The following is a 57,077-nucleotide window of genomic DNA, read 5'->3' as shown; positions in this document are numbered from 1 at the left end:
AAATGCTCATATTTACGGGTTTGTTGCTCTTGATACTTGGTTTCACGTTAAAATGTTTGCAGTGTTAATTTTAGTGATATTTCACGGTTTACTTGCAAGATGGCGAAAAGATTTTGCAAATTGCAAGAATGTCCATTCAGAAAAATTTTACCGTATAGTTAATGAGATTCCAGCTATTTGTATGGTTATTGCAGTAATAATGGTTATAGTGAAACCATTTGACTAGTATTTATCCTGTCCTTTCATACCATAGCTTGACCATAGTATCTATAAATACAACTTAAAATATTAAATAGTAGGAATGACATAAATGAAAGCAATGCCTGCTCACCGATGATATTTATACTTTAGCTACCAAATATTGCTTCTAGTTCTGCTAAGCGTTTCTCTATTGCGTTGAGATCTCTCTTTTTTAAAGGTCTTTCTAGCAACTCTGCTATCTCAATTTTTTTTGAAGTAAACTTTGCTACGAGTTCAGATAGGGTTTTGGTATTTTGGTTGGACATATGGACACTCCCGATTGATTAAGCTTAAATTGCTCAAGTTTTAACCACCGAAGAGAAATAAACCCTTGGTGGTCGGGGGGCGTTCAAAGAAACCGTAAACGACAGTTTATAATAGCTTTTAGGTATAAAATTAAATTTTATACCTTGGACATATGCTATTATCACCCCAACCGTAATAAAGTTGAGGATGGTATCATTCAATGGTAGATACCAACCACGTTTACAAAAGGCTTTGAAACCCCCGAAATAGTGTTTTACTATTTCAGTTTATTTATACCTAACTTCCTTTAAAAGTCAATCTATAACTTATTTTATTTTAAACTAATAGTTTATTTATCTAAAAGATTTTTTGTTTCTAATATAAGTTATAAAATTTATTTAGAATATTTATAATTCATAAAAAATAATATGGAACATTATGAATAATAGTGATGAACTTAATAAGTTAGTAATTTTTAAAGATAAAACCATTAGAAGAATTTTGCATAATAATGAATGGTGGTTTTCAGTAGTTAATGTAGTAGGAGCATTGACTGATAGTAGTAACCCCGGAGCTTATTGGAGAAAACTAAAGCAACGGTTAAACGAAGAAGAAAGTGAGGTCGTGACAAATTGTCACAGACTGAAATTAACTGCCACAGATGGGAAAAAATATATAACAGATTGTGCAAATACAGAATCATTACTTCGTATTATACAATCTATTCCATCTCCAAAAGCAGAACCATTTAAACAATGGCTTGCTAAAGTCGGTTATGATAGGATTCAAGAAATTTCTGATCCGGAAAAGTCAATTGATAGAGCAAGGGATAATTGGAAACGATACGGGCGTAGTGAGAAGTGGATTCAGCAACGTATGATGGGGCAGGAAACACGAAATAAATTAACTGACTATTGTGGAAAAATCATGAAGTAACGAAAGAGAGTGAATTTGCTATATTAACTAATATTATTCATCAAGAATGGACAGGTATAAGCATTAAAGAACACAAAAATATAAAGGGCTTAAAAAATCAAAATTTACGTGATCACATGAATGAAGCAGAATTAATTTTTACTGCTCTTGCTGAATTATCTATTCGTCAGGTAGCAGAAACTAATAATGCAACAGGCATGGAAGAAAATAAAATTGCAAGTAAAATAGGAGGAGGTATAGCTAAAAATGCCTTGGAAAATAAAACCGGTAAGAAAGTAATCTCAACAGAAAATTATTTACCGCCTAAACTTACAAAGTAAAAAAATTTGTTATAGATCGTGAGGCGTTATTGTGTGGACCGGTAAAACCCACTGTGTCACCTAGTTCCCTTGCTAACTAGGTCCATAAAAATAATAAACAAATACTAATAATTTTAGTATTTTAACTGGATCCCGTGGTCAAGCCACGGGATGACAGAGGTGAAATTGCTCCATACAACAATGCCTGCTCGCAATGACAGGGTGGTATCCACGCAATAATGCTAGAAGCTAAGGATTGCATCAGTTTTGTAAAAAATACTCTTACTTTTGACAGAGGTTTCGTAGCGTTTTACTATTTCGGTTATGGTTCTATATATAACTTCCAAAAAGTCAATTAAACTTTACTTCAGGTGGTAGCGACATTAATATTGCTTCAACATTTCCATCGGTCATTAAGCCGAATTTAGTACCGCGGTCATATAGCAAATTAAATTCTACATATCTACCCCGCCTTATAAGTTGGTATTCTTTCTGCTCAGTTGTCCAAGGTAAAAATAACTTACTTCTAACGATTTCAGGATATACCGACAATAAAGCTCTACCTACATCCTGAGTAAAAGCAAAATCCTGTTCAAAATTACCGCTATTTAAGTAATCATAGAATATTCCGCCTACTCCTCTCGGCTCTTTTCGATGCTTTAGATAAAAATATTTGTCACATTGCTTTTTGAATTTAGGATAATAGCTAAAATCATACTTATCGCACGCTTCTTTAAAAGCTGTATGAAACTTTGCAGTTTCGTTTTCTTCCGGATAAAAAGGTGTTAAATCGCCACCGCCGCCAAACCAACTTTTAGAAGTTTCTATATAACGAGTATTAAAATGCATAGCGGGAATTAGTGGCGATTTAAGATGTGCGACTAATGAAATGCCTGTTGCAAAGAATTTTCCGTCTAGCTCTGCTCCTGGAATTTCACTACGGAATTCGGGAGAAAATTCACCGAATACGGTAGATATATTAACCCCGACTTTTTCAAATACTTCTCCTTTCATGAGAGACATAATACCGCCGCCACCGCCGTTACGTTGCCAGCTTGTACGTACAAACTTAGCCGGTTTTAAACCTTTTGTCTGTGCATATTCTTCTTCGATTTTTTCAAATTCTTTGCACAATAAATCACGTAAATCAGTAAACCAATTACTAGCTATCTCTTTATTTTCTATTTTCATAATTATTAAGCAACGATTTAATTACTTTCCTCATCATATACATAATCACTAAAAATACGGCAGCAATGATTATGATATAAAAAGCCGGAGCATAAAATAAGCCTGTATGCTCTACAAGCCAACGAGAAATAATAGGTGAAGTTCCGCCGAATATCGCTATTGCAAAATTGTAGCTGAAAGCAACACCGGTAAATCTTTGTTCTGCCGTAAACAAGGATATAACGAATATATAAGCCGTACCTGCTATACTTCCTGCGAGCATACCAAGCATTGTAAGAGCTATAATTTGTTGCCACATCTCTTCTGCTGACATAAGTAACATGGTCGGTAAAATCAATATCAAAATAGCAGTACCAACAAGCATTGCCATTTTAAATTTTCCGATAATATCGGCAGTACCGCCGGCAAGCGGCATCACTATCATTGCAATAAATGAACTATACGCTAAATATGATAAAGCAATAGTATTGCTAAGATGCATTACATTATAATAGAAAACATTTATATAAGTTTTTACTAAATACATAACACTGCTAGCAATAGCACCTATACACATAGTTAAAAACATCGATCTCCAAGCAGTTCTAATTACATTGGAAAAAGGTGCTTTAAGAACTTGTTTCTTTTTCTCAAGCATTTTAAAAATCGGTGTTTCCGATACACGTAATCGCAAGTAAAATCCGGCAAGACCCATAAATCCACCAAGCAGAAAAGCAAAACGCCAAGCAAAATCTATATGCGAAAAATAACGCTCAATTATAATACCGATAAATGTTGCAATTAAAGTACCTGCGATATTTGAACCATGTACTAACCCTGCCGTAAAACCGGCTCTTAAGTTTTGACGATGTTCAAGGATAAAAATAGCCGCTCCCGTTCCTTCACCGCTAATACATAAACCTTGAATAAGCCGCATTATAACTAAAGTTATAGGGGCATAAATCCCAATACTTGCATATGAGGGTATAAGACCCATAATAAAGGTCGGAATAGTCATGCCTAGCATCGAGATTATTAAAGCGATACGTCTACCGTATCTATCACCGATATAACCGAATAATATACCTCCTATCGGTCTTGTCAGAAAGCCGACCGCAAATACTCCAAGGCTTAGAAGAGTTTTAATGAATTCTGATTCACCTGGAAAAAAAACTTGTCCAATAATCAACGAAAAAACTGAATATACCGTAAAATCATAATATTCGAGTACATTACCTGAAATAGCAGATAAAAAAATGAACTTAGACCTATTCATCGAGCTTTAAATAACTTAATTACTAAAATTACTAATTAGTTATTATAGACGAGTTACATCATTTATAAAGTGTAATTTATAATATTATAAAATAACCTTTATAATATTTAATTTTTTTATTATTATTTAAGACGAATGAAATTATAGATGAGTATGAAATATAATACTTCTGCAGAAAATTATGAAAAAAAGCTAGAGAAATATGATAAAGCAATAAAACGAAATCCAAACGATGCAGAGGCATATTTTAATAAAGGAGTATTACTCGAAGATTTAGGAGAATATGAAACCGCAATTAAATTATATAATAAAGCTCTAGAATTAAATCCTAATTATTTTGAATCGCATATTAATAAAGGCACTGCTTTATCTAGCTTAAAAAGATATGAATTAGCAATTGATTCTTTTAATAAAGCAATTCAAATAAAATTTGATCACCCAACAGCCTATTATAATAAAGCTTATATTTTAGCAAAGTTAGGTAAATATATATTAGCTATTAAATCATATAACGAAGTAATTAAATTAGAATCGAGTCATTTTGCGGCACATTATAATTTAGCAAATATCTTACTTGAGTTAAAAAAATATACTCAAGCAATTAAGTTAAATCCTGATTACAGTACTGCATACTCTGATAAAGGTATAGCATTAGCAAAATTAAAAAAATACAATTTAGCTATTGAATCTTTTAATAAAGCAATTGAGTTAAATCCTAATAATTCATATGCCTATCTCAATAAAGGAAACATTTTGTGTACTCTTGCAAAATATGAGCAAGCATTAGAGTTATATGATAAGACAATTGAGTTAGACCTTAACGATTATAATGCTTACTTTAATAAAGGTCTTGCTTTAGAAGAATTAGGAAAGTATGACTTAGCTCTTGAATCATACAATAAAGCATTAGAATTAGAGCCTGATAATCTAGAAGTAAAAGCTCAAATACAAGCTATATTAGAAATGTAAAAGACTAAATAATAAGATCATAATTTATTATAACTATTATAATATATACGTTATAATGGTCAAGTACATAACCTAGTTATCTATCTAGTGGGAACTACCGGAATTCCTACTTTTGTAAGTTTAGCACCTTTTGGCTTTTTAATTCCTGCAAATTTTTGGTCTTCTTGTTGTTTTCGTAGTTTTTCTCCTATTTTTGCAGCTTCTCTGCTACCTTTAAGAGCACTTTTTACGGGCTTTGTGTTAAGATTCGTAACACCTCTTGAAGTCTTAATATCTTCATCTTTATCAAAATATTTTATGTCTGTAGCAGTACTTAAATGATAAACTCCACTACTTTTTTGTATAAACTGATTTTGATTTTGTAAAGCTTTGCCTTCTAAATCTAAGAATTTACCATTTTTTTCAATAGCAAATACTTTTCCATTTTTTTGAAGAATAGTTTCATCAAGCTTAATATTCTCATCTAATACTACTTTTCCAAAATCACCTACCTCCCCAATTTTTGTACCGCTAAGATCATATACGTAAAGTTTTTCTTCATGGAAATCTAAGTTGTTTAAAAAATTCTCTATGGAATTCTTATCATTAGTAAACTTTCCTAATTCATAAGTACCTATAATTTTCTCTTTTTTGCTTACTACTTTTTCCGTATATTTTTCTTCTTTAATAACTTTTTTAGTATTTTTAATAATTCCAAGATAGGCCAGAGCTTTTTTAAACTTACCCAAATTACGCTTTACCTCAACTTCTACGGGTCTAGAAAATTCTTTTTCTTTTACTTCTTCAACTTCTCCTATAACTAACTGCCCATCTATAAGGTCTACCCAGTTCATCTTTAAAATGAATTAATTTGGCATTTTTTACTCTATTTAATTCAATTTCTTCAGTTTGAAAATGTAGATGTTTTTTTTTCTGGCATAAATTCCTCCTTGAATAAATTTTGATTTATTTCAAGTGTAAAGGAGTAAATTAAATTTTTGCAAGAAGTTTTTATTGTTAGTTATTTCTCAATAACTAACAAATATTAAGAATTAATAACTACTGTGCCGTCCAGCCGCCATCTATCAAGAGTCCACTACCTGTTATTGATGATGCTTTTTCATCACATAAGAATATTACTAAATTTGCTATTTCATCAGCTTCTACAAATTTTTTCGTAGCTTGAGATTTAAGGATTACATCCCGGAGTGCTGATTCTTCACTGATATGTCTAGCTTTAGCAGTATCTGCTATTTGATTCTGCACGAGCGGTGTGTTGACGTAACCGGGACAGATAGCATTAACTGTAATATTATTCTCAGCCACTTCTAAAGCAACGGTTTTGGTAAGCCCAAGGATACCATGCTTTGCTTCTACATATGCCGACTTAAAAGGTGATGCAACATATACGTGAGCGGAAGCGATGTTAACAATTCGCCCGAAGCCGTTTTTTTCATAATAGGTATTGCATATTTTGTAGTATAAAAAGAGGCTATTAAATCTATACGCAAAATTTGCTCCCATTTATCTTCAGGAAATTCATCGATAGGAGCAACATGCTGAATCCCGGCATTATTTACTAATATGTCTATTTTACCGAATTCTTTTATTATTCTCTCAAACATAGAATGTATTTCTTCAGGTTCTGCAAAATTTATTCCTTGATAAAATACGCTACTTGCACCAAGCTCTTTCAATTCTGCTAAAATTCTGGCTACTTCCGTCTCTTTTGCAAAACCGTTAATAACTATTTTAGACTTAAGTTTTGCAAAATGTTTTGCTATCTCAAGCCCGATACCGCTAGTAGAACCTGTAATAACTGCTACTTTGTCTTTCATTTTTACCTCCTTTTGTTGTCATTCCGTGACTTGTAAGCTAAACTGTCATTGTGAGGAAATTGCATAGCAATTGTACGTCCGCAATCTCAGGAGTTTTGTTATTATTTCATGAGATTGCCACGCAGCCTACGGCTGCTCGCAATGACGATTTAGCTGGTACAAGCCACGGCATGACATAGTTAATCAATTATTATTTGTCTTTTATTTAAAAGTAACTTATATTAGATTTACTTAAAGAAATAATGTATATACTCGTTTAATTTGAAAAATTGGCGTTGTCGTTCTACAAGGGCTACGGTACTCACATATTAATATATGCTCTATTCCTCGCCTTGTGAACTCCTAGCTCTTTTCCAAATTAAACTTCGTCTACTCTTCATTTTAATTAGAGTATAATTTATGGAAATTGTTAATAGCGTTGATGTATCTGTATCTTGCCAGGGCAAAGAACCTCCATATGACCATCCAAAAGTTTATTTAGAGATAGATAAAGAAAAAAAGGAAGTTATCTGCCCATATTGTAGTAAGAAATTTAAATTAGTAACAAAATGACTATCAAATTTCTTTCAGAAAGTACTATAAACCGAATTGCTGCCGGTGAGGTTATAGAAAGACCCGCATCGGTAGTAAAGGAATTAGTTGAAAATGCCGTAGATGCCGGTAGTACTAAAATAGATATTATCTTAGAGCGTGCCGGTAAAAATCTAATCATTATTTCCGATGACGGTATCGGTATGACTGATAAGGAATTAGAAATTGCCGTTGAACGTCACACAACTTCTAAGCTTGATGAAAGCGATTTCCTAAATATTCATACTTTCGGTTTTAGAGGTGAAGCACTGCCGTCTATTGCTGCCATTAGCAAAATGCTAATTACTTCTAAGAAACAAGGGGCTGACAAAGCATTTCAGATTAAGTTAATCGGCGGCAATGAAAAACAAGTTACTGTTTCTGTCCATAATGAAGGTACTAAAATAGAGATACGTGATTTATTTTTTGCAACACCTGCTCGCTTAAAATTTCTAAGAGCCGACAAGACTGAACTTGCAGCAACTGTAGATGTGGTTAAGAAAATCGCTCTAGCACATCCTGAAATTTCTTTTAGCTTAACGCATGATGATAGAAATCTGCTAAAGTTTAAAGGACAAAATAAAGATGCAGAAACTAACCTAAAACAGCGTATAATTGATGTAATAGGTGATGATTTTATAAAAAATGCCGCTTATATAGATTTCAAAACTCCTGATTTCTCTATTTGCGGTTATACTAGTATCCCGACATATAATAGAGCTTCAAGTGAAGATCAGTTTTTATTTATCAATAATAGACCGGTAAAAGATAAGTTGCTACAAGTAGCTTTAAGGGTAGCATATCAGGATTATTTAGCTCGTGATCGTTATCCGCTATGTGCTATATTCTTACAAATTGATCCGCAACTTGTTGACGTTAACGTACATCCGGCAAAAGCAGAGGTTAGGTTTCATGACCCGAATTATGTACGAAACTTATTAATAGAAGCAATTAAAAATGCTTTAACGAATAAAAGCCATGTTACTTCTACTACTATCGCCTCTGATGCTCTTCAGTTATTTAAAAATCCTTTAGTTAACAAACAACCGTCAGTAAGTAAAGCTGTAAGCGTGAATAGTAAACCGGCAGATTATAGACCTGCTATGTCGCCTAGTTTTAAACCTACGCCAAATACTGCTTGTCAAAAACTAATCGATACATTACCGCACGCTAAAATAGAACAAGAAGTAGAAAGACGTATAGAACATGAGCAGCAAGTCCATAAACAATATAAACTTGGGGCAGCTAAAGCACAACTTCATACTACTTATATTATTTCACAAACCGAAGATAGTATAGTAATTACCGACCAGCATGCAGCACATGAACGTTTAGGATATGAAAAAGTAAAAGATTACCTTAAAACGGAAGAGTTAATAAAACAACGTTTGCTTATTCCTGAGATAGTAGAACTGCCAAATGAAAGAAAAGCAGATTGTTTATATGAAAATAGAGAAAAACTATATAAACTTGGTTTAACTATAGAAAAATTCGGTGAGAAATCTATTATAGTGACTGAAATTCCAAATATCCTTGGAGATGTAAACGTACAAAAGTTAATTCAGGATCTCGCTGATCATTTATCGGATTTCGGTGAGAATATAGCTTTGACGGAGTTAATAGAGCATGTGACGGAAACTTATGCCTGTCATTACTCTATTAGAGCAGGACGAAAATTATCGGCAGATGAAATGAATGCCTTACTGCGTCAAATGGAAAATACGCCGTTTTCAGGTCAATGTAATCACGGCAGACCTACTTATATTGAGTTGAAGCTTAAGGATATAGAACGCTTGTTTGGACGGTAACTCGTTTAATTTGAAAAATTGGCGTCGTCGTTCTACAAGAGCTACGGTACTCACGTATTAAGTATACGCTGCGTTCCTCGCCTTGTGAACTCCTTGCTCTTTTCCAAATTAAACTTCGTTACTATTATTGGAGTATATATTATTCTCTATATAGAGTATTTTACTTGACTATTTTTCAATTTCGTTTTATTCTGCTTTTCTTGAGTAAGAATAAAATAATATCTTGATTTAAGGTGTCAGCTAATGGCAAAGAAAAATAAAAATGTTTTGGTAAGGCTAGTAAGTACTGCCGGCACAGGTGTTTTTTGGGTAAAAAAACGTAATCCGAAAACCCAAACCGAGAAGCTTTCTTTTCGTAAGTATGATAAAGTAGTTAGAAAACATGTTCTTTTTAAAGAAGAAAAAATAAAATAATTGTAAGTAATATATGGCAGTAAAAATTCGTTTAGCTAGAGGCGGTGCTAAAAAGCGTCCTTTTTACCGTGTAGTAGTAGCTAACGCAACAGCACCTCGTGACGGTGACTTTTTAGAAAAAGTCGGAACTTATAATCCAATGCTTGCTTCAGATAATAGTGAGCGTGTGGTTTTAAAAAAAGATCGTATAGAATATTGGCTTGGCACCGGTGCTAAACCAACTGAACGAGTCGCAAAATTTATTGAGCAAGCAGGTGTTACTCTTCCTGAGAAAGTTAAAAAGGAAATGGAAGTTAAAGCAAAAAACCGCAAAGCTAGACCAAGTAAAAAGGAAGCTAAAGAAGCTTAATTTATAGTGTATTTTCGTCATTGCGAGGAAAAATTGAAAATTTTGACGAAGCAATCTCGTATCAAAGCTCTGAGATTGCCACGCTCCTTTCAGTCGCTCGCAATGACGATTTTATGTCCATGCAATAACGTTTTTCCTACCAAATTATATACTTTTCTTTATAATCATATTAATATGCCGGATTAGCTCAGTGGTAGAGCAACCGCCTTGTAAGCGGTAGGTCATCAGTTCAAATCCGATATCCGGCACCATCAAAATTTTTCTTGTTATACTTTGAAGCTATTTTTGTATAGATAGCAAATCGTCATTGTGAGTAGGTATTGTTGTATAGATACTGAAGGTTGTCATTGCGAGGAAATTTACAATAGTAAATTGACGAAGCAATCTCAAGAGTTTATTATTATTTCATGAGATTGCCATGCAGCCTACGGCTGCTCGCAATGACGGATAAACAGGCCCACACAACAATACCACGCAGGAATGATATAAGAGCCATGCAACAAAGCCGTTTTTAACTAAGATTAACATCCTTTAAACTATGATAGTAATTGATAAAACATCTTATAGAGCTGTGGGGTTTGATAAACGTATTAAATTCCTAGTGCTACATTATACACAGTGTGATTTTAAGCAGTCTTTAGATTTTCTAACCGGTGAAAAGTTAAGTAGCCATTATTTAATAAACAATGAAAACCCTGAACATATATTTCAATTAGTAGAAGAGCATGATAGAGCATGGCATGCTGGAGTAAGTTACTGGCAAGGTCATGAGCGTATTAATGATACATCAATTGGTATTGAAATCGTAAATCCTGCTTTTGAAATAAATGCAAAAAACAGTAATATAACCTGGCTGCCTTATTCAAAGCAACAAATTAATAGTGTCATAAGTTTGTGTAAACAGATTATCGCTAGATATGATATTAAACCTACTAGAGTGGTTGGGCATTCTGACATTGCTCCAGGTAGAAAACAGGACCCTGGTCCTCTATTTCCTTGGAAACTATTATATGATAACGATATTGGAGCTTGGTATGATGAGCAAGTGTTTAACGATCTATTGCCGCAAATCGACATAACCGATATTGCAGCAATTCAGCAAAAATTTATTACATACGGTTATAAACTCGAAGCTACAGGAATTTTAGATTCTAAAATGAAAGATGTTATAATTTCGTTTCAAATACATTTTCGTCCTAGTAATTTTTCCGGCGATTTGGATGCTGAAACCATAGCAATTTTAGAGGCGTTAATATTGAAATATAAATCTGAGTTAAGTAATTAATATGATACAACAAAGTTGATGTCATACTGCGAGCTTGTAGGCGTTGTTGCATGGCTCGGTAAACCCCACTATGTCACCTAGTTCGCTTGACCATGGGGTCCATAAAAACAATAAAAAATATTAATAATTTAGTATTTTAAGCTGGATCCTGCGATCAAGTTAGCTAGGATGACAAGAGTGAAGTTGAGCTATGCAACAAGCTCGAGCTTGTAGCAGTATACAAAAAATTAATATATAGATACCGCTACAAGCTTGCGGTATGACACATTTATAATATGCTACAATTTATAACTATACCGAATCTTATGGATTATCGAGTTACTTTGAAATTAATAGAAGATTATGTTAACAAAGTAATTAGTGATAATGAGCCGGAAATTGTTTATTTAGTTGAACATTCGGAAGTATATACAGCCGGTACTAATTATAAACAAGAAGAATTATTAAATTACGGTGATATTCCGGTAATTTACACAGGACGTGGCGGTAAATTTACTTTTCATGGACCGGGTCAGCGTGTTATTTATCCGATTCTTAATTTAGCTTCACCAAATCGACACAAAGATTTAAAGCTATATATAAAAATGCTTGAAGAATGGATTATAAATAGCTTAAATTATTTTGGAATTAAAGCATATATTATTAAAGATAAAGTAGGAATTTGGGTAAAAGTAAGAAAAGATGAATTTGCTAAAATTGCTGCAATAGGTGTTAGAGTAAGAAAATGGGTTACATATCACGGTGTAGCTATAAATATTTCAACAGATTTAAGTAAGTTTAGTGGGATTATTCCTTGTGGACTTGAAAATTCTTTAGTAACATCTTTAAATCAGTTAGGAATTCATATTGAAATGTCTGAATTTGATAAAATTATTCAAACTGAATTTAATAAAATATTTAAATGATCAGAAAATTTTTACTCACAATTTTAGCAATTTTTGCTCTTTGGGTTGGTGCTCTTGGTTATTATTTATATTTAATAAATTCTTATAAGCTCAATAGTAATCCACTAATGCAATAATAGTATTTGCAGGAGGAGGACATAAAATTGAAACCGGTATTGCTTTGCTTAAAGCAGGCTATGCACCTATATTATTTATTACCGGTATAGAATCTACAGAGCAATTAAAAAATTTGTTAAAGGAACGTAATGTTATAGAACAGCAGGTAATACTTGCTCCGAATAAAATAATGTCTGAAGAAGATAATATTAAGAAAGCGGTTGATTTTATTGTAACTTATAATCTTACTTCAATAATTTTAGTAGAGCATAATTATAATATGCCTTTTATGCTAAATAAGCTTGAAAAAGCGATTCCTTCTTCTAATACTATCTATATAGTGCCATATCCTGTTTTTTCCAAACAAAAATATGATGTGTTATTAAAATCCTATCATCGTTATTTAATGAGTATAGTAAACTGATCCCCACTTTGTGCTTCGTTGTTAGCATTGTTGTGCAGATCAATTTTATCTCTGTCATCCCGTGGCCCTTCCACGGGATCCAGTTAAAAATACTAAAATTATTAGTATTTTTTATTATTTTTATGGACCACGTGGGTTTTATCGGTCCACGCGACAATATCTTTGTTGTTCGTTGGCTTGCCTATTAGTTATAGACTTCGCTCCTCACGCCCGTCACAAAATGGGTCTATTACTCAAGGTAGAGCTTCTTAGGTGCTTTACTCTTTGCTAGTACAATATTTTAGAACGGCTACGCCAAATAATGCAGAAATTAAAGAGCCTATTATTACTGCAGCTCTCATAGAGTTTGAAGGACAACTACTCTCAAACGTAATACTACCTATAAATAAACTTAGGGTAAATCCAATTCCTCCAAGTATAGATATAGAATAAAATTTTAACCATGAGGTATCACTTGGTAAATTACAGAGTTTAAATTTTACAAATGGATATGAAAATAGCATAATACCTAATTGCTTACCTACAAATAAACCAAATATTATCCCATAAATTAAAGCAAGTATTGAGTTGGAACAGGTGCCTTTAAATACAAAATATTCTAAAAGGATACCGGAATTCATAAATACAAAAAGCGGTAAAATAAAGTAATTTACAAAAGGACGAGTTAAGTTTTCAAGTTTTTTAAAAGAAGTGTTAAATTCTCCTTTTATATTAACAGGTATAAAAAGTGCTATAATAGCTCCGCATAAAGTACCGTGAATACCTGACTCCACCATACTAATCCATAATAATAAACCTACAATTATATAATAAAATAATTGTTTAACTTGTCGATAATTCAATATAAACAAGATGAATATAATTACAGAGGAAATTAATAATGCCGGAGTATTGATTGTTTTAGTATAAAACAAGGCTATTATAATTAACGCAAAAGCATCGTCAATTAATGAGAAACCTATAATAAAAGCTCGTAATTCTAAAGATATATGTCGACTGAAAAAAGATAAAATACCAATGACAAAAGCAGTATCGGTTGCTATAGGAATAGCCCATCCTTTTATTAATCCCGGTTTATCATAATTAAAAAACATGTATATTAAGGCAGGAACTACCACACCTCCAAGGGCTGCCGCCGCAGGTAATATTAGTTATTTTTATATTCACCTTCTACTAGGTGAAATTTCATCTCTAAACCTATTAATAAAAAGAAGAAGGTCATGAGACCGTCATTAACCAACTCTATAAAAGTTGTTTGTAAACTTACATTCCCTATTGTTAAAGAAAATTTACTGTAAATAAAAGAAGAATAATATTTTGCTAGGAAAATATTATTGCTGACAATTATTGCTAAAGTAAAAGCAATAATTAATAATATACCGGCAAAAGTACCAGATTTAATTAATTCTCTTAATTGATTATTTATGCCCATGATTTTAATATTAGTTATAACAAGCTCATAATAATAAGTTATTTAAATTCATTAAGAAAGTCAAAAATCTATATAAATTCATAGCAATAATTTATTTTTTAGTGAGATAAAAAGTTGTTTTTATAATTTTATAAACTTGTATAATAAGTGTAAGAAGATATAAATATGATATATTATGTACATTAACTACTTAAAAGATTTGATTGGTTTTAAGTCTGTAACTCCTGAGAGTGACGGAGCTATTGAGTATATTGATGATTTGCTTAAACAGCACGGCTTTAAGACAGAAATAAAAATATTTGGCGATTCTAAAAGTGAGCAAGTCACTAACCTTTATGCTGTTTTCGGTAGCAATGAGCCTAATATTTGTTTTGTTGGGCATGTAGATGTAGTGCCGGCAGGTCATTATGAGCTTTGGCATAATGCAGATCCCTTTAAGGCTCATGAACAAAGGTGGAAGATATACGGCAGAGGCGTAGTTGATATGAAAGGGGCTATAGCATGCTTTCTAGAAGCTAGCTTAGATTTTATAAAAAATAATACCAATTTTAAAGGTTCTGTTAGTTTCTTACTTACTAGTGATGAAGAGGGAAAAGCAAAATACGGTACTAAAGAAATGCTGCAATATATTTATGGCCAAGGGCATAAGATAGATTTTGCTATTGTCGGTGAACCTACTTGCGAAAAAGAAATAGGCGATACAATTAAGATCGGCAGAAGAGGAAGCGTTAACTTTAAATTAAATATAGAAGGCTTAAGCGGGCATGTAGCTTATCCTTATAAAGCAAATAATCCATTGCCTTGCTTAATAAAAATATTGAATGAGTTAACAAATATAAGACTTGATGAAGGTACGGAATTTTTTCAAAGTTCAAATCTTGAAGTGACGAATATCGATGTTGGTAATAATACTACAAACGTAATTCCGGCGAGTGCAGAAACATCTTTCAATATACGTTTTAATAATTTACATAATGCAGAAACTTTAGCAAAACAGGTAGAAGAAATTATTAAACAGCATTGTAAAGAATATAAAGTAAATTCTAAGCTAGAATATAGTAGCTCTGCTGATAGTTTTATTCAAAATCCTAACGATAAGATAAAAGATTTTGCTGATATAGTAGAGAGAGTGTTAAAAATAAAGTCCGAATTTTCTACAAGCGGGGGTACGTCGGATGCAAGATTCGTCAAAGATTATTGTCCGTTAGTAGAATTTGGCTTATTATCCGAAACGGCACATAAAATAAACGAATATACCGAAATTAGCGATTTACAAAAACTATATGATGTGTATTATAATTTTTTGATGGAAATATTAACTGATTAATGTCATTCTTAGCTAAAAGAGGGAAGGACATCGAAGCAATGCAACAAGGTCGCCATTTTGCAGCAATGATATTACAATATGCGGATGTGATGGAACTGGTAGACATGCAAGATTTAGGTTCTTGTGCCGCAAGGCGTGGGGGTTCAAGTCCCTTCATCCGTACCACTTAATTCTTCTCATAAAAAATAATATAAATTTTTATGCAGCAATTTAGTATTTATCAAACAAGCGATGAATTACTTCTAAAATCGATATTACTTTTGATAGAAAAATGTTATCACTCTGATCTTAAGAGTGTGGTATTAACTGCAGATACAGATCAGCAAGAAACGCTCAATAAAAACCTTTGGACTTATTCACGTAAGCAATTTATACCTCATGGAAGTAAAACGGATCCGCAGCCTGAAAAACAACCAATTTATATTACCGATGAATTGCAAAACCCTAATAATGCTAATGTGCTTATCATTATCTCACCCATAGATATAGGAAAAATTTTACAAGAAAAAGAGTATATAGAAGCTTTCAAAAGGATAGTTATTATAACCGATTTACCGGAAAATTTAAAAGAACTGACAGTTAAAATAAATAAATTTACCAAGCAGGAAAACAAAATTGATTGTTTTACTCAAAATAGTCGTGGAGCATGGAATATAGAATAAAATAAGCTTTTGAGTAAAACAATCGATTTATAGATAGACTCTTATATTCTTTTATGTACAAATAAATATAATCCTATTGCTAAAGTAATAAATAGATTAAAGTAGCAAGCAAAAATAAAATCTAGATTCTTTGAAGAAAAATTTTGCAATATAAAATGGATTGAAGTAACAAACAATACTGTCAAAGCTGAAAATAATACCGGAATAAAAGTTGTTTTTTTGTTATAAGGGTATCTTAAAAAAACCGCAAGTGCTAAAAAAGGTAATACAAAATTATATAAAGGCCAAATTATTCTTTGATGTGCTTCAGCAATTAATTTAATTTTTTTAGTAATAGCTAAATCATGAGGAGGGGCAAGTAATTCGCTTATATAATATTCGTTTGCTTCTTTATTATGTTTAGTTCTTTGCGATACTAAAGGATTATCATTTTGTAGTTTTATCATTAAAGAATCGAAAGTTAACTGAGTTAAATTACCGTTTACGTCATATTCTTGTCTTATGCCTTTATTAAGTTCAAAAATCGGGCTATTATCATATATATTAAGAGTACCTGAACCCGCAAATACTACTGATGGGTTATCAGCGTTGCGATTATCAAATATTATTACGCCGTTCATAATATTTCCTGCTGATTTTTTATCTATAAAAACAGTGATATCTTTCGTTACTTTATTAAAAGTTTTCTCTTCAATCATACTTGAGATATAATTATTCTTTATAAAGTTTAAACGTGATTTTAAGTTTATATGAGATAACGGCAGGATGGTAGAAGATATATAATAAGCAAGTAGCATAACTATTAATGCGACATATAAAGCAGGCAATGCTAGCTGTACATTATTAACTCCCGAAGCTTGTAATATAATTAATTGTCGCTCGACTTTTAAATTATTATAGATATAGATCACGGCAATAACCGTTATTACCGGTAACAGAATAAATAATAAAGTAGGAAGTACTAGAACTATTAAACTGAAGAAGTCCATAACTTTTATACCTTTATCAAATAAGTATAAAAGTTTTAATATTTGCGTTATCCATACTATACTAGTCACTGAAAAAGTAACGACTATAAGCAGCGGTAAGATATTTTTTATAAAGTATTTTCGGTATAGTAGCATAATGTTTGTTTGATTTTTTGATGTCATTCCCATAGTACCGGACTTGTCATTGCGAGGAGTTGAGTTAGCAACGATGCGGCAATCTCATAAGATAATATAAAAAAACTCCTGAGATTGTCGTGCCAGCATAAATGCTGACTTGCAATGACGAGTCCAGTACTATGGATGATCGGATGGGTTTTGTAGAAACATAACTAAAAACCAAGTTCATTGTGTGAGCCTAATCGTATTAATTCCAATGTGTCAGCATCGGGTTTTCTATAAATTAGTACTAAATCCGGTTTAATATGACAATCTCTACAATCTTTCCAATTACCTATAAGAGCATGATCTCTCATATTTACAGGTAATGTTGTATCAGCAATCAAGTACTTAACTGCTTTCAATAAAATATCGTCCAAATTTATTCCGTGTTTTCTACGTTTTTCACGCTTATAATCACGTTTAAACTGTGCAGTACGTTTAATCGTTCTCATTTAAATCGGACAAAAAATTATTTATATTACCAACATGAACTAATTTGCCGCTTCTTGCAGCTTTCATGGCTTTAATTGTTTCATCATTTGGGATAAGCGGTTCAAACGGCAATGCTTTTTCACGAGCAACACGAAATAAAAGCATACGAACAGCATCAGATAAAGTAAGCCCCATAGCAGCAAGCACTAAGGCTGCTTCTTCTTTTACATCTTCGTTAATACGGGCTCGCACAATAGAATCAGCAGACATAAAAATTCTTCTTTTAATAATGTAGCTACATTGTAGCAGTTATATTAAAAACTTTCAAGGTTAAAAATCAAGTTTTTTATATGTAGTAAGAATTAAATCTCCAACCTTTCTTATTGTATTATTTGCAAAGATTCGATAAATTAATTTACCTATCACTATTGTTATAAATGCAATAGCAATGCCATAAATTATATCACTTGGGTAATGCATGGCAAGGCTTATACGAGATAAAGAAACGAGTATGATAACACAAATCATTAAGATTTTTAACGGTAATTTAATATAGTCCCAAATAAAATATGTTACCAAAACGCTAAGAGCCGCGTGGCTGCTTGGAAAGCTTGAAAAGCATCTTTCATTTGCAGTATTTATTATGGTCATGAAACTATCCGCAGGAAGACTGCAATAAGGGCGAGGAAAATTAACTGAAAATTTAAGAGCGGTAAAAATTAAACCGAATACCCCGTATATTATACCGATATCAACTAATTTATTATAATTGTGCCAAAATTTATTTTGCCGTTCATTATAATTTTTAATTTTCTTTAATTGAATATAAAAATATATACAGTATAAAATATATATTAAGGCGAAATTAGCGATATTAAAACAAAACGAAATTATTTTTAAAAAATAAGGTATAAATCCGATATTAGTAACTTTATTCAAAAATAAGAATATTTCTTGATTTAAGCCACAAAAATTATAAAAAACTTCAAACATTATTTTAAATATTTATGTTACAAGTAACAATACTTGGATGCGGAGCATCTATAGGCGTACCGGTGATCGGGTGCGATTGCAGTATATGCTTATCGAATTCAAAGTACAATAAAAGAACTAGATCGGCAATATATATTAAAGATGAAAATAATCAAATATTAGTTGATTTCGGTTTTGATATTAGAAATCAACTATTACGAGAAAAGATAAATAAGCTCGATTGTGCTATATTAACACATTATCATTCCGATCACGTTAACGGCATCGATGATTTACGGGTATTTACTTTTATGCAAGGTAAGCCATTTGAAATCTATACAGATCATGATAGTACGGCAAAGCTCCATACAAAATTTGATTATCTATTTGATAATAAGTTATTTAAACTTGGGCGGTTGTTCACAACTCAATCTGTTAGTTTTTTTGATAAAATTAAGATTAATACTATTGAAGTACAATTTTTTAGACAACATCATGGTCCTATAGATAGTTTAGGTTTACGTATAGGTGATTTTGTTTATTCGCCCGATGTAATTAATTTTCCGCCTGAATCGGAAAAATTTTTAAAGGATATAAAAATATGGATTTTAGATTGTATGGATTATAAATCAAATCCGAATCATGCAGGGCTTGATAAAGTTCTAGAATGGCGTGAAAAATATAAACCTGAGCAGATATTATTAACCAATATGAGACATACGATAGATTATCATGAGATTACGAAAATGCTTCCAAATAATGTTAAGCCGCTTTATGACGGTTATAAATTTACGGTTTAGTTTATGATTATTTTAGAAAAAGTTTGTAAGCGTTACGGCAAAAATTACGCAATTAAGAATATTGATTTAGATTTTACTACTAAAGAAACTACTGTAATAATTGGACCTTCGGGAAGTGGAAAAACTACTCTGCTTAGAATTTTAAATAATTTAGAAGAACCAAATAGCGGTACTTTTTTGGTAGACGGGAAGAAGCTATTATCTAAAGATAGAAGAAAGCTTCGTTTAAAAGTCGGTATGGTTTTTCAAAATTTTAATCTCTTTCCGCATTTAACTGTAGGAGAAAACCTAATTTATACACCGGTAAATGTATTAAATTTGCCAAAGGAACAAGCAATTTCTATGGCAAAGGAATTACTTGCAAAATTTAAGCTAACGCAAAAATTTGACTCATATCCGGCAAGTCTATCAGGAGGACAGAAACAACGCAGCGCAATAGCAAGAGCCTTGATGATGAAACCGGAAATTTTGTTATTCGATGAGCCGACTTCGGCACTCGATCCCGAAAATATTAAAGATGTTATAGAGAATATAAATTTATTAAAAGATCAAATGAGTATGGTAGTAGTCACGCATCATTTGAAGTTTGCAAAATTAATAGCGGATCGTGTTATTTTTATGGATCAAGGGCAGATTTTGACAAATCAGTCTGCTAAGGAGTTTTTTAATAAACCGGCATCGCATCGAGCTAGGTTGTTTTTAGAGAATATCGGTGATTTAATGTAATATTCTTGATAAATATAAAATTGCAAATTATAATTAGTATTTAATTTAGTATTAATTATAGGTCTAATAATGGAACATATTTATGCAAATCTAACAGTTAGTATCTCTGAATTTAAAAAAAGTCCTACCGCATTATTAGATAAGGCAAGCGGTGAGCCTGTTGCCTTATTAAATCATAATAAACCGACTGCTTATTTAATTTCCGCTGAATTATATGCAAGAATCATTGAAGCTTTAGATGATAATTATTTATTAGAGCTTTCTAAAACTAGATTAAAAGATAAAAAGGAAGCAATCAAGGTTGATATAAATGACTTATAGTCTAGAATTTATTCCTATTGCCAGAAAAGAATGGGATAAGTTAGGTTCTACAATAAAAGAGCAGTTTAAAAAGAAGTTATCAGAGAGACTTAAATCACCCCACGTACCCAAAGATGCAGTAAACGGTGGAAATAACTTATATAAAATAAAGTTGAGGTCAGTCGGTTACCGACTAGTGTATGAAGTAGATGATAAGCGTATAATAGTACTTATACTTGCTATTGGAAAAAGAAATCGGAATGAAGTGTATAACAAATTATTTTCTCGTATTTAATTTCTTAGTATCATATATGTAAATGAACATAATATCGCCATATGAATAAAAAGCTTATCTTATTTTTTAGTATAATAACATTATTGTTATGTTCTACAGTTTTTGCACAGACACGAGTAGAATTACCACAAAAACTAAAAAGTTTTATTAAAAAGCTTGAATTGCAAAAAGACGAATTACAAGGAGGAGCAATTGCAATTTTATACAAAGGTGAAGTTATTTATAAAACAACGTTTGGAAATCAAAAAGGTAATAAAGGGGCTATTACCTATAAAACTTTATTTCCATTAGCATCGGTTTCAAAAGCTGTTTCAGCAACGGCAATTGCATTAATGGTAGATCAAGGAAGTTTAGATTTTGATGAAAAATTCAAATTACCATACTTAAAAAATACTATTAGTCTTAATAATATTTTAAGCCATACCACAGGTTATCAATTCTCAGGAAATATTGAAATTGAGCAAGGAATGAGTCGCTCAAAGCTTTTAATGCTGCTGCAAAAACAACAAGCTAGTTGTAAACCAGGGCAATGTTATAAATATAGTAATATCGTTTTCAGTTTACTTGAAGAAGCTTTAAATTGTAAAAAATCAAGTTTAAATGCTGCAATAGATAATTTGCGTACAACGCTTAAAACGCAAGATATACAAATATTACCGCTAGAGCCGAATATACAACTTGCTTATCCGCATTCTAAAGCAATAATAGACGGACAAGAGGTAATAACATTACTGCCGTTTCCGCCTTACTACCCAAAGACGGTACCTGCATCTGCCGGTATTTTTGCATCGATAGATGGAATGATTGAAATATTCAAACTTAGTTTTGGTTATAAACCGAATCTTATTTCTAAAAGTACTTTAGATCGTATGTATAAAATAGTAAAATCAAACAAAGATGTTTTTGGATTTAAATGGCAACCGATTTGGCCTATTGATCAAAAAATGATTGAGTCATATTACGCTCTTGGATGGCGTATTCTTAAAGTAAAAGGACGCTCAAATAAGGATTTAATTTTTCACTCAGGCTATATTAACGGTATTAATTCTTTTATTGGTTTTATACCCTCAGAAGAACTTGGAATTATTATTCTAGTGAACCAAGAAGGTAGTTTTCCACTTAAAAATGGGCTGGGACTTTGGTTTGATTATATAGATTAAAAAAATTATATTATATGAATAAAAAACTTATAAAACTTATTTTTATAATTTGCAGCACCGTAATTGTAACCGGTTTGTTATACAAATAATCAATCAGCATTATCCAAAATTTTTCAAAGAGCCACAAAATATAGGGAGTTTTTGTGCGTCGTTATTAATATTATTTAGTATAATTTACAGTACTATTAGCCAAAATGAAGTAATGGTATGGACCTCCCTATATACGGAATCAATAATAATGTATTATTGTTCTAGAATAGGAAATTAATCCTAGGCAACAACAAGGAGGTCCAAATGGAAGTTACCACAATTGGCATAGATATTGCAAAAAGAATTTTTCAAATTCATGGATTAGATAAAAATGGCAAAGCAATATTAAAGAAAAAATTGATGAGAGATCAGGTGTTGAGTTATATAGCTAACTTACCAAAATGTTTAGTAGGTATGGAGGCTTGTGGCGGAGCTAACTATTGGGCAAGAGAAATAACAAAATTAGGTCATGAGGTTAAACTAATAGCACCACAATTTGTAAAACCATATGTTAAAACTAATAAAAACGATCAGGCAGATAGCGAAGCGATTTGTGAAGCAGTAACAAGACCGAATATGAGATATGTACCGATAAAAAGTGTAGGACAACGAGATATTTTGTCGATTCACAGGATAAGAGCAAGGTTGGTAAAAAATCGTACTGCACTTGCCAATGAGATAAGAGGATTACTAAATGAATTTGGTTTTACTATTCCTCAGGGTATAAATAAAGTTACTGCTAAATTAACAGAAGTTTTAGATAGTGGCGGTTTAAGCCCAATAAGCTATACAGCATTCATCGAGTTAAAAGAAGAATTTATAGATAATGATAAAAAAATAATAGAGCTAGAAAAGCGATTAAAAATATTAGCAACAGAGTTAGAACAATATAAACGTTTAACATCTATACCCGGTATAGGTTTAATTACTGCTACAGCATTGATAGCTTCAATAGGTAATGCAAAATATTTTAATAATGGTAGACAATTATCAGTATGGCTTGGTTTAGTGCCAAAACAACATTCGAGTGGAGGTAAAGAGAGGTTACTTAGTATAAGCAAGAGAGGCGATACTTATTTACGTACTTTATTGATTCAAGGAGCAAGAGCGGTATTAAATGCTAAGCTAAGGTTTACAACTGAAGCACAAAAAAACAAAAAGGATTTTACTAGATTTACCCAGTGGATGTATAATTTATCGGAGCGATGCGGGCATAATAAAACTACCGTTGCTGTAGCAAATAAATTGGCACGAATAGTATTCGCAGTATTACGTACCGGCAATGATTACAACGAAACTAAAGTTTGTAGTTAATTAAGGTAATAATATATTGTTGAATTGCCAATATTAACTGAATAAATTAGATAATAATATATGTAAAAATTCCAATCCGAAATATGCGTGAGAGATAATATTGATGGTGAATAAGACAAACCTTAACCTACGAAAAAACTGATTAACGCACAGGCTCTATAGAAGCCGTCGAAGTGATAAGTAAAAGTTTGTAGGCAAACGAATTCCATCAGGGCTATACGGTAAATATACAAGTAAGGTAATTTATCAATTATAAGTTGGATACATGACTGCATTTGCTTTTTAGTTATTAAATGTTATTTTTTTCTTGCATTATTAGGGAGGTCCATACATGCGTAAATTTTGTTTGCAATTAGCAATGTGGGCAGCAATTTTTTTAGTTATAATAACCGGTTATGCTTTTAGGTTTGAGCTGAACTATGCTTATCATAGGGTAATGTCTGCTTTAATTCCATCATATAAATGGTCTACTGAAGTCGGAGAAATTATTATAGCTCGTAGTGGGGACGGGCATTTTTATATCAATGCTTTTGTAAATAACGTTAAAATAAAATTTATGGTAGATACTGGTGCAAGCGATATAGCTTTAACTAAAGAAGACGCCCAAAAATTAGGCTTTGACTTAACTAAATTAAAATATACTAGAACTTATCTAACGGCTAACGGCGAAAATAAAGCTGCCCCTATAACCTTAAATAGTGTAGTAATCGGTACGGAATTTAAGAACATCAAAGGACATGTAGGTCTAGGTGACCTTGATATTTCACTACTCGGTATGTCGCTACTTGAGCGTTTTAAAGGTTTCAGAATTGATAAGGATTTATTGATTTTGACTTCTACAAATTATTAGACTTCATCGTCATTGCGAGATTGTGAGGGTTTTGTTGCATGGACACCCAAACCGTCATTGCAAGGAGCGAAGCGACGTGGCAACCTTGTCAAGCATCCTGAGATTGCTTCGTCAAAATTTGCAGTTTTTCCTCGCAATGACGATTTTAAACCATAAACGCCGTATTAAAACGGCATTTTGAAACCAGGCGGTAAGCTCATACCGTTTAAAGCTCCTGATAAAGAATTTTGAGAATCTTCATCACATTTTTGTTTAGCATCGTTAAAAGCAACTTTAATTAAATCCTCAAGCATTTCTTTTTCTTCTGCTTTTAATAAAGATTCATCAATTGTAATCTTTTCAACTTCACCTTTACCTGTTGCAATAACCTCAACGAGCCCGCCGCCGGCTTTACCGGTATATCTTGCATTTACCATTTGCTCTTGAGCTTCTTGCATTTTCTTTTGCATTGATTGGGCTTGCTTTAAAAACTGATTAAAATTTACCATAATTCTATCCTTTAATTTTTAAGTAATATATCTGAAATTGTTACATTAGGAAAATGTTTTTTAATTAAACCAAAATCATTACTTACTTCAATCTTACCTATTAACTGATTCTTTAAGGTTTGCTTGCTCTGTTCCTTTATAATTACTATCTCAAGCTTTTCTTTAGTAAAAGCAGCTAACAAATCTTCTATTTGTTTTTTTATTTTGCTTGTAACTTCAAGGCTTACGAGTTCTAATCTATTATCACTGAGGTTTTTAAGTTCTGTGTTATTAAGCAGGAAGTAATATATATCTATCTCATTATTTTTATATAGATATTCAAGAAAATCTACAATTTCAAATTTTTTTTTTATTTCCGGATTAATTGGTTGATTTAAATTTTGATTATTACCGTCAAAATCTGCAAGCAAGGGTAGCGATGTCGAATATATAGATTTTATAACTAACATTTCCGTTTCTGTTAGTTGATTATAGGAAATTTTTATTTCTCCTACTCCCTTATTATATATTTGCCATAAGATTGATAAATACGGCAAATTGGTTGTATCTAGTAGGTTTTTAGTTCTATCATTAAACGATTCATATATCGGCAAACTATAATTAGGTAACATTTTTACTTTATTAAGATACGCAATAAAATCTGCTACCGATTCTATAAAAATCTCAAGATTAACCGAAAAATTATAAAGCTTATTTATTAAATTTATAGCTTTTTCCGTCTCTCTGTGGATGATATATTCGACAAATTCTATTATAACCGAACTATCAACAAGTCCAAGCATTTGATTAATTACTTGAGGGCTAATTATATTATCGGATTTTGCAGACATACTAGCTGCTTGATCTAAAATAGATACTGCATCACGTGCCGACCCTTCAGATTTATGAGCTATAATTCTAAGGGCCTCTATATCGGTTTTTAAATTTTCCTGCTTATTTATATATTCAAGTAGCTTAAAAATCTCTTCAAAACTCAACCGCCTTAAATCATAACGTTGACATCTTGAGATAATAGTTGCAGGTATCTTTTGTACTTCCGTCGTTGCAAAGATAAATATTATATGAGGCGGCGGTTCTTCTAAAGTCTTAAGAAGTGCATTAAATGCTCCCTTAGAGAGCATATGCACTTCATCGATAATGAAGATTTTATGCTTCCCTTGCAGAGGTTTATATTCAGCGGATTCTATAATTCTACGTATATCATCTACGCTAGTTTTACTTGCTGCGTCAATTTCGATTATATCAGGGTGATTATGGTTGTTAAAACTAATGCAGTTTGTACACTGCTCACATGTTTTAATGGTCGTGTTTTCAGTAATTAAAGCAGAGCAATTTACGGCTTTAGCAATAATTCGGGCGGAAGTAGTTTTGCCGACCCCTCTAATACCTGTTAAAAGATAGCCTCCGGTGAGCCTATCATTTAAAATAGTATAGCTTAAAACTTTGACTAATACCTCTTGCCCCTGAAGCTCGGTAAAATTACTAGGACGATATTTCCTTGCAAAAGGAATATACTGATTAGATGAATTTATATCTGTCACGATTTAAATTTTTGAAAAAAGGAAAGACGAAGAGTAATGCTAGTAATGACCCATTGAATCCCACTCCGGCTGCTTCCTTTCAGACCTGACCGACTAAACAGGCACAATGCCCACTACTAGCATAATTAACATAACCTGTTTATTTTCAAGAAACAATATATTTTTTTTCTATTTCCGATTTTGTTAATCTTTCAGGTGGACCGAATATTTCAGGGTTTTTTAATTTAAACAAATCATCAGAAAATTTTTGTACTTTAGCTATTTTATCAAAAGTAATAGTGACTATATTATTATCTTCAAATATTTTTAATGCTTCAATTTGTTTAGTAGCTTTATTAAAAGTAATTTCGCTACGCTTTTCCGTTAGAGTATGATATATAGTAATTTTAGAAATATTTCCTTCATTAACTACCAATTCAAAAACAAAATCCTTGTCAAAATGCTTATTATCTTCTAATAAAAAATTAAATGTATTTTCGCTTCTATTAATACGGCTTACTTGCTCCATATCATAATCATACATCGATACGAAATTTTTAGTACCTATTATAACTAAAGGGAAAGGAGGATAATAATTACATCTAAAATTATAAGGTTTGTGGATTAGTAATTTTCCTTTAACTATTTTACCGTACGAATCTTCTTGAGTAAAATCTATAGCAACCGATTTTATCGTATGTAGATAAGTTTTTAGCTCCAAAATAGTTGTTTTATCATCTGCTCCAAACGCTACGACTGAATTTATAAAAACACAAATAATAATTAAGAATATTTTTTTCATTTTTATTGTTTTATATTTTAAATTATGTTTAAACTACCTTAGTTATATTGTTAAAACAAATAATATTTATGAAAATCGTTGCTTTAAAAGAAAAAGCCAAGCATGAAACGCGAGTTGCTATAACGCCTGAAGTAGCAGGATTGCTAGTCAAAAAAGGCTATGCGGTTACGGTAGAGAAAGATGTAGGGCTTCATGCCGGTTTTCTTGATGAAGAATATGTTGCTCTAGGTGCTAAAGTATCTTCGGTACCACTCGAAATTATTTCCGATGCCGATATTATATTAAAGGTGCAACCTTCATCCGTTACGGATAAATATAGTGAGCTTGAATTTGCAAAAAAAGGAGCAATTATTGTAGGATTATTATCGCCTTATTTGAATCATGATTATATAAAATCGGCAGCAAAAAAAAACCTTACGACTTTTGCTATGGAATTCGTTCCAAGAATTACTAAAGCTCAAAATATGGACGCTTTATCTTCTCAAAGTAATTTAGTAGGCTATAGAGCGGTAATTGAAGCAAGCTATCATTACACAAAGGCTTTTCCTATGATGATGACTGCAGCAGGTACGATTTCACCGTGCAAAACTTTGGTCCTTGGTATCGGTGTTGCAGGACTCCAAGCTATTGCAACGGCAAAAAGACTCGGTAGCATTGTTGCAGGATATGATGTAAGAGCTGCTACCAAAGAGCAGGTAGAAAGCTTAGGAGCTAAGTTTGTTTCACCGGAGCTACAAGAAGATTTACAGGATAAATCAGGTTATGCTAACGAAAGTTCGGAAGATTACAAAGCTAAACAAGAAGAGTTTTTAGCAAAAATTATTAAAGGATATGATATAGTTATTACTACTGCACAAATTCCGGGAAAAAAAGCACCTCTGCTTGTTACGGAAAAAATGCTAGAATCTATGAAGCATGGTTCAGTGATTGTTGATATAGCGACCTCTACAGGAGGAAATGCGGAAGGTTCAGAACCTGATAAGATCGTTACTAAACACGGTGTTACCATAATAGGTTTATCAAATCTTGCTACTAAAATTGCTACCGATAGCTCAAAACTCTATTCTAAGAATTTGTATAATTTTCTAAACTATGCTCTGCAAGACGGCAAGTTTAATATGGATGATGATTTAGTACGTGATATGTTGATTACCAAAGACGGCAAAGTTGTGAATGAGAAATTAAATATATGAATCAATTACCGATAATGGCTAAACAAGCGGCTGAAATTGCCCATAATACTCAAGAATTATCAGATAAATTAAAAGATTTGGTAATAGATACTAGTTGGCAAACAAACACAAGTACTATAGACCCGCTAGTATTTGCTATAACCATTTTTGTATTAGCTTCTTTTGTTGGATATTATGTAGTGTGGAAAGTAACGCCTGCACTCCATACTCCGCTTATGTCCATTACTAACGCTATTTCAGGTATTATAGTTCTTAGTTCTATGATTGCCGCAAGTAGCTCTGCTTTTGGGTTTTCCGGTTTACTTGGGTATTTTGCAACGCTGCTTGCTTCTATAAATATCTTCGGCGGATTTATAGTAACAAAAAGAATGCTCGAGATGTTTAAGAAAAAATAAATGAATCTGTTGGCTTGACTGTGTATAAATAATATAATAAGCTACTACTCTTCATCTATCCTACTATATAACTTATGCATACAACATATAGAGCAAAAAATTCTCTTATAAACGGCTTTTTGAATTCAATTGCACATTATGGTCTAATATTGTGTTTTCTAATGATTACTTCTTGTACTACAAGATATGAAATTATTCCCCCACCTACTGCAGAAGGTAGAAAATGTGCTAATAAATGTTTATTAGAAAAAGAAAGATGTATGCAAAGTTGTGATATGTATAATACGCAATGTAATTTACTTAATCAACTCTAAATGCTCAAAATAACTATTTAATCTCACAACAAGCTGCCAAAAGCAATAAAGATAACAAATATATGCCGCACTTTAGTAGCCATCAAAATAATCTTTGCAATAATTCTAGTTGTAGTTGCATTGAAAACTATCATATCTGTCACAAGAACTGCGGCGGAGAGGTTATAGTGATAAAATAAGGTATCTTAGCCAATTGCAAAGAGTAGAAGTATCTTCTTCAAACTTCTATTTATAAGAGTTATACAAAAAGGTCTAATGCAGTATTAGCTTTCTTTATGATAATAAGAAAAAGTTAAGCTAAAGTTCTAGTTCTTTATATTCAACGGTAACTACTTCGTATGATTTAGATCCTTTCGGTGTTGTAACTTCTACAAAATCACCTACCGATTTTCCAATCAAAGCTTTTGCTATAGGAGAAGCGATTGAAACTCTTTTTCTAGTTATATCGGCTTCATATTCTCCTACAATAATATATGTTACTTCTTCTTCAGTATCGTCGTCGATTAAAGTAACCGTAGCTCCAAATTTTATGTTATCCCCCGATAATTTACCAATATCAATAATTTCCGCTCTTGCCGTCATATCTTCAAGCTCTTTAATACGTCCTTCTATAAATGCTTGTTTCTCACGTGCCGCTTCATATTCCGCATTCTCGGATAAATCGCCGTGTTCTCGTGCTTCGGCTATATCTTCACTAATTTTTTTACGCTCTACATGTTTTAAATGTTTAAGCTCGTGTTCTAATTTTTCAAAACCTTTAGCGGTGATAGGAAATTTTGTATTCATAATTATATTGTATAGATTTAGTAATTTTAGTATACTATTTTCAATAATATAGATTCCAGCAAGTATATTTGTAATAGTTAAATTTGTCAAATAAGCCTTTTTAATTATTTTTCACATATCTAAAAACATATTAATGATTCTATGGAAATTAAAGATTTTGACTTTGAGAAAAAGCGTAAAATTTTCCACCTATCGGCTATAATATTTCCGCTGCTTTATTTATTTATTCCAAGAACCGCTATTACGTTATTATTATTTATAATAACGGCTATTACATTATATTTAGATGTATCACGTCATAATAATGCAAAAATTAGCGAATTTGTAACTAAATTTTTTTCAAAAGTTATAAGGCCCCTAGAAAATAACGGTTCTTTTGCTCTAAGCGGCATTAGCTTTATGATGCTCGGTTTTTTCTTAACTGCTCTTCTTTTCCCTAAAAATTTAGTGATTTGTTCGTGGTTGATTTTAATTATTTCAGATTGTTTAGCGGCTCTTGTCGGCGTTAAAATAGGAAATAGCTTAGGTAACGGTAAATCTATAGCAGGTTCTGTTACTTTCTTAGCTTCTGCAATTTTTATAAGTATATTAGTGTGTTTCTATTTAGGGTACAATACGAGTTTTATTATTATCATTATGAGTTGTATAGGGGCTACGGCAACTGAATTTTATTCAAAAGATTTAAGAATTAACGATAATTTATCTATACCGCTTTCTTATTGTTTATCTACAGCTATTCTTTCTTACATATTGTAATATAATGAGAGTTGCACCGGAATTTTATGAGTTATTAAGAAACCGTATTAACATATCCGATGTAGTACGGCAAAAAGTAGCTTTAACTAAAAAATCCGGTAACTATGTAGGTTTATGTCCTTTCCATCAAGAAAAGACCCCATCTTTTACAGTTAGTGATAGTAAGAGATTTTTCTATTGTTTTGGTTGTAAAGCAGCCGGTGACGTTATAAAATTTACTTCTAATATTAGCGGTTTATCCTATAATGAGTCTGCTATAAAGCTTGCAACCGATTATGGTATAGAGATACCGAAATTAACTGCGAAACAGAAAGAATTTTATGAAGAATCCGATGAAATTCTAAATATTTTAGAACTCGCCAATAAATTTTTCAGGACACAATTAACGCCTGAAATATTAAATTATCTACACGAAAGGGGGATTACCGAAGAAACAGTAAAAGAGTTTTCAATAGGCTTCGCTCCGAAGAATAATAAATTTGAAAAGTTTTTTCACGATAAAAATATAGATATTATAAAACTCGGCAAAGCCGGCTTAATAGGCAAACGAGAAAATGGCGAAATATATAATTTATTTTCTAACCGTATTACTATTCCAATTAGAAATATTTACAATAAAATTGTAGGCTTTGGCGGTAGGGTACTAGGGGAGGGGCTGCCTAAATACTTGAATTCACCTGAAACTACAGTATTTCAAAAAAGTGAAACTCTATACGGTGAGCATAAAGCGATAAGCAGTAGCTATAAAAAAAATCACTCGATTCTAGTAGAAGGTTATTTTGACGTTATAGCACTACATCAAGCAGGCTTTAGCGAAGCGGTTGCGAGCCTTGGTACTAGCGTTACTGAAAATCATTTACATAAATTATGGCGTGCCGGCGATGAAATTATATTATGTCTTGACGGAGATAATGCAGGTATAAAAGCTAGCATAAGAACTATTAACTTAGCATTACCGCTTATTAATAGTGAAAAGAAAATTTCTTTTATTAGGTTACCAAACGGACTTGATCCCGACGATGCAGTAAATAAAAACGGTGCTGATTTTTTTGCAAAGCTTATAGATAAAAGAATAAGCCTATCAGAAATGATTTGGTATATTGAGTATAGTGGCAAGAGTTTTAAAACTGCGGAAGAAAAAGCTAATTTAGAGAAAAATTTAAAAGATTACTGCAGTAAAATATCGGATAGTAATTTAAAAGCAAGTTATTACAGGTTTTTTAAAGATCAAATATGGCAAAATTTAGTCACAAAGCAGAAGAAAGCTACAACTAAAAACTCAAATTTGGCTCCTATAATTTCAAGTCACGGCTATTCAGAGCTTGAAATGCTAGAACACGCTTTTTGTGCTTTGTTGATTAAATTTCCTATAATACTTGAAGAAAAAGATATTAGAGATTTCATCTTAAATTTAAATTTTAATAATAAATCGCTTGAAGAATTCCGTAATTGGTATTTAAACGAGATTATAGATAATAACGTAGAAGCAAGTGAAATTACTGCAATTGTGGAAAAAACTAGCTTTTTTGATATTTTTTTATTATTATCAAAAACGGATAATTTGTTTTTAGATATCTCATTTAATAAAAATAATATCAGACTGGATTTATTATGGCAGTGGCTACATAAGAAATATTATCTAATAAATTTACAACAAGAATACTCTATTACCATAAACAGTACAGACAATCACGACTTTGAAAAAGTTTTATTATATAAAAAAGAAATTCTGAAGATTGCAAATGAACTTCAAGTTTTAAACGAATCTTTTATTAATCACACGATAACTTAATTATTTCAAACTTCTTTTAAAAGAAAAAAGCATATAGGTATTTAATGAGCAATAGCAATATAGACAATGATCTAGATAAAATAGATAGTTTACTTAAAAAAGCTAAATCTAAAAAGATACCAGTCACTTATGATGATATAAACAAAGCTCTTCCTCTTAATAAAAATCCTTCAATAAGACAATTAGAGGAAGCTATATTAAAATTTTCCGATGCAGGAGTAGATATTTTAGAATCTAACGAAGATGATGAAATTAAGCTTGATATCGGAATGGATGAAGAATTTAAGCTATCTACCAATGTTGATAATGAACCTGAGGATGAGGTAGAAGAAGAAAATATAGGTACTACCGATGATCCCGTAAGATTATATCTTAAGGATATGGGAGGCGTCGATCTTTTAACTCGTGAAAACGAAGTAGAAATAGCAAAAAGGATTGAGGAAGGACGTAAAACAATGACTGCTTCCTTATGCAGAAGCCCTATTGCTATGCGTTGTTTTATAGTATGGTATGAAGATTTAGTTAATGAAAAAATGTTACTACGTGATCTGATAGATTTAGAAGCTAACATGTTACATGACGAAGCACCCGAAAATGATGAAGAACATAGTAGTGAGACTGAAGGAGAAGAGCATGAGGATAATCACTTATCTATGTCTAGAGTAGAAACGCAGATATTACCTAATATCATAGAGCGTATGAAAAAGATTTCTTTTATCTGCGAAGAGCTACTCATTGAAGCTAAAAAATGTTATGAGAAATCTTTTGAGCCGAAAGTTTTACAAAATAGCAAAAAATATAATAATAATTTGGAATTATTGATAAATGAAGTTTCGGAAATACATTTTAATTCTAAAAGAACAAAAGAAATTTTAGGTAAGATGTATGGAATAAATCGTGATTTAATTAATAAAGAAACAGCCTTTTTAAAACTTGCTGAAAAATACGGAGTAACTCGCCAAAATTTCCTAGATGAATATATAGGATCGGTTATCAATGCAGCATGGAAAGAAAAAATGCTGAAAAATAAAAAAGTCGCTTGGAAAGAGTTAATTACTAAAGAATCGGATTATATAGATCAAATGATTGCCGAATTATCGCTTATAGAATCTAATACCGGGCTTTTAGTTAATGATTTTAAAAAACTAGTGAATACTATACAAAAAAGTGAGAGACAAACGCTACAAGCAAAAAAAGATATGATAGAAGCGAATTTACGTTTAGTTATATCTATCGCTAAAAAATACGCTAATAGGGGATTGCAGTTTTTGGATTTAATTCAAGAAGGTAATATAGGACTTATGAAAGCGGTGGATAAATTTGAATATCGCCGTGGCTATAAATTCTCTACCTATGCTACTTGGTGGATTAGACAAGCTATAACAAGAGCTATTGCAGATCAAGCAAGGACTATACGTATTCCTGTGCATATGATTGAAACAATTAATAAGATACTGCGTACTTCAAGACAAATGCTTAATGAACTTGGCTATGAACCGACGGCAACGGAAATTGCTAACCGTCTTTCAATGCCGCTTGATAAAGTGCGTAAAGTCATGAAAATAGCTAAAGAACCTATAAGTCTTGAAAATCCCGTAGGTGATGATAGTGACGGCGGTCAATTAGGCGATTTTATCGAAGATAAGAATGCAGTAGCACCGATTGATGCGGCAATTCAGTCAAACTTACGAGAAGTTACCACTAGAGTACTTGCAACCCTTACGCCACGTGAAGAAAGAGTGCTTAGAATGCGTTTCGGTATAGGTATGAATACTGACCATACATTAGAAGAAGTAGGGCAGCAATTTAAAGTAACTAGGGAACGTATAAGACAAATAGAATCCAAAGCTTTAAGAAAGTTACAACACCCTATTAGATCCAAAAAGCTTAATAGCTTTAGAAGCGGTGGAAAGCGTGGTGAAGGTAATCCATCAGATTTACTAGAAGCATGATATACTTATTTAATTTGCAAAATTGGCTACGTCGTCTTTGTAAGTCCTTGGATGCTCACGTATTTATTATACGCTCCGCTCCTCGGCTTACAGACTCCTTGCTCTTTTCCAAATTAAATTTCGTCTATCTACTTTCATTTATAGCAGTATACTCATTATAATTTACAAAATTGGCTGTGTTGTTGTATGTATATGTTATGTCATTCCCGCGTAGGCGGGAATCCAGCATAAAGCGAGATAAATCGAGCTTTTAATTTCAAAAATTTGCTGTATTTATACTTTTTTTCTGGATTCGTGCCTACGCGGGAATGACATCGAACGGATTTTTCGGTCCACGCGGGCAATGTCTCCTCGCAATGATGGCTTAGGTATCCTTTCCGCAGGAATGACAATAACAATCCCCTTATGTATCGATATAAGATTACCATTGAATATTTAGGCACGAATCTTGCAGGTTGGCAAAGGCAAGCAGGAGTAATATCGGTACAGCAGATATTAGAAGAAGCGATTTATAAATTTTCTGGTGAACAGGTAATATTGTTTGGGTCAGGAAGGACAGATGCCGCTGTTCATGCTATAGGTCAAGTAGCACATTTTGATCTTTCAAAACATTTAGAACCTCACAAAATTATTACGGCTATTAACTATTTTGCAAGACCGTATGCTGTAGGAGTATGGAATTGTGAATTAGCCTCCAATAGTTTTCATGCTAGATTTTCAGCTACCTCCCGTCATTATATATATAGAATTATTAATAGGCCTTATCCATCCGTAATTGATTTAAATAGAGCATGGTGGATTAGTTCACCTTTAGATATTCTAGCTATGCAAAAGGCTGCCGCTTATCTATTAGGCAAACATGATTTTACTTCCTTTAGGGCTAGCTCATGTCAATCAAAATCACCGATTAAAACTTTAACTGAACTTAATATTGTTAAAGAAGACGAAGAAATAAAATTATATCTTTCAGCCCCATCATTTTTGCATCATATGGTGCGTAATATTGTCGGTAGTTTAGTGCTTGTCGGTAAGAATGTTTGGCAGGCAGAACAAATTAAAGATGTTCTAGAAGCCAAAGATAGAAAAGCCGCCGGTCCTACTGCTCCCGCATCCGGACTTTATTTTGTGAAAACAGAGTATTAATAACTGTGAAAAATATCGCAGAATTATATTGATAAACAATACTGTGTCTAAGAGTCTATCAGTAAACAAATTTTAACCGGTAATTTAGTTCTTTTTTGCTGCAAATTATAAGATTTTTTTGAAATATGAATAACTATTCCTACAAAAATCTTATTAATTTTCGCTAAAAAAGCTCCTTAATTACTAATTAAAGTTTATTTACTGATAGCCTCTAATAATAGCAGATCATACTATTTATCTTTTTATTAAAATTTCATTTAAAAATTAATTATTCTTTACAGAAAATAGAATTTATTTTATAATGCACGCCAAATTTATAGGTTATTTATTATGAAAATTCTAAACCTTCCATTGTAAAACATTCTTCTTATATTAACTCTAACGATAATATAGTAATTACTATGTTATAGAAAGACGAAATAAATAAGTTTAGAACAATTAATCCTACTCTTAAAGCAAATACGATAGTTAAAAATCTTCCATATTTACAAAATGTAAATGCTGCAATAGAAACAATACTTTACCTTTTTAAATATTTAGATGAAGAAGCTGAGAGAATTGTAGAAAAGAAAATCGGCGTAATTGAAATGTTTTTTAATAATTATAAATATGACGAATTTAAAGGGCATGAATTATTAAAAAAGTATAACATACAGCAAAAAGGGAATGTATTATTTTATAACCTCAGTTCAAATGTTAAGAACAGTTATACCTTACAAAATAAATTTACTGTAAAATCTCTTGATCCTATAGAAAATATTTTCCTTAAAGTTCAAGCAATGAGTGAGGCGTTTTATTGTAGTATATTAAACAATCATACCGAAGCAGCAGAAACAATATTAAGCGATATATTCACTAGAGCAAATATATCTTTAACATTAATGCTTAATACAAAGAACTATGCAAAACATAAAGAATGTACGGAAACTTTGTTTTATTTGTTGAAGTTTATGAAAACAGATTTTCAGGTTAAATTTACTAAAGAGTTAGTATCTCACATAAAGTATTATTTTGATATAGTAAATCAGCTTTCTGAGATGTTAATAAATAACAATTATTATGATGAAGCATGTAAACTTTTGGAAGAAACGATTAATAATAATTCTACAGGTAATAATTTTAATAAAGAAGATAAAGGTTTTTGCCTTTACCGTTTAGCCCATATTTATGAGATAAACGGTAATGATAAACTAGCAGAGAAATACTATAAATACGCCTTATCTTTTTTGCCGAACAATGAAAATATAATGTTTAGTTTATGGGCTAATTATAAAATGACCGATAGACATGAAGAAGCAGCTAATATAATTCTACAAATGCCTTTAGGCAATGTTAAATATTTATTGGAAATGCTAAATAATTTATATGAGATTAATAAAGAAAAATTAAATCTTATTGATATTAATACGTTGCTTCTGCAATATTTGCCTATGTTAAATTGTTGTAAATATATTGCTAAATATAATAGTTTTTCTGATAAAGAAAGAAGTGTTTATAAAGAAGAATTAAAGCAGGAATTAAAAGAAATTTTTAAATTCTCAAGTGATAAACTTTTGATACTTTCAACTGCACTTTATACTAAACAAGTTGAAGTAGCTCATGATGTTTTAAAAACTATACCTAAAAAAGATATGCAAATATATAAAAATTTTGCAATCTTAAAAAGCTATCTTGATCCTGATTCTATATTGTACGATGAATCTGAATTCAAAGAAGAAGTGATAGTAGAAATTCTTAATACTGCAAGTACTTCTTTTATGGCAGAAGAAAAAACTACAGCTGTTCTTAAGAATATTGAGAAATCTTTAAAATACGATCCTCAAAACGAAGAAACTTTAGAAATCGATATAGCTGCTTCTTTATTAAATAATAATAAAGAAAAAGCAAGAGAATATGCAAATCAATTAACCGAAGAAAAACAGCAAGAAATTTCTGCAAATTACTCTACAGATAACAAGGCAGAAAATATAGAAGAGCTTATTAAAGAATATGATGCAAAAGAAATACATGCTCATTATCAACGGGTAAAACAACAAAAACTTTTTGAAATTAGTCAAAAAATTACTAATAATCAAATTATTAGCAGTTGGAATGTTAATAAACAGATTATTAAAAAAGATGATGCTTATTCTGTAGGTAAATATAAGGGGCTTAATTGTTTTGCAAAAATTGCGAGAGAAGTTGAAAAAAACTAGATAAGAACCTCATTGATTCTTTTACTCGTGCTATAGAAAAAGGTATTACATATTGTAAAACAAGTGTCAATGGAGTTAAATTTTTACAAAATAAAGCAGTAGAAGTTAAAATTGACGGCGAAATGCGTTTATTTACCAACATTTTTTATAAAAATTCTCAAGAAGAACTATTGCTAAATTTTGATCATTACGGCAATCATAATGAGGTGGAAAATTTTGCTAATAACCATAAATTAGTAGAAGCACTTGGGGATTTAACGGTATTATAATATATAGTTGCGTGGATACCTATGTCATTCCTGCGAGGCATTGTTTGCGTGTATACCACCCCGTCATTGAGAGCAGTCGTAGACTGCGTGAATCAATTTCACCTCTGTGTCATCCCGTGGCTTGACCACGGGATCCATAACAAAATAAAAAAAGACTGAATCCTGCGATCAAATCCATAGTACCGGACAATTTTTAAAAAGTCCTAGATGTCATTCCCGCGTAGGCGGGAATCCAGCATAAATCGAGCTTTTAATTTCAAAAATTTGCTGTATTTATACTTTTTTCTGGATTCCCGCCTATGCGGGAATGACATAAAACGAGTCATGCAACAACGCCTACAACTGCTCGCAACCACGTCCTAAACTAGCACACTATGATACTGTTAATAAACCATGTAATTTTTCATGGATGTTAGTTAACTTACCTATATCATTTCCTCCGGCTTGAGTAAGGCTTGCTTGTCCACCTCCGCCGCTGCCTCCCAAGAATAAAGAGAGTTCTTTTGCAATTATACCCGCATTATATTTGTCTGTTATAGCTTTACTCACCGCAACCGTAATAGATAATTTATCGTTATTACCCGTAATATATACTACTATTAAATCTTCTACTTTTTTCGTTAAATTTTCTGCAGCCTGACGCAATACTTTATTGTCTAAATTCTCTATATATCGATAAATTAACTTAACTCCTTTTATATCCTCAGCTTGCTTTTCAATTTGCTCTATACTTAAATCTAAACTAGCTAAATAAGTTTTTTCTAACTCTTTCTCAAGTTCCTTATTACGCTCTAGAATATTGTTTACTTTGGTAATAAGCTCGTTTTTATTAGTCTTTAAACTGCTTTCTATCGATTTAAGTAAACTATCCTTTTCTCTCATTAATTTAATTACGAATTCACCGCAAACTGCTTCAATTCTGCGAACTCCTGCCGCTATAGCACTTTCGCTTGTGATCTTAAAACAACCGATATCACTGGTACGTCTGACATGCGTACCGCCGCATAATTCTAAAGAAGTCTCACCCATCTTAACTACTCTTACCTCAGAGTCGTATTTCTCGCCAAACAGTGCCATAGCTCCTTGTTTGACTGCATCTTCAGTTGTCATTAATGTAGTATCTACTTCATGATTATCTCTAATAATCTCATTTACCTTATCTTCGATTAAAGTGATTTCTTCATTAGTCACAGCTTTAGAATGGCTAATATCAAAACGTAAATAAGTCGGAGCGACTAAAGAACCTTTTTGTGTAACATGTTTACCAAGCACCTCATGTAGTACTGCATGTAATATATGCGTGGCCGAGTGATGAATTCTTAAATTCTGTCTATATTTGATATCTATACTAAAATTAGCATTTTCACCTATTTTAATCTGCCCCTTTTTCAAAATACATTTGTGGACTATAATAGAGCCTAAATATTTTAATGTATCTATTACTTCTATTTCAGAATCTTTTGAAAATATCGTCCCAATATCACCCATTTGACCGCCGGACTCACCGTAAAAAGGTGTTTGGTTGCTGATTAGCAGAAATTGCGTATCTATTTCTTTTATATCATTAACTAAATTATTATCTTTAATTAATGCGATTATTTTACATTCTGCTTCATTAAGAGTATGTCCTAAAAACTCAGTGCTGCCATGCTGCTCTTTAATATCAAACCATAGCTGATCGGTTTTGGACTCACCGGAGCCAAGCCAAGATTTTCTAGCACGTTCTTTTTGCATAAGCATTTGCTGCTCAAATCCTTTATGATCAACGGAAATATCACGATTTTTTAGAATATCTTCGGTTAAATCAAGAGGAAATCCGTAAGTATCATATAGTTTAAACGCTACTTCTCCTGATAATTCATTACCTTTTGTTAGCGTTTCTGTTTCTTCGGTAAGTAGCTTTAATCCACGTTCTAAAGTAGTTTTAAACCTAATTTCCTCTTGTTCTAAGATGCTGCTGATAAAGCTTTCTGCTCTCTTAAGTTCAGGATAAACATTTCCCATTAAATCAACAAGTTTTGGCAATAATTTATACATTAACGGCTCTTTTGACCCAAGCATATGAGCATGCCGCATGGCTCGCCTCATAATACGGCGAAGCACATATCCTCGTCCTTCATTTGAAGGGATAACACCGTCAGCTATTAAAAAGCTACTTGCTCGTAAGTGGTCGGCAATAACTCGGTAAGAAAATTTAGCTTCTCCCTCTATTTTCACTTTTACTATATTTTCGGTAAAATTAATTATTTCCTGAAATAAATCTATGTCATAATTATTGTTAACATGCTGTAATACTGCCGTCATACGCTCAAGGCCCATACCGGTATCGATAGATTTTTGCGGTAACTCTATTCTAGTATCTTTATCGATTTGTTCATATTGCATAAATACCATATTCCAAATCTCGATAAATCTGTCACCGTCTTCGTCCTTAGTGCCAGGTAGCCCACCGTATATTTGTTCTCCGTGGTCATAAAAAATTTCAGAGCAAGGACCGCAAGGACCCGTATCGCCCATAGACCAAAAATTATCATTTGTTTTGATTCTTATCATGCGATCATCCCTAAATCCTGCTATTTTTTTCCAGTAAGAAGCTGCTTCGTCGTCGGTATGATAGACTGTTACATATAGCTTGTCTTTTGGGAGTTCAAATTCTTTAGTCAATAAATTCCAAGCGTAATATATGGCTTGTTCTTTAAAATAGTCACCGAATGAAAAATTACCTAGCATTTCAAAAAATGTATGATGTCTTGCTGTATAACCCACATTCTCAAGGTCGTTATGTTTCCCGCCAGCTCTAAGAGATTTTTGACTAGTTACCGCTTTGTTATAAGGTCTTTTTTCTTGTCCGGTAAAAACATTTTTAAATTGTACCATTCCGGAATTAACAAACATTAAGCTAGGGTCATTGTGTGGAATTAACGAGCTAGCCGGTACATGTGTATGATTATTTGCTTTAAAGTAAGTTATAAATTTACTTCTAACTTCTTCAGTGGTAAATTTAGTCATGGTAAGATATATTATTTAAATATTATGTCATTTTCGCTAGGTGTTGCCCGTGTGGATACCCAAACCGTCATTGCGAGGAGGTCTTGTTGCGTGGATCAATTTCACCTTTGTCATACCGTGGCTTGACCACGGGCTCCAGTTAAAAATACTAAAATATTAGTATTTTTTATTGTTTTTATGGGCCCCGTGGTCAAGCCATGGGGTGACACACAGTAGGTTTTACCGGTCCACGCAACAATGTCTTCTCTCAATGATGGCTCGGGTATCCACGCAGAAATAACGTCCAGTATAGTAAAATACACTGAATTATGATTAAAATAAATTTATTTATGAAAAATATTTTTGATTCGATCAAATTGCGTTTTGTTAATTTTGTTACAAAATTAACAATATTTTCTTTCAAAAGAAAAAAGTTCGTGGTGTTACTAGGTAATAAAGGTGTATTTCTTAGTATTTTTCTTGATAATAAATTATTAGATAAATTATTTATCCCTACTCAGGAACAGATAGACTTAAACCCTTATAAAAACTTTTTTAGTAAATTTCCAAAAAGCGATATTTATTTTTTACTTGACGGTAGTGAATGTAAGGCACGGCACGATCAAATACCTATATTACAGTCAATAGTTAAAATTGATCCTATTGAACAATTTATCGAAGGTTATTTTAATAAAGAAGACATTATAGCACATTGTGTTTACGAAATTACTACTACACCAAGTGAAATTTGGTCGACTTTAATTATGTCGTGTCCATTTGAAACACCTTTAAGTGATATAATTTCATGTATTATAGATAAAAGATCGCTTGATTTAAAAGGAATTTACTTTTTAACGTTAGAGCTAAAAGTTATTATAAATAAAATAGTTCAGAATATAGAAAATGATAAATATAATGATTATTTCCAAATTTGTGTATATGTCTCACAAGCTAGCGGTATAAAATTTATTATCAAACATAAAAATAATATAATAACAATTAGAAATCTTGAGTATCCATTCGGTAAAACAACCGGCTATGTTCAAGGTATTATAGAACAAGAAATTAATGATTACTTTATATTATTTAAAAACTATATAAGTAATCTTGACCAAAGAGCCTGTATAATTCTTATAGTAGATGAAGAATTAAAATCTTTATTAGAATCAACAAATTTTGAAGATCGCCCTGTAATCTTTATACCGGTTGATAATATACTAAACAAGCAAACTCTAGAAAAAGAAAGATTTATAGATACGAATATTAGTAGGATGTTTCTAGAATATAAGAGTTTTCCTGCTTATAATAATAATTTAAAATCAATAAAAAAACTAGTTACTATAAAGGATCTGACATTTAAATTATATAGTGCATTACTTATAATATTAATATTAGTGGTCGGTATTATCAAATATAATACAAAACAGAATTACAAAGACATAAACTCTATTAATGAAAAATATTATGCAACAAATCAAGAATATGATAGTATCAAATATAAATATCCTTATATTAAAAATACTACTAGCCTAGCTGATTTATATGTAATAGAAAAATTACTAGAAGCACCGGTACCGCTACCGTTTGATTTACTTAACAGACTTATAATTACTTTAAATCCGGCTTTTAAATTAGAAGAAATTAAATGGGAATTAACAAATATAGATAATATTTTGTTAGTTTCTAAGAGACAATTAATAATCAAATTAATACTTAAATATCATACTAATAATCTATCGGTAGATGAATCTCTAAAGATGTTAGATGATCATATGCAAAACGTAAAAAATAAATTATCTAATTTGCAGATAGATTATGTTATATATAAGGATAAAATACTTGATATATTCGGTAAGGTAGTAATTCCTTTATCGGTTAATATAGTTGACGATAAGACTTGATTAAACTAAAAACGTCATTGCGAGCGATCTTTGATCACGTGGCAATCTCGTGAAATAATAACAAGTTCCTGAGATTGCTTCGTCGAATTACTATGTAATTCTTCTCGCAATGACGAAAAACCAAAGCCTAATAACCCAAGGTAAAGATAATGTTCGAAAAATATATTATGTATTTAAAGAATCTTATATTCTTTCAATTTATTATATATTTCTTCTTTATTTCCTTAACTATTTGGATAATAAAAAATTTCCAGCAAGAATACAGTAAATCTATTCTTGATAAACAAGTTTCACAAGAAAATCTAACAGAGGAAGTTTTAAAGCTTTATTCTGTCATTAACTCTAAAGAAGAAATATTAGAATCTTACAAAAAATATGTAGATTTAAGCGTTCCAAGTAATGTGAGTTGCTTAAATTATCAAGAACTAATTCCTAAAATAAAAAGCTTAAGCAATAAATATGATTTAGTAGAACCTATAGACGTATCTATAAATTCAGTATTTTTTAAAAATAATGTTCAGGCGATTGAAGGAGGAGAAGGTGAATCGATTCATGTAAATAATTATAGCATAAATATAAAATATGCCTGTGCAGATTTTTTGACTTTTTTAAAAATATTCTCTGAAATTTATTCTTATATGCCTCCTAATACTCTTATATCTTTTGTACGAGTGCGTAATGAAGAAGTGTTAACGCCTAAGAATATATATAAACTTTCAGTGAATCATGCTCCTAATCTTATTTATGCTAAATTGATATTATATATCAGAGAATTAGCCTCAAAATAAATTACTAAAATGAATAATGCAATAGTACTTAATAACATAAATATTAATTTATTTAAAAAAGATATTGTTAATAATTTTGTCAATAATCTTACGAAATCTACTTGCTCTACTATTGCAAATATGCTTGCTATAGATTATACGCTAAGGCTTAATTCTAAACCGGAGGCTGAAAAATATATTAATAAATGTATTTCTAGACTCAAAAATTATTTAGGTATGCGGGTTATTAATGATGATAATTTTTCCGTAGCATTAGAGTTATTTGCAATAATGATTACTTCTGAAGACGAAAATGAGCAAAATAAGAATAATATTTTAGAGCAATTACAAGATATAATAGCAGAAAATCTTGTAGAAGTTTATTTTGGAGATGAAAAAATAAATAGTACCGAAAAAGAAAAAATTAAAAATATATTTAAAACTCTTTTAAAAGAGAAGAATTTTGACAAAATAATAAATTATGCGGAATCTCATAAAAAATTATTTAAGGCTTCTGTAATGTATGCAATGAAGAAATATAATAATATTGATGAAGCAACAATCTATATAAAGAAAGAATTTAATAAAATATTAGAAATGTTTTTAGCATTTACACAAAAAAGTAATATATTTAAACAAGCAACCGGAAAAATCGTCGGTGCTGTTTGTGCTTTATTAGTCGGAGCAATTAGTGTTGCGACTGCGGGAGCGGCTTTTTCTATCATAGTTGTACCGGCATCGATTTTTGCAGTCAGATATGCACCTGAACTTGGTGAAAAAATTGGAGGATTAATTTTAAATAATGATAATGCAATAAAACTAGAACAAAGCAATATAGATAAGTTTATGAAAACATTACAAAATGATAAAGAAAGTCTTCTCTCTCAAGAAAAAGCAAAAAACATCAAACAAAATATTAAAGTTTCTCCTTCTCAAATAAATGCTAAATTAACTAAGAAAGTGGTTAATGAAAAACATAGATAGGGTATCGTAATTGTAAGCGTTGCCCGCACGGCTCATTTATGTCATTCCAGCAACGGTGGGAATCCATTACTTTTTGCTGTCATACCGTGGCTTGACCACGGTATCCAGTTAAAATACTAAAATTATTAGTATTTTTTATTGTTTTTATGGACCCCGTGGTCAAGCCACGGGGTGACACAGTGAGTTTTACTGATTCACGCAAAATGCCACGCGGGAATGATATCGAGTAGATTTCTCGAACCATACAACAACGCCCCGCTTTCACGGTAATGACATAAATGAGCCGTACAATGAAGCTATAAAGCTATTTTTACTTGAGAATATAAAATATTCCCTTTATTATCTTTTTTTAAAATCAATAAAATAACTTAATGAGAAAAGTAGTAATATCTGGCATGATCGGCAATGCTTTAGAATGGTATGATTATGCATTATATGCTCAATTTGCTTATATTATAGGGCAGCATTTTTTTCCGGATTCAGAAATACGAGAGACTTTAACTTTTGCGGTATTTGCTGCAGGCTTTATAGTACGACCGCTCGGCGGTATTATTTTCGGTAATATCGGTGATAGATTCGGCAGACGTACCGCTTTGGTGATGGGTATTATAACTATGGCAATACCGACTGCCGGGATAGGTCTCTTACCAGGCTATAAAACTATAGGTATTGCCGCTCCTATTATTTTAACTGTTATCAGACTCATACAAGGTTTTTCTTTAGGAGGGGAGTTTAGCGGTTGTATTTCGTATATTGTAGAACATGCTTCGTTCGAGCAGCGAGGGCTTGCGGGGAGTAGCTCATTCGTTAGTATGTGCGGCGGTATGCTGCTTGGACTTGCTACAGCAGCCGATTTTTCTTATTTTATGCCCGCCGATATGCTATTTGAATGGGGTTGGAGAATACCTTTTATTGCCGGTTTATTTATTAGCTCTGTAGGTATATATATTAGAAAAAACCTAGCAGAAAGTCATATTTATAAAAAAGCTAAGGAAACAGGGCGTTTAGCACGTTTTCCTTTACGAGAAACATTAACAAAATACCCAAAAGAACTATAATTATCGCACTTGGTCTTTATATTACCGTAACTGCTCCTTTTTATACTTCTACGGTTTTTATCGGTAATTTTATGCAAACGCTTGGTTATACTAGTCAGCAAAGCACAATTGTTAGTAGTATAATATTAATCGTAATGATGATAGTATTTCCTATATCTGCGTATGTTTCGGATAAAGTGGGGCGGCGTCCTGTACTAATATGGGGGATTATCTTGTTAATTTTATCAGTCTATCCTATTTTTCTAGCCTTAGGATCAATGAACTTTACTTTAGCTATAATATCTCAAGTAATATTTGCCGGAATTATCGCTATTTATATGGGACCTATCCCAACGGTTTTAGTAGAGATATTTCCAACTAGCATAAGATTTACCGGTGTTGCACTTTCATACAACCTTGCAGCTGCTATATTTGGCGGTACTGCTCCAATATTAGCAATGATACTAACGAAAGTTACCGGAGACAATTATGCTATTGCATATTATTTAATTGCACTTGCTTTGTTATCTTCTATAATCCTAAAATTCTATAAAGAGACATATAAAAAGAATTTGGTCAGCTAATCATGAGTGAAATTTTTGAAGTACCGGATGGTGAAAATAAGGTTTTACTCCATTGTTGTTGTGCTCCGTGCGTTGGTCCTTTAATGGAGAAAATGATCGATACCGGTATTAAGTTTACGCTTTTTTTCTATAATCCTAATATTCATCCTAAAAAAGAATATGAGCTTCGTAAGAACGAAAATATTAAGTTTGCTGAGAAGCATAATATAGAATTTATCGACGCAGATTATGATCCGCAAAATTGGTTTAGGCGTGCTAAAGGGATGGAGTTTGAGCCTGAGAGAGGTAAACGATGCACAATGTGTTTTGATATGCGTTTCGAGCGTACGGCTTTATATGCTTATGAAAACGGTTTTAAGGTTATAACTAGTTCGCTTGGTATTTCTAGATGGAAAGATATGAACCAAATTAATGAATCAGGGATTAGAGCCGCATCTCATTATGAGGGGATAACATATTGGACTTATAATTGGCGTAAAGACGGTGGTGCTAGTAGGATGTATGAAATCGCCAAAGAAGAGAATTTTTATAAACAAGAATTTTGCGGCTGTGTTTATTCTTTCCGTGATACTAACGATTGGCGGGTAGCTAATAACCGTCCTAAAATCGAGATCGGTAAGGAGTATTATTAAGAACTTTGTGTTATGCTATTTCGTCATTGCGAGCAGCCGTAGGCTGCGTGGCAATCTCGTCAAATATCCTGAGATTGCTTCGTCAATTACTACGTAATTTCCTCGCAATGACGAAAAAATATGAGCTATGCAACAACATTATTTTAAACTAACATTAAAATTATGCAAGATTCAGAACAAGATACTAATAAAAACGATACAAAAACAATTGCATCTACAGAGATAGAGGATAAGAAACCTACAAAACTTAGTTTCATAGAGCATTTACTCAGTATGCCTAAATGTGATGAATTAGATATTCAAAGAGCAAAAGGCAAAGCTAGAGAATTTGAGTTCTAATATATAACTTCTTATGAAAAAACTATCATTTCAGCAAATTATACTGACATTACAAAATTACTGGCAGGATTACGGTTGTGCAATATTGCAGCCTTACGATGCACATGTTGGAGCAGGTACGTTTCACCCTGCAACGGTACTTAGATGTCTTGGCTCAAAACCTTGGTCAGTAGCTTATGTACAGCCATCGAGAAGACCTGGCGATAGCAGATACGGCATGCACCCTAACAGAATGCAACATTACTATCAGTTTCAGGTTATCTTAAAGACATCACCGGATAATATTCAAGATTTATATCTTAAAAGCTTAGAATGTTTAGGCATAGATTTAAAAAAGCATGATATTCGTTTTGTCGAAGATGATTGGGAATCGCCAACCTTAGGTGCTGCAGGGCTTGGCTGGGAAGTATGGTGTAACGGTATGGAAGTATCGCAATTTACTTATATGCAGCAAATCGGCGGTATTGAATGTCGTCCCGTTGCCGGTGAAATCACTTATGGCTTAGAGAGACTTGCGTTATATATTCAAGGTGTCGATGAAGTAAAAGAACTTGATTGGAATGGGCAAATAGGAGAAAAAGCTTTAAAATACGGTGAAGTGGATTTTGAGGCTGAAAGACAATTTTCAAAATATAATTTAGAGCTTGCAAATAGTAAAATGTTACTGCGACATTTCAAAGATAGTGAAGAGGAATGCAAAAGACTAGTTGACGGAGATGTGCCGTTAGCTGCTTATGATGAATGCCTTAAGGCAAGTCATACATTTAATCAACTAAATGCACTTGGGGTAATTAGCGTTACTGAGCGTGCCTCTTATATTTTAAGAGTACGGCACTTAGCTAAAATTTGTTGTATGAAATGGTTGGAGTTAAGCGGTGAGTGAATTATTATTAGAGCTATTTAGTGAAGAAATACCTGCATTCATGCAAAAAAATGCTGAAGAGGGTTATTTAAACATATTCACGAAAATTTTTGAAGAAAACGAAATATTTGCAAAAGTACAAGCGTTTGCAGGACCTCGTAGGATAACATTGTATGCTACCCACTTACCGAAAGTAACTCTACCGAAAGAAACGGAAATTAAAGGACCGAGCATAGATGCTCCGGAAGCTGCAATTAATGGATTTTGTAAAGCTCATAACGTTAGTAAATTAGAGCTTTCTACTAAATTAATTAATAATCAGCTATATTATTTCTTTGTCAAAAAGACAGAAGAAAGAGAGATAAAAGAAATTTTGCCGGAGATTATTATAGAGGCTATTAATAAATATAGCTGGGCAAAATCGATGTTTTGGGGTGATTACAAAATAAAATGGATTAGACCTCTGCGAAATATTTTATGTATATTTGATGGCGAAGTACTACCACTGCAATTTGGGCATTTAACCGCTAATAATATTACATACGGGCATCGTCTTACTGATAATAAAAAATTAGAAGTAACAGATTTTGAGGATTACAAAAATAAGCTTTCAGAAAATCACGTTATTTTAGAAAGAACAAAGAGAGAAGAAATAATTAAAACAGGTTTATTGGAACTGGCAAATTCTCGTAATCTAAACATAAAAGAAGATAATCGTTTAATTGAAGAAGTAGCAGGGCTTAGTGAATTTCCTGTTGTGCTACTTGGAAAAATCCCACAAAAATTCTTAGAGCTACCTAAAGAAGTACTTATTTCTTCGATGCGTACACATCAGAAATATTTCTGTCTATTCGATAAAGAAGGAAATTTCGCACAATATTTTCTCTTTGTCAGTAATGGTAGATTTGCAAATGCCGAACTCGTTATTAAAGGTAATGAAAAAGTACTATCTGCACGTCTTTCGGATGCTTTATATTTTTATAAACAAGATATAGCTAAAACTTTAGAATCAAGATTAGGCAAATTAGAAGCTGTAACGTTTCATGCAAAGCTTGGTAACTTAAGAGAAAAAGTTGAGCGTGTAGCTAAAATTTGTAGTTATACAGCTCTAGACAATACAGATTTAATTACAGCAGCTAAACTTTGCAAAAGCGATCTTGTTTCTGAGATGGTTGGAGAATTTCCTGATTTGCAAGGTATTATGGGCTATTATTATGCAAAGCATGAGGGGCTAGGTGAAGAAGTAGCCGCTGCAATTAGAGACCATTATAAACCGCAAGGACTTAATGATAATACACCGAGCGGGAATGCTGCTTTGCTTGCTTTAGCTGATAAACTAGATAGTTTAGTCGGTTTAATGATAGCGGGTGAAGCTCCGACAGGTTCAGGTGATCCATATGCCTTAAGACGTCAAGCACTTGGTATAATAAGAGTTATTTTGCATAATAATTTACATATAAATATTGAGAAGTTGATAGCTTTTACAATAAAGCTATATTCTTCTTTCCTAGCCTCTAGTAAAGAACTTGAATTACATTTAATAATGGAGTTTCTTGAAGAAAGAGCAAAATTTTACTTTAAAAATGACTATGATATTGCGTTAATTAATGCTGTTCTTGATTTAAGAATGGAAGATGATTTGGTTAGTATAAGTCTAAAACTTAATGCTTTACAAAAATTTTTAGCAGAAGATGCAGGCAAACAATTATTAAATGCTTACAAGCGAGCTAGCAATATAATCGGTGATCAGAAAATTATCGGCTTAGTTGATACAAGTCTCTTTAGTACACAACCTGAAAAAGAATTATTTGAAGTAATCCAAAAAATTTCGCCGCAAATTATAGATAGTATAGCTGATAAAGATTATAAGAAAGCTTTAAATTTACTATTATCGCTATTAGTTCCTACTACTAGCTTTTTTGATAATGTACTCGTTAATGATCCTGATCCAAAAATTGCAGAAAATCGCTTATCGTTATTACATAATATTTGCGAGTTATTTGATAAAGTAGCTAAGTTTTGTCGTCTGTAGGCTCGTTATCCTCGTATGGCATAGATGTGTGAATCACTTCTACCTCTGTCATCCCGTGATTTATTCACGGGATCCAGTTAAAAATATCAATAATTATTGATATTTTTGTTTTCTGGATACCGTGGTCAAGCCACGGGATGACACTGAATTAGTAAAAACCAAAATAACTAAATTAATGTTCAGTAAAGCAGTTCAATTTATAAAATCCGGTAAAGTGGTAGTATTTCCAACCGAAACAGTTTATGGAATCGGAGCGGATGCTACAAATAACGAAGCTTGTTTAAAGATTTTTCAGTTTAAAAATCGCCCTGCTATTAATCCGCTTATTGTGCATGTCTCCTCCATAGAGCAAGCAAAGGAAATAGGAAAGTTTAATGATTTAGCTACAAAAATAGCAGAAAAATTTTGGCCTGGACCATTATCTATAGTTGTCCCTTTAAAAGAGAATGCAAATATTGCTCCTAGTGTAACGGCAGGGCTTAATACAATAGCGATTCGGATACCGTCTTATCCGCTAGCATTAGAACTTATCAGACAATCAGGTGTACCTATAGCCGCCCCAAGTGCCAATCCTTCAAACTATATTAGTCCAACAAATAACGAGCATGTTACAAGACACTTTTCAGATAATGAAGAGATTTTTATCTTAGCTCCTGAAATCTACCAATCTGAATATGGTTTAGAGTCAACGATAATTGATACTACAACGATTAATCCTACTATATTAAGAGAAGGGTTTATAACTGCTGAAATTTTAGAAGAGTTACTTGGGGTAAAAGTTTTTAAAGTAACAAATGACGTACAGCTAAATTCACAAAGCTTCAGACAAGATGAATTTAAGGGCGAGTCTGCACAGCGTACATTAGTACGTGAGCACAGACGAGTCCTGCAAAATTCGCTTGTATCAAGCTTTGTGAATGACGTTGTAAAAGCTCCTGGAATGCTTGCAAAGCACTATTCTCCTAATGTGCCGGTTAGATTAAATGCTACAAATTTAGAGGATAGAGAAATTGGATTAAATTTTGGCGATAGTAATCTTACGGGAAAATTTTCATTAAACCTAAGCCTTAAAGGTGAACTTATAGAAGCTGCTGCAAATCTTTACGCTTATTTAAGAATACTTGATGATTATGCGGCAGTTCATGATGTAAAAGGTATAGCAGTTGCTCCTATACCTCGAGTGAATATAGGAGCTGCAATTAATGATCGCCTGAAACGTGCTGCAAAATTATAAATCTCGGTATTCTATTCGCTTGAGTAGCTTTTTGATGATATTTGGTAATTACATAATTATCATGCGGCTTTAAATAATTATTTTTATTCATAATTTTAAAATTACCGTTCTGCTCTATTAACTCTATTGCTTCATAAAAATAATTTTCGATATCGGAAGCAAATACTAAATTACCGTTATCTTTTAGTTTATCCTGTAAAATCTTAAGCCGTTCTTTATTGAAAATACGTTTCTTTTTTTGTTTATTTTTTATCCATGGATCGGGAAATAAAATATAAATTCCATCCAAACTATTATTTGGTAAATCGTTTAATATAAAATCTAAATTGTTAGGAAATAATAAAAAATTTGTGATATTCTGCTCACTCGCAAGCTTTAAAACATTTGCAACTCCGTTTAAATATACCTCTACCCCAATAAAAAGGGCATTAGGATTCATTTTAGCTTGATTAATGAAATGCTCACCCATACCAAAACCTATTTCTAAAAAGATTTTACGTTTTTCATCAATAAGCTTTTCTTTGGAAAATAAATATTTCGGTAGTTCGTTATCTAATAAATTTTGTTGCAGCCCTGATAAGCTTTTACCGATTCGCCTTGCATATGAACGATTGAGATTAATAGGAGAAAATAATATTACTCTACTGTGACCTTGTAGATCCTTATAAACGCTTTCAATATTATAACCATTACTTAAGAAAATTTGGGTTACCGCTTCTTCTTGTTTAAAGCCTATCTCTAATGCTAGTTTACCGTTTGGTTTTAAGAATTTTTTTGTATTTTCAGCAATTATGCGGTAAGCTTGCAAGCCATCTTCTTCAGCAAATAAAGCAATAAACGGTTCATAATTGATTGTTTCAATTGCCATCTCTGATTTTTCACTGTGTGATATATATGGTGGGTTGCTAACTATAACATCAAATTTTTGCTTTCCTAGATTTTCAAACCAATTACTGTGAATAATCTGAATTCGATCCGTTACGTGATATTTTAGAGCATTATTTCTAGCAACTTCTATAGCATCAAGACTGATATCAGTTGCAATTACATTAGCATCCGGTAACTCACATAATAGACTTATAGCAATACAGCCGCTACCTGTACCGAGTTCGAGGATTTTTGTGTATTCGTCATTGCAAGTTTCTCTTATGTCATCCCCGCGAAAGCGGGGATCCAGTCGCTTTTTTTCTGGATTCCCGCCTATGCGGGAATGACATCGAGACACAACATCTACCAAAACTTCAGTATCGCTTCTTGGAATTAACACATGCCTATTAACGATAAATTCACGTGAGTAAAATTCTTTAACGCCTGTAATATACGCTATGGGTTCATGCTTTAATCTTCTCTCTAACAGTTTTTCAAAAGCTTCTATCTCAACTTCATTTAACTGCTCATCAAGATTAATAAGCAAATACTCAATAGGTTTATTTATAATATGCTGTAGTAGGATTCGTGCTTCTAATTGCGGTAAATTGATGCCTATTTTATTTAATTTATCTGATGCTTTACTCAAGACTTGTTTTATAGAATATTGCACGGAACAGGTCCAACTCCTATAACTTCTAATATTGCTTTATATATTGTTTGCATAATGATAGGACTGCAAGTAGTTAGAGGCCCTAGAATTAAGCGTTTATTATCTATGCTACGTATTTGGTCTATTAAAAGATCTGAATCTCTTTCTAATTTATTATGAGCTTTAATACGAATTCGTAAAGGGAAAGCATCGTCTATTAAATTAGTTGTTAGCGGAATGATTAAAGTAGAAGGATGTTTTGCGTCCAATAATACTTGATCTTGAATAATCAATACAGGTCTTGTTTTACCAAGCTCACTACCAACTCTAGGATTTAAATCGGCAAGCCAAATTTCTCCGAGATTAATTTTTAGGGTCATGTTCTATATTAGAAAATTCAGAATTTATTTTCATGCTTTCTTTTCTTGTACGCATACTAATTGCAAATAATTTTTCTTTCCTTTCTTGCTCATATAGGCTTTTATTCATAGTTTCAATAGATCTTCTAATATACTGACTACGTGAAATATGAAGTTTTTTAGCCCTTTTAGTTACTTCCTCGGCTAAATCATCGGGTAATCTTACAGTAAGTGCAGACATAACTCTTAAGTATTACAATTATAAACACATGATGTAATTATAGTTGTAATACAATTTATGTCAAGTTCTCATTTTCTACCTAGATTTCTCATCTCTAAAATATCTTCTATACTATCCAAAGAAGCTTGTTTCTTAAGTTCAATGAATTTGTGCAATGCATTGGTGGCTATAATCTCCTCCATATCCCTTGGCAACTCACAAGAAAATTCCATAATTTCATTACTAGTCGGATGAGTAAAACTTAAATACCAAGAATGCAGGGCTTGGCGTTTAAAATCAATTAATTTTGCTTTTAGTTCAGGCAGGGAATGAGCAATTTTTCGGTCGTTATTACCATAAGTTTGATCACCGACTACGGAATGCTTTAAATGGCTTAGCTGTACCCTAATTTGATGAGTCCTACCGGTACTAAGTTTGCACTCCACCATACTAATAGTACCCTTGTGAAACAATTCTAGAGTTTTATAATGTGTCACGGCTTCTTTACCGCCATATTTTAATATGGTCATTTTTTGGCGGTCTACTCTACTGCGACCGATATTATTCTTAATGAATCCTTCTAGCGGATTAATTACTCCCCAAACTAACGCTTTATATTTCCGTATTACCTGCCTTTGTTCTATCTGATTTGCAAGTAGCATATGTGCTTTATTATTTTTAGCAACTACCATTAAGCCCGTAGTATCTTTATCCAAACGATGCACTATCCCTGGTCTTTCTGCTGAACCTATATCCGATAGATTCTTCGTATGATAAAGTAATGCATTAACAAGCGTATCGTCATGATGTCCTGCCCCTGGGTGTACCGTCATACCTGTCGCTTTGTTAATTACTATCAAATCATCATCTTCGTAAATTATATCAAGTGCTATATTTGCTGCTGCAATTTTTAGCTCTTCAGGTTCTTTAAAAGAAAATAATATAACATCATTCTCCTTGACCAAAACATCAGGATCAGAAATAATTACATCATTAACTAGTACTTGCGAATTCTTAATAGCTTTTTGGATTTGGTTTCTAGAAACAGGGTAATTCAGAAAACTTGATACAAGCGAATTTTGCAGGTCTCTCCTGTGCTCACGTATTAATATACACTCCGCAGGCTCGCCTTGAAATTCATCTTGTCTGAAATTTTCTGAATTACCCTGTACATTCTTAAAAAGATGTAATAAAGCTTTATCGAGTCTTATATTATTTAGTTCGTTTGGTACATTATATGTTAACATATTTTATTTTAAGATAATGAATAATATGCTTAAATGGTTAAGTGCAATCGGTGTTGAATATTACTGCTCTGAACACCTGCCGAAATTAAAGGTATGTAATAATACTGAACTAACTGAAAAGCCACAAGTAAAACTTATGTCTACAAAAGAAACTGCATTCAATATGAATGATAAAGTTCATGATAATATAACTCTAGCAAGAGCTCTTGCCGATAAAGCTAATAATATCGAAGAACTAAAAGAATCTCTACTAAATTTTAATGGTTGTGAACTTAAGAAATTTGCTACTAATACGGTTTTCGGTGATGGTAATTTGGAAGCTAAAATTATGTTAATAGGCGAAGCTCCCGGAAGTACTGAGGATTTGAAAGGAATACCTTTTTGCGGCGAAAGCGGCAATTTACTTGATAATATGCTGCACGCTATCGGAATTTCACGGAAAAATAACGCTTATATTACTAATACGGTATTTTGGCGTCCTCCCGCTAATAGACAGCCAACACTCGAAGAAGTCGATATTTGTAGACCGTTTGTCGAGAAACATATTGCTCTTATTAACCCGAAGCTAATTATTCTAGTCGGTAGCACGGCTGCAACTAGCTTACTTGGAAAAAATTCGGGTATTACTAAAATTAGACAAGAATATTATTTTTATACCAATAAATATCTATCTGCTCCTATCCAAACTACGGCAATTTTCCATCCTGCTTATTTATTACGCCAACCTATGCAAAAACGCACCTCTTGGTATGATTTACTAAAGATTAAGGAGTATTTGGTGAATACAGGTTTGCTCGTTAGCTAAAAAAATTTAAGCTTAAATCTTCTTGAAATAACATATAATGTTATGCTAATATCAATTATTGCTATTCTAAAGGTAATATTATGAATGTTTCTTTAACTCCTGAACTTGAAAAATATGTAAATAGACAGGTAGAAAGCGGCTTTTACCATTCTTCAAGTGAAGTTATAAGAGCAGCATTACGTTTAATGGTCAAATCTGAAAATATTTCTCAAAATGCTCAGTTTGAAAATTATAAAACATGGCTTAATCACGAAATACAGATTGGTTTAGACCAAGCTGCTGAAGGTAAATTAATTCCAGGAGAAAAAGCGTTACAAGATATTCGTGATTTTTTTAAAGAGCAGTTAAAATCCAATGTCTAATTATAATTTTTCATTAATAGACTTCTTGCATAACCTCCTTCTAAAGGTAATTTGTACGTCAATCCGGTACTCGCATCCTCACGTATATTTATATACGCTGTGGTGCTGCGTTCTGTGTTTCCTTCAAATTCCTCTTTATAAGATAGGTTATGCAAGAAGTCTAATCTTGTAAGCTGAGCAAGATATCAAAGAAAATTTTTAAATCCTCATAAATAATAATTAATTTCTAATTTTCTGAAATTAAGGTTATATTGATATATAACAACAAAGGGTATATCCATATGACCAATGAAAATAATAATGATTCAGAATTTGCCGAATTAAAAATCAGAGGAAAAATATTTAAATTACCTATACTTAAAGCAAGTATTGGTGAGGATGTAATCGATATAAGCAGGGTATCTTCGGAAGCCGATTGTTTTACTTATGACCCGGGCTTTATGTCTACTGCTTCTTGTCAGTCTACTATCACTTATATAGACGGTGATAAAGGAATTTTGCGACATCGAGGATATGACATTAAAGATTTAGCCGAGAAAAGTGATTTTTTAGAAGTGGCATATTTGCTAATCTATGGAGAATTACCAAGCATCGAGCAGTATAATAATTTCACTAAACAGGTTGCTCATCATTCATTAGTGAATGAAAGATTACACTATTTATTTCAAACCTTTTGTAGTTCTTCTCATCCTATGGCTATTATGCTTGCGGCTGTTGGTTCTCTTTCGGCATTTTATCCTGATTTACTGAATTTTAAAGAAGCAGACTACGAACTTACCGCTATTAGAATGATTGCTAAGATACCAACTATCGCCGCAATGTCTTATAAATATTCTATAGGACAACCGTTTATTTATCCTGATAATTCGTTAGATTTTACTGAAAATTTTCTGCATATGATGTTTGCAACGCCTTGTACAAAATATAAAGTAAATCCAATAATAAAAAATGCTCTTAATAAAATATTTATTTTGCATGCTGACCATGAGCAGAACGTTTCTACTTCAACAGTCCGAATTGTCGGCTCATCCGGGGCTAACCCTTTTGCTTGCGTAAGTACAGGGATTGCCTCACTTTGGGGACCTGCTCACGGCGGGGCTAATGAAGCGGTAATAAATATGCTTAAAGAAATCGGTAGTTCTGAGAATATTCCTAAATATATAGCTAAAGCTAAGGATAAAAATGATCCGTTTAGGTTGATGGGCTTTGGTCATCGTGTCTATAAAAACTATGACCCGCGTGCCGCAGTACTTAAAGAAACCTGCAAAGAAGTATTAAAGGAACTCGGACAGCTAGAAAACAACCCACTCTTGCAAATAGCAATAGAACTTGAAGCTATCGCTCTTAA

General features: G+C 32.2%; 56 protein-coding genes, 2 tRNA genes, 1 other RNA gene and 10 pseudogenes (2 of these 69 cut by a window edge). 46 read left to right on the top strand and 23 right to left on the bottom strand.

Annotation, left to right across the window (positions count from 1 at the left end; all coding sequences use genetic code 11):
* Positions 1-226, top strand: partial view of a protoporphyrinogen oxidase HemJ gene (hemJ, locus tag ACE38Q_RS06275; protein ID WP_500190552.1) — the 3' portion only. Its footprint begins 212 nt before the window's first position; only the last 226 of its 438 coding nucleotides appear in the window; its start codon lies off the left edge, out of view; the stop codon is at positions 224-226.
* A 121-nt stretch (positions 227-347) separates the two neighbouring features.
* Here hemJ and ACE38Q_RS06270 read toward each other — a convergent pair whose 3' ends face one another.
* Entirely contained in the window at positions 348-506 is a 159-nt protein-coding gene (locus ACE38Q_RS06270; protein ID WP_500190550.1) for a hypothetical protein, read from the bottom strand.
* Between the two features lie 418 nt (positions 507-924).
* Here ACE38Q_RS06270 and ACE38Q_RS06265 point away from each other — a divergent pair, with 418 nt between their 5' ends.
* Both ACE38Q_RS06265 and ACE38Q_RS06260 read left to right on the top strand, forming a co-directional pair.
* Positions 925-1,422: a BRO-N domain-containing protein gene (locus ACE38Q_RS06265; protein ID WP_500190548.1), complete on the top strand. Its 498-nt coding sequence runs from the start codon at positions 925-927 to the stop codon at positions 1,420-1,422.
* Positions 1,401-1,742 (top strand): hypothetical protein, encoded by a 342-nt coding sequence (locus ACE38Q_RS06260; protein WP_500190545.1) that lies wholly within the window; start codon positions 1,401-1,403, stop codon positions 1,740-1,742. The genes ACE38Q_RS06265 and ACE38Q_RS06260 overlap by 22 nt, the downstream gene beginning before the upstream one ends.
* 330 nt (positions 1,743-2,072) lie before the next feature.
* Here the strand turns inward: ACE38Q_RS06260 and hemF are convergent, their stop codons facing one another.
* Both hemF and ACE38Q_RS06250 read right to left on the bottom strand, forming a co-directional pair.
* The gene (gene hemF, locus ACE38Q_RS06255) at positions 2,073-2,912 is read right to left on the bottom strand and encodes an oxygen-dependent coproporphyrinogen oxidase (protein ID WP_500190542.1); all 840 of its coding nucleotides are present in this window, start codon (positions 2,910-2,912) and stop codon (positions 2,073-2,075) included.
* Positions 2,896-4,167 carry an MFS transporter gene (locus tag ACE38Q_RS06250; protein ID WP_500190540.1) on the bottom strand — a complete coding sequence of 424 codons (1,272 nt, stop codon included), beginning with the start codon at positions 4,165-4,167 and terminating at the stop codon, positions 2,896-2,898. Before ACE38Q_RS06250 ends, hemF begins: the two co-directional genes overlap by 17 nt.
* A gap of 153 nt (positions 4,168-4,320) precedes the next feature.
* Here ACE38Q_RS06250 and ACE38Q_RS06245 point away from each other — a divergent pair, with 153 nt between their 5' ends.
* Positions 4,321-5,136: a tetratricopeptide repeat protein gene (locus ACE38Q_RS06245; protein ID WP_500190538.1), complete on the top strand. Its 816-nt coding sequence runs from the start codon at positions 4,321-4,323 to the stop codon at positions 5,134-5,136.
* Between the two features lie 80 nt (positions 5,137-5,216).
* Here the strand turns inward: ACE38Q_RS06245 and ACE38Q_RS06240 are convergent, their stop codons facing one another.
* Together ACE38Q_RS06240 and ACE38Q_RS06235 are read right to left on the bottom strand one after the other, a co-directional pair.
* The gene (locus ACE38Q_RS06240; RefSeq protein WP_500190536.1) at positions 5,217-5,969 is read right to left on the bottom strand and encodes a hypothetical protein; all 753 of its coding nucleotides are present in this window, start codon (positions 5,967-5,969) and stop codon (positions 5,217-5,219) included.
* A gap of 205 nt (positions 5,970-6,174) precedes the next feature.
* Positions 6,175-6,953, bottom strand: a pseudogene (locus ACE38Q_RS06235) (3-hydroxybutyrate dehydrogenase).
* Between the two features lie 399 nt (positions 6,954-7,352).
* Here ACE38Q_RS06235 and ACE38Q_RS06230 point away from each other — a divergent pair.
* The 8 genes and pseudogenes from ACE38Q_RS06230 to ACE38Q_RS06195 all read left to right on the top strand — a co-directional run bounded on the left by ACE38Q_RS06230 (position 7,353) and on the right by ACE38Q_RS06195 (position 12,804).
* Positions 7,353-7,505: a zinc-finger domain-containing protein gene (locus ACE38Q_RS06230; RefSeq protein WP_082022283.1), complete on the top strand. Its 153-nt coding sequence runs from the start codon at positions 7,353-7,355 to the stop codon at positions 7,503-7,505.
* The gene (gene mutL / locus ACE38Q_RS06225) at positions 7,502-9,331 is read left to right on the top strand and encodes a DNA mismatch repair endonuclease MutL (protein WP_500190533.1); all 1,830 of its coding nucleotides are present in this window, start codon (positions 7,502-7,504) and stop codon (positions 9,329-9,331) included. The genes ACE38Q_RS06230 and mutL overlap by 4 nt, the downstream gene beginning before the upstream one ends.
* 243 nt (positions 9,332-9,574) lie before the next feature.
* A complete protein-coding gene (rpmG, locus tag ACE38Q_RS06220; protein WP_004997072.1) occupies positions 9,575-9,745 on the top strand; it encodes a 50S ribosomal protein L33 in 171 nt (56 codons plus the stop codon).
* Positions 9,746-9,758: 13 nt separating this feature from the next.
* Positions 9,759-10,094, top strand: coding sequence for a 30S ribosomal protein S16 (rpsP, locus tag ACE38Q_RS06215; protein ID WP_040256643.1), 336 nt, complete (start codon positions 9,759-9,761; stop codon positions 10,092-10,094).
* Positions 10,095-10,270: 176 nt separating this feature from the next.
* Positions 10,271-10,345, top strand: a tRNA-Thr gene (locus ACE38Q_RS06210).
* A gap of 287 nt (positions 10,346-10,632) precedes the next feature.
* On the top strand, positions 10,633-11,379 hold the full coding sequence (locus tag ACE38Q_RS06205) for an N-acetylmuramoyl-L-alanine amidase (RefSeq protein ID WP_500190530.1): 747 nt from the start codon (positions 10,633-10,635) through the stop codon (positions 11,377-11,379).
* 275 nt (positions 11,380-11,654) lie between these two features.
* Complete coding sequence (gene lipB, locus ACE38Q_RS06200; RefSeq protein WP_500190528.1) at positions 11,655-12,284, top strand: lipoyl(octanoyl) transferase LipB; 630 nt, start codon at positions 11,655-11,657, stop codon at positions 12,282-12,284.
* Positions 12,281-12,804 (top strand): annotated as a pseudogene (locus ACE38Q_RS06195) (YdcF family protein). The gene lipB and the pseudogene ACE38Q_RS06195 overlap by 4 nt, the downstream one beginning before the upstream one ends.
* Before the next feature lie 257 nt (positions 12,805-13,061).
* Here the strand turns inward: ACE38Q_RS06195 and ACE38Q_RS06190 are convergent.
* Both ACE38Q_RS06190 and ACE38Q_RS06185 read right to left on the bottom strand, forming a co-directional pair.
* Entirely contained in the window at positions 13,062-13,898 is an 837-nt protein-coding gene (locus ACE38Q_RS06190) for a Na+/H+ antiporter NhaA (RefSeq protein WP_500191356.1), read from the bottom strand.
* A gap of 53 nt (positions 13,899-13,951) precedes the next feature.
* On the bottom strand, positions 13,952-14,236 hold the full coding sequence (locus tag ACE38Q_RS06185; protein WP_500190526.1) for a Na+/H+ antiporter NhaA: 285 nt from the start codon (positions 14,234-14,236) through the stop codon (positions 13,952-13,954).
* Between the two features lie 175 nt (positions 14,237-14,411).
* Here ACE38Q_RS06185 and dapE point away from each other — a divergent pair, with 175 nt between their 5' ends.
* The 3 genes from dapE (at position 14,412) to ACE38Q_RS06170 (ending at position 16,225) form a co-directional block, all read left to right on the top strand.
* Positions 14,412-15,563 carry a succinyl-diaminopimelate desuccinylase gene (dapE, locus tag ACE38Q_RS06180; RefSeq protein ID WP_500190524.1) on the top strand — a complete coding sequence of 384 codons (1,152 nt, stop codon included), beginning with the start codon at positions 14,412-14,414 and terminating at the stop codon, positions 15,561-15,563.
* A gap of 80 nt (positions 15,564-15,643) precedes the next feature.
* Positions 15,644-15,728, top strand: a tRNA-Leu gene (locus tag ACE38Q_RS06175).
* Between the two features lie 35 nt (positions 15,729-15,763).
* The gene (locus tag ACE38Q_RS06170) at positions 15,764-16,225 is read left to right on the top strand and encodes a DNA polymerase III subunit chi (RefSeq protein WP_500190522.1); all 462 of its coding nucleotides are present in this window, start codon (positions 15,764-15,766) and stop codon (positions 16,223-16,225) included.
* 41 nt (positions 16,226-16,266) lie between these two features.
* Here the strand turns inward: ACE38Q_RS06170 and ACE38Q_RS06165 are convergent, their stop codons facing one another.
* The 4 genes from ACE38Q_RS06165 to ACE38Q_RS06150 form a co-directional block, all read right to left on the bottom strand.
* A complete protein-coding gene (locus ACE38Q_RS06165; protein WP_500191352.1) occupies positions 16,267-17,349 on the bottom strand; it encodes an LptF/LptG family permease in 1,083 nt (360 codons plus the stop codon).
* Between the two features lie 194 nt (positions 17,350-17,543).
* Positions 17,544-17,825, bottom strand: coding sequence for a type II toxin-antitoxin system YafQ family toxin (locus ACE38Q_RS06160; protein WP_500190520.1), 282 nt, complete (start codon positions 17,823-17,825; stop codon positions 17,544-17,546).
* Positions 17,812-18,075, bottom strand: a complete 264-nt coding sequence (locus tag ACE38Q_RS06155; RefSeq protein ID WP_041078435.1) for a type II toxin-antitoxin system RelB/DinJ family antitoxin — start codon at positions 18,073-18,075, stop codon at positions 17,812-17,814. The genes ACE38Q_RS06160 and ACE38Q_RS06155 overlap by 14 nt, the downstream gene beginning before the upstream one ends.
* A 60-nt stretch (positions 18,076-18,135) precedes the next feature.
* Positions 18,136-18,798: a phosphatase PAP2 family protein gene (locus ACE38Q_RS06150; protein WP_500190518.1), complete on the bottom strand. Its 663-nt coding sequence runs from the start codon at positions 18,796-18,798 to the stop codon at positions 18,136-18,138.
* Positions 18,799-18,812: 14 nt separating this feature from the next.
* On the opposite strand from ACE38Q_RS06150, the gene ACE38Q_RS06145 reads away from it, so the two are divergent.
* The 8 genes and pseudogenes from ACE38Q_RS06145 to ACE38Q_RS06110 form a co-directional block, all read left to right on the top strand.
* Positions 18,813-19,577: an MBL fold metallo-hydrolase gene (locus ACE38Q_RS06145; RefSeq protein ID WP_500190516.1), complete on the top strand. Its 765-nt coding sequence runs from the start codon at positions 18,813-18,815 to the stop codon at positions 19,575-19,577.
* Between the two features lie 3 nt (positions 19,578-19,580).
* A complete protein-coding gene (locus ACE38Q_RS06140; protein ID WP_500190514.1) occupies positions 19,581-20,303 on the top strand; it encodes an amino acid ABC transporter ATP-binding protein in 723 nt (240 codons plus the stop codon).
* Between the two features lie 69 nt (positions 20,304-20,372).
* Positions 20,373-20,624, top strand: coding sequence for a type II toxin-antitoxin system Phd/YefM family antitoxin (locus ACE38Q_RS06135; protein ID WP_202069499.1), 252 nt, complete (start codon positions 20,373-20,375; stop codon positions 20,622-20,624).
* Positions 20,614-20,898, top strand: coding sequence for a type II toxin-antitoxin system RelE family toxin (locus ACE38Q_RS06130; RefSeq protein ID WP_500190511.1), 285 nt, complete (start codon positions 20,614-20,616; stop codon positions 20,896-20,898). The genes ACE38Q_RS06135 and ACE38Q_RS06130 overlap by 11 nt, the downstream gene beginning before the upstream one ends.
* 41 nt (positions 20,899-20,939) lie before the next feature.
* Complete coding sequence (locus tag ACE38Q_RS06125) at positions 20,940-22,058, top strand: serine hydrolase domain-containing protein (RefSeq protein ID WP_500190509.1); 1,119 nt, start codon at positions 20,940-20,942, stop codon at positions 22,056-22,058.
* Between the two features lie 14 nt (positions 22,059-22,072).
* Positions 22,073-22,260: pseudogene (locus tag ACE38Q_RS06120) on the top strand (TIGR02281 family clan AA aspartic protease); the annotation flags it as partial.
* A gap of 92 nt (positions 22,261-22,352) precedes the next feature.
* On the top strand, positions 22,353-23,402 hold the full coding sequence (locus ACE38Q_RS06115; RefSeq protein WP_500190506.1) for an IS110 family RNA-guided transposase: 1,050 nt from the start codon (positions 22,353-22,355) through the stop codon (positions 23,400-23,402).
* Between the two features lie 331 nt (positions 23,403-23,733).
* Positions 23,734-24,252: pseudogene (locus ACE38Q_RS06110) on the top strand (aspartic protease APRc); the annotation flags it as partial.
* Between the two features lie 164 nt (positions 24,253-24,416).
* Here the strand turns inward: ACE38Q_RS06110 and ACE38Q_RS06105 are convergent.
* From ACE38Q_RS06105 to ACE38Q_RS06090, 4 genes are all read right to left on the bottom strand, one after another.
* Positions 24,417-24,740, bottom strand: a complete 324-nt coding sequence (locus ACE38Q_RS06105) for a YbaB/EbfC family nucleoid-associated protein (RefSeq protein WP_500190505.1) — start codon at positions 24,738-24,740, stop codon at positions 24,417-24,419.
* 11 nt (positions 24,741-24,751) lie between these two features.
* A complete protein-coding gene (gene dnaX / locus ACE38Q_RS06100; RefSeq protein ID WP_500190503.1) occupies positions 24,752-26,281 on the bottom strand; it encodes a DNA polymerase III subunit gamma/tau in 1,530 nt (509 codons plus the stop codon).
* Between the two features lie 31 nt (positions 26,282-26,312).
* An RNA gene (ffs, locus tag ACE38Q_RS06095) (signal recognition particle sRNA small type) lies at positions 26,313-26,406 on the bottom strand.
* A 20-nt stretch (positions 26,407-26,426) separates the two neighbouring features.
* Complete coding sequence (locus tag ACE38Q_RS06090) at positions 26,427-27,062, bottom strand: outer-membrane lipoprotein carrier protein LolA (RefSeq protein WP_500190500.1); 636 nt, start codon at positions 27,060-27,062, stop codon at positions 26,427-26,429.
* 68 nt (positions 27,063-27,130) lie between these two features.
* Between ACE38Q_RS06090 and ACE38Q_RS06085 the strand changes: the two genes are divergently transcribed.
* The 4 genes from ACE38Q_RS06085 to ACE38Q_RS06070 all read left to right on the top strand — a co-directional run bounded on the left by ACE38Q_RS06085 (position 27,131) and on the right by ACE38Q_RS06070 (position 29,143).
* Positions 27,131-28,255 carry a Re/Si-specific NAD(P)(+) transhydrogenase subunit alpha gene (locus tag ACE38Q_RS06085; RefSeq protein WP_500190499.1) on the top strand — a complete coding sequence of 375 codons (1,125 nt, stop codon included), beginning with the start codon at positions 27,131-27,133 and terminating at the stop codon, positions 28,253-28,255.
* On the top strand, positions 28,252-28,650 hold the full coding sequence (locus ACE38Q_RS06080) for an NAD(P) transhydrogenase subunit alpha part 2 (RefSeq protein ID WP_023507355.1): 399 nt from the start codon (positions 28,252-28,254) through the stop codon (positions 28,648-28,650). Before ACE38Q_RS06085 ends, ACE38Q_RS06080 begins: the two co-directional genes overlap by 4 nt.
* Before the next feature lie 74 nt (positions 28,651-28,724).
* Positions 28,725-28,964 carry an Aq_678 family protein gene (locus ACE38Q_RS06075; protein WP_500190496.1) on the top strand — a complete coding sequence of 80 codons (240 nt, stop codon included), beginning with the start codon at positions 28,725-28,727 and terminating at the stop codon, positions 28,962-28,964.
* A 20-nt stretch (positions 28,965-28,984) separates the two neighbouring features.
* Positions 28,985-29,143, top strand: coding sequence for an Aq_678 family protein (locus tag ACE38Q_RS06070; protein WP_500191349.1), 159 nt, complete (start codon positions 28,985-28,987; stop codon positions 29,141-29,143).
* Positions 29,144-29,261: 118 nt separating this feature from the next.
* On the opposite strand, the gene greA is transcribed toward ACE38Q_RS06070, so the two are convergent.
* The gene (gene greA, locus ACE38Q_RS06065; protein ID WP_037213737.1) at positions 29,262-29,750 is read right to left on the bottom strand and encodes a transcription elongation factor GreA; all 489 of its coding nucleotides are present in this window, start codon (positions 29,748-29,750) and stop codon (positions 29,262-29,264) included.
* A gap of 141 nt (positions 29,751-29,891) precedes the next feature.
* Between greA and ACE38Q_RS06060 the strand changes: the two genes are divergently transcribed.
* Genes ACE38Q_RS06060 through rpoD form a run of 3 tightly spaced genes read left to right on the top strand, consistent with a single transcriptional unit; the run spans position 29,892 to position 34,250 of the window.
* Entirely contained in the window at positions 29,892-30,506 is a 615-nt protein-coding gene (locus ACE38Q_RS06060) for a diacylglycerol/polyprenol kinase family protein (RefSeq protein WP_500190494.1), read from the top strand.
* A 4-nt stretch (positions 30,507-30,510) separates the two neighbouring features.
* On the top strand, positions 30,511-32,298 hold the full coding sequence (gene dnaG / locus ACE38Q_RS06055) for a DNA primase (RefSeq protein ID WP_500190492.1): 1,788 nt from the start codon (positions 30,511-30,513) through the stop codon (positions 32,296-32,298).
* Positions 32,299-32,342: 44 nt separating this feature from the next.
* Complete coding sequence (rpoD, locus tag ACE38Q_RS06050) at positions 32,343-34,250, top strand: RNA polymerase sigma factor RpoD (RefSeq protein WP_500190490.1); 1,908 nt, start codon at positions 32,343-32,345, stop codon at positions 34,248-34,250.
* A 9-nt stretch (positions 34,251-34,259) separates the two neighbouring features.
* Here rpoD and ACE38Q_RS06045 read toward each other — a convergent pair.
* Positions 34,260-34,362 (bottom strand): annotated as a pseudogene (locus ACE38Q_RS06045) (palindromic element RPE5 domain-containing protein).
* Positions 34,363-34,655: 293 nt separating this feature from the next.
* Between ACE38Q_RS06045 and truA the strand changes: the two are divergent.
* The 3 genes from truA (at position 34,656) to ACE38Q_RS06030 (ending at position 37,857) form a co-directional block, all read left to right on the top strand.
* Positions 34,656-35,393: a tRNA pseudouridine(38-40) synthase TruA gene (gene truA / locus ACE38Q_RS06040; RefSeq protein WP_500190488.1), complete on the top strand. Its 738-nt coding sequence runs from the start codon at positions 34,656-34,658 to the stop codon at positions 35,391-35,393.
* A gap of 587 nt (positions 35,394-35,980) precedes the next feature.
* A complete protein-coding gene (locus ACE38Q_RS06035) occupies positions 35,981-37,588 on the top strand; it encodes a tetratricopeptide repeat protein (protein ID WP_500190487.1) in 1,608 nt (535 codons plus the stop codon).
* A gap of 122 nt (positions 37,589-37,710) precedes the next feature.
* Positions 37,711-37,857: a hypothetical protein gene (locus ACE38Q_RS06030; protein WP_199402775.1), complete on the top strand. Its 147-nt coding sequence runs from the start codon at positions 37,711-37,713 to the stop codon at positions 37,855-37,857.
* Between the two features lie 372 nt (positions 37,858-38,229).
* On the opposite strand, the gene alaS is transcribed toward ACE38Q_RS06030, so the two are convergent.
* Positions 38,230-40,866, bottom strand: a complete 2,637-nt coding sequence (gene alaS / locus ACE38Q_RS06025) for an alanine--tRNA ligase (protein ID WP_500190486.1) — start codon at positions 40,864-40,866, stop codon at positions 38,230-38,232.
* Between the two features lie 308 nt (positions 40,867-41,174).
* Here alaS and ACE38Q_RS06020 point away from each other — a divergent pair, with 308 nt between their 5' ends.
* The 10 genes and pseudogenes from ACE38Q_RS06020 to ACE38Q_RS05975 all read left to right on the top strand — a co-directional run.
* The gene (locus tag ACE38Q_RS06020; RefSeq protein WP_500190485.1) at positions 41,175-42,746 is read left to right on the top strand and encodes a hypothetical protein; all 1,572 of its coding nucleotides are present in this window, start codon (positions 41,175-41,177) and stop codon (positions 42,744-42,746) included.
* Positions 42,747-42,895: 149 nt separating this feature from the next.
* A complete protein-coding gene (locus ACE38Q_RS06015) occupies positions 42,896-43,534 on the top strand; it encodes a hypothetical protein (RefSeq protein ID WP_485440787.1) in 639 nt (212 codons plus the stop codon).
* 9 nt (positions 43,535-43,543) lie between these two features.
* Complete coding sequence (locus tag ACE38Q_RS06010; RefSeq protein ID WP_500190483.1) at positions 43,544-44,497, top strand: RP853 family protein; 954 nt, start codon at positions 43,544-43,546, stop codon at positions 44,495-44,497.
* 371 nt (positions 44,498-44,868) lie between these two features.
* Positions 44,869-46,118, top strand: a pseudogene (locus ACE38Q_RS06005) (metabolite/H+ symporter).
* A gap of 2 nt (positions 46,119-46,120) precedes the next feature.
* Positions 46,121-46,750: an epoxyqueuosine reductase QueH gene (locus tag ACE38Q_RS06000; protein ID WP_500190481.1), complete on the top strand. Its 630-nt coding sequence runs from the start codon at positions 46,121-46,123 to the stop codon at positions 46,748-46,750.
* A 162-nt stretch (positions 46,751-46,912) separates the two neighbouring features.
* Positions 46,913-47,089, top strand: a complete 177-nt coding sequence (locus ACE38Q_RS05995) for a type II toxin-antitoxin system Phd/YefM family antitoxin (protein WP_500190479.1) — start codon at positions 46,913-46,915, stop codon at positions 47,087-47,089.
* Positions 47,090-47,102: 13 nt separating this feature from the next.
* Complete coding sequence (locus ACE38Q_RS05990; protein ID WP_500190477.1) at positions 47,103-47,972, top strand: glycine--tRNA ligase subunit alpha; 870 nt, start codon at positions 47,103-47,105, stop codon at positions 47,970-47,972.
* A complete protein-coding gene (gene glyS, locus ACE38Q_RS05985; RefSeq protein ID WP_500190473.1) occupies positions 47,965-49,983 on the top strand; it encodes a glycine--tRNA ligase subunit beta in 2,019 nt (672 codons plus the stop codon). Before ACE38Q_RS05990 ends, glyS begins: the two co-directional genes overlap by 8 nt.
* 175 nt (positions 49,984-50,158) lie before the next feature.
* A pseudogene (locus tag ACE38Q_RS05980) lies at positions 50,159-50,779 on the top strand (L-threonylcarbamoyladenylate synthase); the annotation flags it as partial.
* A gap of 132 nt (positions 50,780-50,911) precedes the next feature.
* Positions 50,912-51,217: pseudogene (locus tag ACE38Q_RS05975) on the top strand (Sua5 family C-terminal domain-containing protein); the annotation flags it as partial.
* Here ACE38Q_RS05975 and trmB read toward each other — a convergent pair.
* The 4 genes and pseudogenes from trmB to ACE38Q_RS05955 all read right to left on the bottom strand — a co-directional run.
* Positions 51,183-52,757: a bifunctional peptide chain release factor N(5)-glutamine methyltransferase PrmC/tRNA (guanosine(46)-N7)-methyltransferase TrmB gene (trmB, locus tag ACE38Q_RS05970; RefSeq protein WP_500190471.1), complete on the bottom strand. Its 1,575-nt coding sequence runs from the start codon at positions 52,755-52,757 to the stop codon at positions 51,183-51,185. The pseudogene ACE38Q_RS05975 and the gene trmB overlap by 35 nt on opposite strands.
* A complete protein-coding gene (locus ACE38Q_RS05965; protein WP_202069477.1) occupies positions 52,742-53,116 on the bottom strand; it encodes a type II toxin-antitoxin system PemK/MazF family toxin in 375 nt (124 codons plus the stop codon). The genes trmB and ACE38Q_RS05965 overlap by 16 nt, the downstream gene beginning before the upstream one ends.
* The gene (locus ACE38Q_RS05960) at positions 53,100-53,336 is read right to left on the bottom strand and encodes a ribbon-helix-helix protein, CopG family (RefSeq protein WP_500190469.1); all 237 of its coding nucleotides are present in this window, start codon (positions 53,334-53,336) and stop codon (positions 53,100-53,102) included. The genes ACE38Q_RS05965 and ACE38Q_RS05960 overlap by 17 nt, the downstream gene beginning before the upstream one ends.
* A gap of 68 nt (positions 53,337-53,404) precedes the next feature.
* Positions 53,405-54,361, bottom strand: a pseudogene (locus ACE38Q_RS05955) (RluA family pseudouridine synthase); the annotation flags it as partial.
* A gap of 217 nt (positions 54,362-54,578) precedes the next feature.
* Here ACE38Q_RS05955 and ACE38Q_RS05950 point away from each other — a divergent pair.
* Both ACE38Q_RS05950 and ACE38Q_RS05945 read left to right on the top strand, forming a co-directional pair.
* A complete protein-coding gene (locus ACE38Q_RS05950) occupies positions 54,579-55,367 on the top strand; it encodes a uracil-DNA glycosylase family protein (RefSeq protein ID WP_500190466.1) in 789 nt (262 codons plus the stop codon).
* Positions 55,368-55,447: 80 nt separating this feature from the next.
* Entirely contained in the window at positions 55,448-55,729 is a 282-nt protein-coding gene (locus ACE38Q_RS05945; protein ID WP_500190464.1) for a type II toxin-antitoxin system ParD family antitoxin, read from the top strand.
* 5 nt (positions 55,730-55,734) lie between these two features.
* Here ACE38Q_RS05945 and ACE38Q_RS05940 read toward each other — a convergent pair.
* A pseudogene (locus ACE38Q_RS05940) lies at positions 55,735-55,884 on the bottom strand (palindromic element RPE1 domain-containing protein); the annotation flags it as partial.
* A 126-nt stretch (positions 55,885-56,010) separates the two neighbouring features.
* Here ACE38Q_RS05940 and ACE38Q_RS05935 point away from each other — a divergent pair.
* Positions 56,011-57,077, top strand: the 5' portion of a protein-coding gene (locus tag ACE38Q_RS05935; RefSeq protein WP_500190462.1) for a citrate synthase. It continues 241 nt past the right edge of the window; 1,067 of the gene's 1,308 nt are visible here — the first part of the coding sequence; the start codon lies at positions 56,011-56,013; its stop codon lies beyond the right edge, outside the window.

It is taken from the genome of Rickettsia endosymbiont of Thecocarcelia acutangulata, from assembly GCF_964263195.1.
GTDB lineage: Bacteria > Pseudomonadota > Alphaproteobacteria > Rickettsiales > Rickettsiaceae > Rickettsia > Rickettsia felis.
This window is presented reverse-complemented; position numbering and strand designations above follow the sequence as displayed.

Bases quoted from the DNA above. Each gene is read 5' to 3' on its own strand.
- ACE38Q_RS06270 (WP_500190550.1), bottom strand. From the start codon at position 506: ATGTCCAACCAAAATACCAAAACCCTATCTGAACTCGTAGCAAAGTTT.
- ACE38Q_RS06265 (WP_500190548.1), top strand. From the start codon at position 925: ATGAATAATAGTGATGAACTTAATAAGTTAGTAATTTTTAAAGATAAA.
- hemF (WP_500190542.1), bottom strand. From the start codon at position 2,912: ATGAAAATAGAAAATAAAGAGATAGCTAGTAATTGGTTTACTGATTTA.
- ACE38Q_RS06250 (WP_500190540.1), bottom strand. From the start codon at position 4,167: ATGAATAGGTCTAAGTTCATTTTTTTATCTGCTATTTCAGGTAATGTA.
- ACE38Q_RS06245 (WP_500190538.1), top strand. From the start codon at position 4,321: ATGAAATATAATACTTCTGCAGAAAATTATGAAAAAAAGCTAGAGAAA.
- ACE38Q_RS06240 (WP_500190536.1), bottom strand. From the start codon at position 5,969: ATGAACTGGGTAGACCTTATAGATGGGCAGTTAGTTATAGGAGAAGTT.
- ACE38Q_RS06230 (WP_082022283.1), top strand. From the start codon at position 7,353: ATGGAAATTGTTAATAGCGTTGATGTATCTGTATCTTGCCAGGGCAAA.
- mutL (WP_500190533.1), top strand. From the start codon at position 7,502: ATGACTATCAAATTTCTTTCAGAAAGTACTATAAACCGAATTGCTGCC.
- rpmG (WP_004997072.1), top strand. From the start codon at position 9,575: ATGGCAAAGAAAAATAAAAATGTTTTGGTAAGGCTAGTAAGTACTGCC.
- rpsP (WP_040256643.1), top strand. From the start codon at position 9,759: ATGGCAGTAAAAATTCGTTTAGCTAGAGGCGGTGCTAAAAAGCGTCCT.
- ACE38Q_RS06205 (WP_500190530.1), top strand. From the start codon at position 10,633: ATGATAGTAATTGATAAAACATCTTATAGAGCTGTGGGGTTTGATAAA.
- lipB (WP_500190528.1), top strand. From the start codon at position 11,655: ATGCTACAATTTATAACTATACCGAATCTTATGGATTATCGAGTTACT.
- ACE38Q_RS06190 (WP_500191356.1), bottom strand. From the start codon at position 13,898: ATGTTTTTTAATTATGATAAACCGGGATTAATAAAAGGATGGGCTATT.
- ACE38Q_RS06185 (WP_500190526.1), bottom strand. From the start codon at position 14,236: ATGGGCATAAATAATCAATTAAGAGAATTAATTAAATCTGGTACTTTT.
- dapE (WP_500190524.1), top strand. From the start codon at position 14,412: ATGTACATTAACTACTTAAAAGATTTGATTGGTTTTAAGTCTGTAACT.
- ACE38Q_RS06170 (WP_500190522.1), top strand. From the start codon at position 15,764: ATGCAGCAATTTAGTATTTATCAAACAAGCGATGAATTACTTCTAAAA.
- ACE38Q_RS06165 (WP_500191352.1), bottom strand. From the start codon at position 17,349: ATGCTACTATACCGAAAATACTTTATAAAAAATATCTTACCGCTGCTT.
- ACE38Q_RS06160 (WP_500190520.1), bottom strand. From the start codon at position 17,825: ATGAGAACGATTAAACGTACTGCACAGTTTAAACGTGATTATAAGCGT.
- ACE38Q_RS06155 (WP_041078435.1), bottom strand. From the start codon at position 18,075: ATGTCTGCTGATTCTATTGTGCGAGCCCGTATTAACGAAGATGTAAAA.
- ACE38Q_RS06150 (WP_500190518.1), bottom strand. From the start codon at position 18,798: ATGTTTGAAGTTTTTTATAATTTTTGTGGCTTAAATCAAGAAATATTC.
- ACE38Q_RS06145 (WP_500190516.1), top strand. From the start codon at position 18,813: ATGTTACAAGTAACAATACTTGGATGCGGAGCATCTATAGGCGTACCG.
- ACE38Q_RS06140 (WP_500190514.1), top strand. From the start codon at position 19,581: ATGATTATTTTAGAAAAAGTTTGTAAGCGTTACGGCAAAAATTACGCA.
- ACE38Q_RS06135 (WP_202069499.1), top strand. From the start codon at position 20,373: ATGGAACATATTTATGCAAATCTAACAGTTAGTATCTCTGAATTTAAA.
- ACE38Q_RS06130 (WP_500190511.1), top strand. From the start codon at position 20,614: ATGACTTATAGTCTAGAATTTATTCCTATTGCCAGAAAAGAATGGGAT.
- ACE38Q_RS06125 (WP_500190509.1), top strand. From the start codon at position 20,940: ATGAATAAAAAGCTTATCTTATTTTTTAGTATAATAACATTATTGTTA.
- ACE38Q_RS06115 (WP_500190506.1), top strand. From the start codon at position 22,353: ATGGAAGTTACCACAATTGGCATAGATATTGCAAAAAGAATTTTTCAA.
- ACE38Q_RS06105 (WP_500190505.1), bottom strand. From the start codon at position 24,740: ATGGTAAATTTTAATCAGTTTTTAAAGCAAGCCCAATCAATGCAAAAG.
- ACE38Q_RS06090 (WP_500190500.1), bottom strand. From the start codon at position 27,062: ATGAAAAAAATATTCTTAATTATTATTTGTGTTTTTATAAATTCAGTC.
- ACE38Q_RS06085 (WP_500190499.1), top strand. From the start codon at position 27,131: ATGAAAATCGTTGCTTTAAAAGAAAAAGCCAAGCATGAAACGCGAGTT.
- ACE38Q_RS06080 (WP_023507355.1), top strand. From the start codon at position 28,252: ATGAATCAATTACCGATAATGGCTAAACAAGCGGCTGAAATTGCCCAT.
- ACE38Q_RS06075 (WP_500190496.1), top strand. From the start codon at position 28,725: ATGCATACAACATATAGAGCAAAAAATTCTCTTATAAACGGCTTTTTG.
- greA (WP_037213737.1), bottom strand. From the start codon at position 29,750: ATGAATACAAAATTTCCTATCACCGCTAAAGGTTTTGAAAAATTAGAA.
- ACE38Q_RS06060 (WP_500190494.1), top strand. From the start codon at position 29,892: ATGGAAATTAAAGATTTTGACTTTGAGAAAAAGCGTAAAATTTTCCAC.
- dnaG (WP_500190492.1), top strand. From the start codon at position 30,511: ATGAGAGTTGCACCGGAATTTTATGAGTTATTAAGAAACCGTATTAAC.
- rpoD (WP_500190490.1), top strand. From the start codon at position 32,343: ATGAGCAATAGCAATATAGACAATGATCTAGATAAAATAGATAGTTTA.
- truA (WP_500190488.1), top strand. From the start codon at position 34,656: ATGTATCGATATAAGATTACCATTGAATATTTAGGCACGAATCTTGCA.
- ACE38Q_RS06035 (WP_500190487.1), top strand. From the start codon at position 35,981: ATGTTTTTTAATAATTATAAATATGACGAATTTAAAGGGCATGAATTA.
- ACE38Q_RS06030 (WP_199402775.1), top strand. From the start codon at position 37,711: ATGCGTTTATTTACCAACATTTTTTATAAAAATTCTCAAGAAGAACTA.
- alaS (WP_500190486.1), bottom strand. From the start codon at position 40,866: ATGACTAAATTTACCACTGAAGAAGTTAGAAGTAAATTTATAACTTAC.
- ACE38Q_RS06020 (WP_500190485.1), top strand. From the start codon at position 41,175: ATGATTAAAATAAATTTATTTATGAAAAATATTTTTGATTCGATCAAA.
- ACE38Q_RS06015 (WP_485440787.1), top strand. From the start codon at position 42,896: ATGTTCGAAAAATATATTATGTATTTAAAGAATCTTATATTCTTTCAA.
- ACE38Q_RS06010 (WP_500190483.1), top strand. From the start codon at position 43,544: ATGAATAATGCAATAGTACTTAATAACATAAATATTAATTTATTTAAA.
- ACE38Q_RS06000 (WP_500190481.1), top strand. From the start codon at position 46,121: ATGAGTGAAATTTTTGAAGTACCGGATGGTGAAAATAAGGTTTTACTC.
- ACE38Q_RS05995 (WP_500190479.1), top strand. From the start codon at position 46,913: ATGCAAGATTCAGAACAAGATACTAATAAAAACGATACAAAAACAATT.
- ACE38Q_RS05990 (WP_500190477.1), top strand. From the start codon at position 47,103: ATGAAAAAACTATCATTTCAGCAAATTATACTGACATTACAAAATTAC.
- ACE38Q_RS05965 (WP_202069477.1), bottom strand. From the start codon at position 53,116: ATGACCCTAAAAATTAATCTCGGAGAAATTTGGCTTGCCGATTTAAAT.
- ACE38Q_RS05960 (WP_500190469.1), bottom strand. From the start codon at position 53,336: ATGTCTGCACTTACTGTAAGATTACCCGATGATTTAGCCGAGGAAGTA.
- ACE38Q_RS05950 (WP_500190466.1), top strand. From the start codon at position 54,579: ATGAATAATATGCTTAAATGGTTAAGTGCAATCGGTGTTGAATATTAC.
- ACE38Q_RS05945 (WP_500190464.1), top strand. From the start codon at position 55,448: ATGAATGTTTCTTTAACTCCTGAACTTGAAAAATATGTAAATAGACAG.